The organism is Collinsella sp. AF19-1LB (assembly GCF_003459655.1).
Taxonomy (GTDB): Bacteria; Actinomycetota; Coriobacteriia; order Coriobacteriales; family Coriobacteriaceae; genus Collinsella.
Window position 1 is genome coordinate 1 of sequence record NZ_QRWO01000022.1, and the last position, 50,243, is coordinate 50,243.

A 50,243-nucleotide genomic window follows, 5' to 3' on the forward strand; every position below is an offset into this window, starting at 1 on the left:
CAAGGCCAACATGGACGAGTTTGCCTTTGGCAGCTCCACCGAGAGCTCGGCGTTCCACCGCACCAACAACCCTTGGGATACCGAGCGCGTGCCCGGCGGCTCCTCGGGCGGCTCCGCTGCAGCCGTCGCCGCGGGCGAGGTCGCGCTCTCGCTGGGCTCGGACACCGGCGGCTCCATTCGCCAGCCGGCGTCGCTGTGCGGCGTGGGGGGCTTTAAGCCCACGTATGGCGCCGTGAGCCGTTACGGCGTGGTTGCCTTTGGCTCGTCGCTGGACCAGGTTGGCCCCTTTGGCCGCACGGTCGAGGACGTCGCGCTGGCCATGAACGCGCTTACCGGCGCGGGCCACGATCCGTACGACTGCACCAGCCAGGATTGCGCCGTCGACTTTACCGAGCATCTCAACGACAGCATCGAGGGCAAGCGCGTGGGCATCATCCCTGCGTTTATGGAGGCCGAGGGCCTGACGCCCGAGGTCAAGGCCGCTGTTCAGCGCGCCGCCCAGGAGCTGCAGAACCAGGGTGCCGAGCTGGTCGAGGTCGACCTGCCGCACCTGGACGCCGCCATCGCCGCCTACTACGTCATCGGCCCGGCCGAGGCGTTCTCCAACCTGGCTCGCTTCGACGGCATTCGCTACGGCTATCAGGAGGAGGGCTGCGCCAACCTGTCCGACCAGAGCTCGCTGTCGCGCGCCCACGGCTTTGGCGCCGAGGCCAAGCGCCGTCAGATGCTCGGCGCCTACCTGCTGAGCTCGGGCGTGTACGACAAGTACTACTACGCTGCGCAAAAGGCCCGCACGCTCATCACGCAGGACTACGACGCCGCGTATGCCAAGGTGGACACCATCCTCATGCCCGCATCGCCGCGCACGGCCTTTAAGTTTGGCGAGATCAGCGACCCCACGCAGATGTATCTCTCTGATCTGTACACCATCTCGCTCAACATTTGCGGCAACGGCGGTATCTCGGTGCCGCTGGGCCTGGGCGAGGATACTCATCTGCCCGTTTCTGCCCAGCTGGTGGGGCCCGCCTTTAAGGACCGTCAGCTGCTCACGTTTGCCCGTGCCCTGGAGCGCGGCTTTGCCGATACCGCCACGGGCGCGCCCGCGCTTTCCGTCGCGCCCGATTTTGCCGGGAAGGGAGGCGAGCTGTAATGAAGGAGCTTTCCGAGGTCCTGCAGGATTGGGAGGCCGTGATTGGCCTGGAGATCCATACCGAGCTCACCGCACTCGATACCAAGATGTTCTGCAACTGCAAGCTCAGCCACGATGACGAGCCCAACGCCAACGTGTGCCCGGTATGCCTGGGCCTGCCCGGTGCGCTGCCGGTGCCCAACAAGCGCGCCATCGAGAGCATCGTCAAGGCCGGTCTCGCGACTAACTGCGAGATCCAGCGCCACTCGATGTTCTACCGCAAGCACTACTTCTATCCCGACATGGCCAAGAACTTCCAGACCACGCAGGGTCCGGTCGCCTTTGCCATGTACGGTCACCTGGACCTGGACGTGACCGGTCGCGGTGCCGCCGAGCGCCCCGATTGCGCGTTTGGTGAGGCCGAGGCCCAGAGTCTGGCGAGCGCCTCGGCCAACGCCGAGGGCCTGTCCACGTCCATGACGTCGACCATGCGCGAGGGCAACCAGCGTGCCGGCCATCTGGCCAGCTATGACGCGTCCAGCTTGCAGATGCCTGAGCGCCGCGAGGACGGTTCCTACACGGTGCCCATCCGCATCCTGCGCATCCACATGGAGGAGGATGCCGCCAAGATGGTCCACGTGGGCGGTGCCGAGGGCCGCATTACCGCCGCTGCCGAGTCGCTCGTCGACTACAACCGCTGCGGCACGCCTTTGATTGAGCTCGTCACCGAGCCCGATCTGCGCACGCCCGAGGAAGCGCGTCTGTTTATGGAGAAGCTCCGTCGCATCTTTGTGACGCTGGGCATTTCGGACTGCTCCATGGAGAAGGGCTCCATGCGCTGCGACGGCAACGTTTCGCTGCGTCGCCGCGGCGAGACCAAGCTGGGCACCAAGACCGAGCTCAAGAACCTCAACTCGTTTAAGAGCCTGCACGATGGCCTTGCCTACGAGATTTGCCGCCAGGCCGAGGTGCTCGAGGAGGGCGGCATTATCTACCAGGAGACCCGTCACTGGGAGCCCAGCCGCAAGCGCACCGTGGTCATGCGTGTGAAGGAGACGGCCGACGACTATCGTCTGTTCCCCGACCCCGATCTGGCGCCGTTCGATCTGGACGATGAGTTTATCGACCGCTGCCGTGGCGAGATCCCCGAGCTGCCCGATGCCAAGCGCGTCCGTTTTGAGGCCGACTTTGGCATTAAGACGGCCGACGCCGAGCAGATCGCCGGCGACCCCGAGTTTGCCGACTTCTTTGAGGCCGCCGCTGCCGGTATGGCTGGCAAAGAGGCCCAGACGGTCGCAAACCTGCTGGTCAACGAGATGATCGCCTACCTTAAGGGCGCGGGTGTGTCACTCGCCGAGTCCGGTATTGCGCCGACTCAGGTGGCAGCCCTTGCCAAGCTGTTGGCGACCGATGCCATTAGCTCCAACCAGGCGCACGAGGTCTTTGAGGCCATGGCCCAGACCGGTGACGACCCCAACAAGATCGTCGACGAGCGCGGTATGCGTCAGGTGAGCGACGCCGGCGCGCTGCAGCCGATTGTGGACGAGGTGTTGGCAAACTGTGCCGAGCAGGCACAGCAGTATCGTGACGGCAACCAGAAGGTCATCGGCTTTTTGGTGGGTCAGTGCATGAAGGCAAGCCGCGGCAAGGGCAACCCGAAGCTCTTCAACGAGTTGCTGAGAACGTCGCTCTCGTAAACGGGAACCCGGGAGCCCCGGCAGGGCGGGCGCTTCCTCAAAATTTCGAACAGTCCTGCGCAAGACGAAGGCCACATTAAGTGGCCTTCTTTGCGTGCGGAACTCATTTTGAGCAAGCACCCGCCCTGCCGGGGCTCCCGGGTTCTGCAACGACTCGGCCGTTCGGGTCAGGTGGGCTGAATGGAATTTGGACCCCATAGTTTCCAAAAAGTTAACCTTTGTTGAACTTAATAGTTAGATAAACTAAACTATTTTCCAAAAGTGTGCTCGAGCAAACTTGTTTACTCGGGTGCTGAAGCACCATGCCGCGTCCAATGCGGCAAAAGGGAGAAGCAACATGAAGAAGTCGACGTTCAATACCCTGCTTGTCGGTGGCGGTTTTCTGCTTGGCACGGCCGGCATCAAGCTGCTTACCAGCGCTCCGGTCAAGAATGCCTGCGTTCAGGGCATTGCGTGCGGCATGCGCATCAAGAACGGCTACCAGGACATGGTCGAGCAGGCCAAGGCTAATGTCGACGACATGGTTGCCGAGGCTGCTTACATCACCCAGAGCGAGGCCGCTGCTGACGAGGCAGCCGAGTAGCGCTCCTAGGCACAAACTATGAGATTCTCGATTATCAGCGAGATCCCCGGCAGGACCCGCCTCCAGTTGGCGGGTCCTGTGCCAGAGAGCGATCTCGATGCGCTTCTTAAACTCAGTGGTGACATCGACGGCGTGCGCAAGGTGCGCGTCTATGGCCGTATTGGCCAGTTAGCGCTCGAATATGATGAGCCGTGTCGCGATGCCGTGCTGGCCGCCGTCGGTGCGCTCGACGCTCAGGCCATTGCCGACGCAAAGACGGGTTACGTGATGCAGCTTGAGCCGCGCAAGCACAAACTCGTTATGGACCTGGCGACACTCGTCGGTGCCCATTACGCACGTCGCTGGTTTTTGCCCACGCCCCTGCGTGCGGTGTTTGTCGTGGCCGGTTACATGGCATTTTTGCGCGCTGCCCTCCGTGAGCTCGCGCAGCCGCGCCTGACCGTTCCCGTGCTCGACGCTTCGGCCATCGGCATTTCGTTCGTCAAACGTGATGTTGACACCGCGGGCCAGACGATGTTCCTGCTCAACGTGGGTGAGTTGCTCGAGGACTACACCCGCGCCATGAGCGAAAACGAGCTCATCAACTCGCTGCTCGATGTGCCCGACAAGGCGCAAAAGGTCGTCGGCGACACCGAGGTAAGCGTTGCCGCGACCGAGCTTGAGCCCGGCGATCTGGTCGCCGTGCGTACTGGCATGTCCATTTGCATCGACGGCGTGGTCGAGCAGGGGAGCGCCATGGTCAACCAGGCGACCCTGACCGGCGAGCCGCTGGCCGTCGAGCGCAGCGTGGGCGACGACGTGTTCGCCGGTACCGTCGTGGAAGACGGCAGCATCTTGGTGCGCGTGCGCGCCAACACGGCACAGACCAAGCTGCGCTCGATTGTCTCACTCGTGCAGACGGCCGACTCGCTCAAGTCCGAGGGCCAGTCGCACATGGAAGACCTCGCCAACAAGATCGTCCCGTGGAACTTCCTGCTCGCGGGCCTTGTCGCTCTCACTACGCGTAGCCTCATTAAGACCTCGGCGGCGCTGATGGTCGACTACTCGTGCGCGCTCAAGCTAACGGGTTCCGTCGCCGTCATGACTGCCATGAGCGATGCTGCCAAGATGGGCGTCATGGTCAAGGGCGCGAAGTACTTTGAGTCGTTTGCCAAGGCCGACACCATCGTGTTTGATAAGACCGGCACACTCACCGAGGCGCAGCCGCGTCTTGCCTGTGTGCTCACCACCGATGGCTGGAGCGAGGACGAGGTTCTGCGCCTTTCCGCCTGCTTGGAGGAGCATTTTCCGCATCCGGTGGCACGCGCTGTGGTCAACGCCGCCCGCGAGCGTGGCCTCGAGCATCGCGAGCGACATGCTGCCGTCGAGTACATCGTGGCGCACGGCATCGCTTCGTCCATCGAGGATCGTCGCGCAATCATCGGTTCGGCGCATTTTGTGTTTGAGGACGAGCATGCCCAGCTAGAGGCAGAGACGCAAGAGCAAATCGAGTCCCAGATGCAGGGCCTGTCGCCGCTGTATCTGGCGGTCGACGGCACGGTCGTCGGCGTGCTCGGCATTGAGGATCCGCTCAAGCCCGGGGTCCGTGAGGCTATTGCCGACCTGCATGCGCTGGGCATCAAGCATGTCGTTATGCTCACGGGCGATTCGGAGCGCACGGCCGAGCGCATCGCGCGCGAGGCGGGTGTCGACGAGTTTAAGGCCGAACTGCTGCCCGAGGACAAGTACGCCTATGTGGAGCGCATTAAGAGCGAGGGGCGCCATGTTGCCATGGTGGGCGACGGCGTCAACGATTCGCCGGCGCTCGGTTTGGCCGACGTGGGCTTGGCGATGGGTGGCGGAAGCGACATCGCCAAGGAGGTCGCCGATATCATCCTGGCCGACACGGATCTCGCCGCGATCGTGCGCCTGCGCCGCATGAGTCAGGGCCTCGTTGATCGTCTGACGAGCTCCTACTCTAAGGTGATGCTCACCAACTCAGCGCTGTTGGCACTGGGCATTACCGGAACGATAACCCCGCAGGCGTCGTCGCTGCTGCACAACGGCTCGACGATTGCCTACAGCCTGAGCAACGCGAAGGCGTACCTGCGTTAGCAGACGTGTTCGCCCACGTTATCTGGCCTGCGCCCAGACGGCATCGGTGTCGTCCAGGCGCAGGCTTTTTGCATTTGACCATGTGCTAGCTTCTCTATATAGTGTTGCTAGCGGTGCTAGCAATTGAAGGGAGCGGAATCGACGTGGGTGCTGTTAGCGGCATGGCGCAGGTGAACGTTCGCGTGGATCGCCAGGTCAAGAACCGTGCCGAGGAGGTGCTGCGGCTTTCGGGCGGGTCACTGCCCGAGCTCATCAAAAAGGTGGTGGCCAAGGTCGCGCAGGGTGGCGGGCAGTGCGAGGAAGTGCTTGCGGCCGTCGACGACCGGCAGCGGACCGTCGCGCCCGATACTCCGTTCGCCGCATCATGGGCGGCGGCGGATCAGCTTTACGCGGACCTTGGCATCGCTACGTCGCCCGTATCCGACGATCGCGATTGGGACACAATCTATTCCGAAGCCATGGATGAGCGCTATCGCCAAAAGGGGATGATCCTGTGAGCGGGGCTCCCCTCAAAATAATGGTGGATGCCAACGTATGGGTTGATTCGTTTTGCGTTGACCATGCCGAGTCGCTTGCCGCGCGTGCGTTTATTGGACAGGCGACGGAGACGGGGGCATCGCTGTTCTTTCCAGTGCATATCGCCAAGGACGTGCTGTACGTTGTCCAACACGAACTGAAGCGCAGCGTTCTTGCCAGTGGGGGAGCGCTCGACGAGGCTTCTGCCCGCGCGATTGGCGATGCGGCGCTGGCGTTTATTCGGAATATGACCGAAAACGCCACGGCCGTGGGTGCAGATGCGTCGGACCTTTGGCTGGCCGACAAATACTTAGCGCTCCATCGCGATTACGAGGACAACTTGGTGCTCGCCGCGTGCAAGCGCGCGCAGGTCGATTACTTGGTGACCAACGATCGCAAACTGCTCGAACATGCCGATCTTGCAGCAAAGACCCCGCGCCAGATGATACCGATTCTTGCTTTGGCCGAACGCGGCGGCGCGGCTATCGGTTGACGCGAACTGTTTGCGGGCCTCTTGGACGACGATGCGCCAAGGGGCCCGCGTCTGCTATTTACAAAAGCTCGGCCTTAATGGCGGGACTTTCTGCGAGCTGCTCGGCTGCCTTTTCGTCGGAGCTGTCGAGTGCTGCCAGGCTTCGGTAGACCCACTCGTTGACCTGGGTGTTCTTGACGCCTGCGGTCTGCATAAGGGCGCCTGCCTCGCGGATTGCTGCGAGCAGATCGGCTTTGGGACCTGCGAGCTCGACCTCGACGCCGTGGTAGGCGGTCACGCCGCGGTTTTCGCTCACGTGGTCGATAAAGCTCTCGACGGTCTCAAGCTGCTGGGCGAGAGCTGCATCATCGTCAGCGTCCAGCGCGACGAGTGCGTTCGATACCGTGAGGGCGGGATGTCCGCAGGGGACAAAGCCTTCGATGACATCCATAGCTTCGGTAATGGTTGAGCCCAGGCCTGCGAGGGCATTGACGAGTTGCTGCTTGGTATCCATAACGGTCCTTTCGACGGGTCAATTTTGCTTGGCGAAAATATACGTGACGCGTTCGGTGGCAAAAGTGTGAAGTGCGGCGCACATTGGGGTCTTCACAGCTCGTGCATAGAACAGCTGTCTGCCTTTAGAACGTGGTAAGATAGCACTCCACAAGCGGGGCTCGCCCCGCGTGTTCCTTGAAAAGTCGACGGTTATCGGGTGTTTGCAGGCCCGATGCCATCCAGACTTTCCCGACATTCGGGGGCGACTGGTTTCGACACGATAGCTCTGAGAGAGGAAGCAAGCCGAGGTCTCCTCGCCTCGTTAAACAGGGGTACCGTCAAATTGAATTGACAACAACTCTTCTTTTGAGCCTATGGCTCTCGCTGCTTAGTTTATAGCGGCGCGTCAACCCGGTGATTTCCCCGACACCGGCGCGACGTCATGTTAGGGGAATGCTCCTGCGCACGTAATCGGTATGGCGCAGGCTAAGACCGAACCGGTTAGGACACCGCGAGCGTGTCGCTGCGCGCAAAGCGTCCGAGACTAAACCAGCGACTGAGCTTGGAGATGCCAATCAGGGGGCTTTCGTGGACCGGAGTTCGATTCTCCGCGCCTCCACCATAAGTAACAGGCAGGTAGATACTCATATCTACCTGCCTTTTTATTTCTTGTCCGCACCGCGGAGAATCGAACTCTGTGCAGGGCGCGGGCGTAAAGAAAACGCGTAAGCGTTTTTAGCCCGCGGGCGAGGACGCCGGCAGGCGGCCGAAGCCGGTGCGGATTTGCGAAGCAAATACGCGGATTCTCCGCGCAAAGCCCCAGCCAAAACAGATGTGCTGCCGACGGCATTTCTGCTGGCTGTGCCCCGCGCCGACAGATCCCCTTCATCCGCGGAGAATCGAACTCTGTTTAGGGCGCGGACGTTAAGCAAACGCTACGGCAACGCAGGGTGGGACACGCTTTCCTAACGGCGGCCCAGGCGGAAAATCCATCCCGGAATTCCGGCTCAGACTGGGGTGCAGTTTCCGGATGACGCCTCAAGCGGAAACTGCATCCCGGAATCTTCATTCGGAATGGGATGCAATTTCCAAATGAATGGCTAGCGGAAAGTATATCCCGGAATCCGCGCTCAGAACGGGTCGCGCTTTCCCAACGGCGGTCCAAGCGGAAAGCGCATCCCGTAATCCCGCCTCAAACTGGGACGCACTTTCCGCTGCACCTGCCGCCTCGAAAAACCTGCGCGCCCTCCATCCCAAAACTGGGTAGAAGAAGGCCAAAACGCAATCGCAGGAGGTCAATATGACTGCAGAAGATAAGGCAAAGAACGCCGGCAAGGTCGCGCTCGTCTTGGAGGGCGGTAGTTTTCGCGGGCAGTTTACCGCGGGCGTGCTCGACGTTCTCATGGAGGCCGGCGTCGAGATTCCGGCGGTATATGGCGTATCGGCCGGCGCCCTCAACGGCGTGAACTACAAGTCGCACCAGATCGGCCGTGCCAACCGCATCAACCTGGCTTTCTGCAACGACAACCGCTTCATGGGCGCCGCATCGTTTGCGTCCACGGGCTCCATTGTGGGTTACGACTTTATCTTCAACGATGTCCAGGACCGCCTGGATCCCTTTGACAACGAGACCTTCGACGCGAGCCCCATCGAGATGTACGCTGTCGCGACGGACATGCTCTTTGGAACCGCCACGTACCTCCCGGTCAAAAGCGCCGTGCTCGATCTCGACGCCGTGCGCGCCTCGACCTCGCTGCCGCTGGTGACGCCGCCGGTCGAGATTGACGGGCACAAATACGTCGACGGCGGCGTGGCCGATTCGGTTCCTATCGAGCATGTGCTCGAGGAGGCGGGCTTCGACCGTGCGGTCGTCATCGTCACGCAGGACCGTTCGTATGAGAAAAAGCCCTACGAGTTTTTGCCGGCCGCGCGTGCGCGTTATGCCGACTACCCCTATCTGCTCGAGGCTATCGAGACGCGCCACGACCGTTACAACATCCAGCGCATGCACCTGTGGAAGTATGAGCGCGAGGGCCGTGCGTTGGTCGTCGCTCCGCAAAAGCCGGTCGAGGTCGGCCATGTCGAACACGACCCGGCAAAGCTATTGGACCTGTATATCCAGGGCCGTCAGGAGGCAAAGCGCCTGCTCGCGGAAATCCAAGAGTTCGTTGAACGCTAGCGACGGCAAACCCTCAAAAATGACAACAGCTAAAGAGCTGGAAAATCACGGCTCGTGGATGACATGTGCAGAAACTCTGGTCGGAGCCAAAATACCTGTTGACTCGTACGGCGAGCGGGGTAATATGGACGGGTTACTTGCAGAGCCCCGTGAATCTCTGTAACAACACGTACTGTACATGGAGGAGTCTAAGTGATTTCGAAATCGACTCACTACGCCAAGCAGGGCGAGGTCCAGCGCAACTGGGTTCTCGTCGACGCCGATGGTGCTGTCCTGGGCCGTCTTGCCACCCAGATCGCAATGATCCTGCGCGGTAAGAACAAGCCCCAGTTCACGCCCAACAGCGACTGCGGCGACTTCGTCGTCGTCATCAACGCCGATAAGGTCCAGCTTACCGGTAACAAGGCCGACACGAAGACCTATTATCGCCACAGCGGCTACAACGGCGGCCTCAAGGCTGAGAGCTTCCGCCAGGCTATGGAGAAGCACCCGGAGAAGGTCATCGAGCGCGCCGTTCGCGGTATGCTGCCCAAGACCACCCTCGGCCGTGCCCAGATGACCAAGCTTAAGGTCTACGCTGGTGCCGAGCATCCGCATGCTGCCCAGAACCCCACGAAGATTGAGCTGGAGGCTTAAAGATGGCTGAGAACACCGTTGTCTACCAGGGTACCGGCCGTCGTAAGAACGCCGTCGCCCGCGTCCGTCTCGTCCCCGGCACCGGCAAGGTGACCATCAACAAGCGTGACGCCGAGCAGTATTTCGGCCGTCATCAGCTCGTTGAGAACGCCCTTGCTCCCTTTAAGGTGACCGACACCGCCGGTCAGTTCGACGTTATCGCTCTGTGCGATGGCGGCGGCATCTCCGGTCAGTCCGGCGCTCTGCGCCTGGGCATCGCTCGCGCTCTTCTGAACGCTGGCGACTACCGTGCTGACCTTAAGAAGGCCGGTTTCCTTACGCGCGATGCTCGCGTGGTCGAGCGCAAGAAGTACGGCCTCAAGAAGGCCCGCCGCGCTCCCCAGTTCTCCAAGCGCTAAGGTTTTATCTCCTTACGAGATACAATGTACAAGCGGGGCCTGCCGATTGCTCGGCGGGTCCCGCTTTTCATTTTCGACTAGAGTGGGCGACTGTGTTTTGCCTACTTGGGAAGGAGCGATCCTATGCCCCAGAACATCTTCGGTACCGACGGCGTCCGTGGCGTCGCCAACGCCGACCTCTCGTGTGACCTCGCGTTTCGCCTTGGCCGTGCGGCGACCAAGTTCCTTGGTCCGGACATTTGCATCGGCCGCGACACGCGTCTTTCGGGCACCATGCTCGAGAGCGCTCTGACCGCCGGCATCATGGCCGAGGGCGGCCGCCCGCATTGCTGCGGCGTTATCCCTACGCCGGCCGTGGCGCTGCTCACTGTCCAAAATGAGCTCGACGGCGGCATCGTCATCTCTGCTTCGCACAATCCTCCGGAGTTCAACGGCATCAAGTTCTTTAGCCGCAAGGGCATGAAGCTTCCCGATGCTGTCGAGGAAGAGATCAGCGCTTGGGTCATGTCCGAGGAGGCCATGGCTGCCGATACGCTGCCGACCGGTGCCGGCGTGGGCCACATCATCAAGATGAAGGACGCTCGCAAGGCGTACGTCGACCACGCCATCGATACGCTTGATGGCCTGAGGCTCGACGGCCTGGTCGTTGCCGTCGACTGCGGCCATGGTGCTTCTTGCCAGACTACGCCCGCCGCGCTGCAGCGCCTGGGTGCCACGGTCCATGCCATCAACACCGATTACTGCGGCACTGACATTAACGTTGAGTGCGGCTCCACTCACCTTGAGCCCCTGCGCGAGCTCGTGCTGCGCACCCACGCCGATATCGGCCTGGCCCACGATGGCGACGCCGATCGCGTGCTGTTCGTGGACAGCGAGGGCAACGAGATCGATGGCGACTACATCCTGGCTATCTGCGGTTCTGACCTTGCCGCTCGCGGCAAGCTCGCCAACTCCGAGATCGTCTCGACCGTCATGTGCAATCTGGGCTTCTCCATCGCTATGAAGGAGCAGGGCTTCGAGATGGTTCAGACCGCTGTGGGCGACCGTTATGTTCTTGAGCGCATGCTCGCGGACGGCGCCGTCATCGGCGGCGAACAGTCCGGCCACATCATCTTCCTAGAGCACAACACCACCGGCGACGGCCTGGTGACGGCTCTGCAGCTGCTGGCCGTGCTCAAGCGCACCGGTCGTACCCTCACCGATCTTGCCGGCATCATGAAGAAGTACCCGCAGGTACTCGTCAACGTGCATTCCGACAACAAGGCCGGTCTGGACGATTGCCAGCCCATCTGGGATGCCGTCGCTGCTGCCGAGAAGGAGCTTGACGGCCGCGGCCGCATTCTGGTGCGCCCGAGCGGTACCGAGCCGCTGGTCCGCGTGATGGCCGAGGCCGAGACGCACGAGCTGACCCAGCGCGTTGTCGACGACATCGTCGAGGTTGTCAAGCGCGAACTTCCCTAATGGTCAAAAACCGGTGCCAAGTGGTAAACTGTCAAGGTTATTTTGATTGATTAGTATGTCCGAGGGGGAGCATGTTCACTAAAGTCCTAAGGTCTTTTGGTATGCGTGGTCGAGTCCTTACGCTGGATGCTCCTATCTCGGGCGACGTCATTCCGTTGTCCGAGGTCAATGACCAGACGTTTGCCACCGGCCTTTTGGGCCAGGGCGTGGCGATTCAGCCCACCGGAACGCGTGTGATTGCACCGGCTGACGCCAAGGTCGAGGCCATTTTTCCCACGGGACACGCCGTTGCGCTTAACACGGTCGATGGCCTGGACGTGCTCATCCACGTTGGTTTGGACACTGTTCAGCTCGAGGGCAAACACTTTACCGTACATGCGCAAGTGGGTGACATCGTCCATAAGGGCGATGTACTTATTGAGTTCGATCGCGAGGCAATTGCTGCCGAGGGCTACGATGTGACGGTTCCCATCTTGGTGTGCAACTCCGTTGAGTTCTCGAGCATTAAGGGCTCCGTTGGAGAGCATGTCGAGGAGATGGACCAGCTCATCGTCGCGCGTGAGCGCTAGTCGCTCCGCTTGGCCTTTAGCCTACAATTCAATCACGTTTACGGAGGGCACCCTTGAAAGAGGGCGCCCTCCGTGGCAAGATGGGAAACGTCCGAAGCTAAACAGCTTTGGGTCACCGTGGACGGGCAGGGGCCTCGACGCGGCTAGACACGAGACACATACATTACGCGACCTCGCCCTGGTGGCCGCACACGTTGGTTGCGGCCGACGCGGGCCGCGGGCAAGTGCTTGTAAAGGGAGCCTTGCCTCTCTTGTACGAGAAAGGACGCGTAATGAAGATCATTAAAGCTAAAGACTACGAGGATATGAGCCGCAAGGCCGCTAATATCATCTCGGCCCAGGTTATCCTCAAGCCCGATTGCGTGCTTGGTCTTGCCACCGGCTCCACCCCGATTGGCGCTTATAATCAGCTCGCTGCTTGGTACAAGAAGGGCGACATCGACTTCTCCGAGGTCAGCACCTATAACCTGGACGAGTATCGTGGCCTTTCGCACGACGATCCCCAGAGCTATCACTACTTTATGCGCGAGAACTTCTTCGATCACATCAATATCGATCTGAACAACACGCACGTGCCCGATGGCTCCAACCCCGACGCCGCCGCTGCCTGCTCCGAGTACGACAAGATCGTCGCTGCCGCCGGTTACCCGGACCTGCAGCTGCTCGGCATTGGCAACAACGGTCACATTGGCTTTAACGAGCCCGATGACCACTTCTCCAAGGGTACGCACTGCGTCGACCTCACCGAGAGCACCATTCAGGCCAACAGCCGCCTGTTCGACAGCATCGACGACGTGCCCCGTCAGGCCTACACCATGGGTACCCAGACCATCATGTATGCCCGCATGATCCTGGTCGTCGCCAACGGCGAGGCCAAGGCTCAGGCCGTGCACGACATGTGCTATGGTCCGGTTACGCCCGAGTGCCCGGCTTCGATCCTGCAGCTGCACACCAACTGCGTTGTCGTTGCCGACGAGGCCGCCCTTTCGCTCTGCGAGTAGCGCGAATCCTGCACCTCGACATAGCCTTGCCTAAGGCCTCCGCATTGCGGGGGCCTTTTTGTTATCCCTCTCCGCCCGCTTGACCAAAATCTTGCCGTAAGCTTGACGAATGCCGGATGCCAACAGCTTGATTCATTCCATACCAGATTCTATGCAAAAATGCCACTAAAAGGTCGTAGACGGTAGCGGGTGCTAGGCGAGTTGAATGACATGGCTGAACCTTGTTCATTTACGTTACACTGCCGCTTAGATGGGACAAGCTGACAAGCTCATTTACCTGCTTAAAGACCGATTAGTCGGGGGATTAATAACAATCGGCCCTTGCTGTACAAAAACTTGCCGCTTGCGTACCAAAAGACAACCTAAAACACAAGGTCGCTCTATTCATAGTGCGGCTTGTATGGTCTTGCGGTTACAGTGTCCATACGGTCGAGTTGAGGAGCGGGCATGGTAAACGATTTGAGCAGTATAGACGGCCTCGAGCTGATGCCGCTGGGCGGAGGCTATATGGTGCGCCGCGAACGCTTGATGAATGAGCTTATAGCCAAGGGCCGAAAGGCCGGCATCGTGGTTCTTTATGCGCCCGACGGGTTTGGGAAGACCTCGGTGCTGCTGCAGTACACCCATGAGGTTAAATGCGACCCGACGCGAGGCCCCGTGCGGATTATCGAGGCCGATCGCGCCATTGGGCGCGAGGTGTTTATGCAGCTCGAGGTGGTTACCGAAGAACTCAAAGACAAACCGCACTCCCTTATCGCGATTGATAATGTGCCAAACCTCGATCAGCACGATACCGAAGACCTCATCGACAGGATTCGCGGCCTGCGCGCTATGGGGGTAGGGGTCTTTATCTCCTGCCGTCCTTCAAATCGTCAGCTGATTCACGGGCTGGGCGATTCGGTTAAGATCAATGCGCAGATGCTCAAGGTACATGCCTATGAGTATTCGGCGTGGGCATCGGCGTTTTCGATCAGCACGTCGCTCGACTTTTATCAGCTCACACAGGGCGTGCCCGAGCTCGTTTCGGCATTGCAGACGGGTCTGTATGGCCAAGGCGACGTAGCCGGACTGCTCGAAAACGAGATTGTCAACGTATATGGCGCGGCACTTGCCGATCTGGCTTCGCTCGACAATAATGCGCTGTTTTGCGTGGCATGTCTCATGATTTTGATGGGCGAGGGCAATATCGCAGAACTCGAGGCTTGCGGGGTGAGGCTGTCGATGGTCGACCAGTCCTACTTTGTACGCGACTACCCGATCTTTGGCTTGGATCCCGCCGAGCGGAGTTTTACGTGTCTGGGCACGGAGGATAACGGACGCTTGCGTTTGCGTAAGTTGGTGGCCGAGATTCGCCCCGAACTTGTTCCGAGGGCGGCCCGGATTTTGCTTAAGGCGGGTAGATGCGATGCGGCGATGGGCCTGGCGGACGCCTTTTTGGACCGTGATGCGGTCCTTGAACTTGCTGGGCAGTATGGGGTCGATCTGGCTCTGACGGGGCACGGGGCCGATATCTGCCGAGCAGCGCTGGGCACGATCGATGCCGAGGATCCGGCTCCAGAGCCAACGCCTGCCGAGGCGCTTGGCGTATATCTGGCAGCGGTCAGCGTGTCCAATACAAAGCTCGCTCGCTATATGGCATCGGTTATCGAGCGCGGGGGCGAACGGGCGGCCTGCGAAATAGACCCTGTTTCATGGAGGGTGGCCCAGACACTGACGGCTGTTTGCTATGGGGACAACGGGCTTGGGCTCCCTACGAACCTGGCCGTGCCAGAAATCGAGACATCCCATACCGCACTCGATATGTTGTCTGCGCATATCGAGGTCAAGCGATGCCTGACCGAACGGGGAGATGACGGCGGCGTTCTACAGCAGCTCAAAACGAGCAAGGCCTACGATTGCGAGCTCGACATCGCGGGGATTGTTATACGGGCCGATAGCATGCTGGTGGAGCTCTTTGACGGGTCGTTTGCGGGAACCGACGAGCGCGACGACGAGATGACGGTGGTGCGGGAGGCGCTCGACGTACGCGGGCTTAAGGCGATGGCTATCTGGGTGCGCATGGTGTTGGCGGCACGGCGGCTCCTTTCCGGCTTGCCGGTAACCGACGACGCGGCGTTCAACGAGCTCGATCGTTTTGCCGTGCGCATGCGCGACAACCAGATTCAGCTGTTTGGCCTGTTGCTAGAAGGCTGGCAGTCGCTGGCAGAGGGACGGCCGGTTAATGCAAAGTTCCGTGCGGTCCAAGTGCTCAAACTTGCCGAGGAGTCGATTGCGTATATGCGCGATAACGCATTGCTGCTGGAGCGCGCGGCATATCTGCGTAACACCTCGATGGTTTCGGTGCGCGAGGAAGCGGAGCTACTCGATATAAGCCAGACGCAGGTTGGTGGCGCAGAAGCCTGGATGGTGGCGCTGCATTTGGCCTGTGCGGGCCGAGACAGCGACCTTGCGGCCTGGATGTCCATGAATCGTGCGGGGATTCTAGAGCCATCGTATCGGCTCTTTGCGCGCCTTGCCATGCATTGTCTGGGCGAGCCGGCGGCCAGGATACGCAAGAAGCTTCCCGTGCGCGAGCTGTCGCGGTACTCGCTGCGCGACGATCTGGAAGGGGAGGGCGAGCGCCTGTTCCAGGCCGGCGAGGTTGAAGCCGTTGATACCATCGACCATATCGAGATTCGCATGTTTGGTGCGTTTCGCGCCGAGCGCGATGGGTTTCCCATCACGGACAAAATGTGGCGGCGCAAGAAGGCGGCGACACTTGCCGAGCGGCTTGCGCTGGGCATGGATGCGCTCGTCGATCGTGAGACGCTGGCCATGGAGCTGTGGCCCCATGCCGAGTTCAATAGCGCCCGCAACAACCTGTACTCGACGATATCGCGCTTGCGGTCGGCTTTGGGACCGACGCCGGATGGCAAGTCGTGTGTGCTCATCCAAAATGAATGCATCGGACTCAACGGCGACTACGTCAAGACCGATGTACGGCTGTTTGACCAGATAAGCCGCGAGGTTTTGGGAAATCGCACGGGTGCGCGCGGGCCCCATTTAGTTGAACTGTGCCTTAAGATTGAGCAGCTTTATGCCGGACCGCTGTATGTTCCCAATGGCTGTAACCCCACCTACTTTTTGCGTATGCGACGCATTATGCAGTCAAAGTACATCGATTGCATGATTAAGGGAGCAAATGCCGCTCTAGAAGAAAACGATCTGCAGTCGGCGATTTGGCTGGCGGAGTCGGGGCTTCGGCAGGAAACAGCGCGTGAGGATATGGTGCGCTGCGCCATGCGCGTCTACAGTGCGGCGGGGCGGCGGCGCGATATCGTCGAGCTGTACAGCGGGCATATGCACCATCTAAGGGAGCAGGTCAATGGCGTGCCCGAGCCCGAGACGCGGCGTCTATACGAGCGCTTGGTGGAGGGGCGGCTCAATCGCGTGCTGGTCGAGCGATAAAAAACGGGCGCCCGAAGTACTTGGGCACCCGTAAGCTTGCTATGTGTTGACTCGCCGGATCATTGGCTCTTAGACGAGCTTGATCTTCTCGATGTCCTTGCGCGAGGACTCGCGATACAGCGAGAACTTGCGGCCGATGACCTGGACGACCTCGGCGTGGCAACGCTCGGAGAGCTCTTCGGCGGCCTCGCGGGCGGAAAGACTGGAGCCATCGAGCACGGAGCACTTAACGAGCTCATGCTTCTCCAGGTAGGCGACCGTCTGCTCGACGGTGCCCTCGTTGACATCGGACTTACCGATGATGATGGCGGGGTTGAGGTGATGGGCCATGCTGCGAAGCTGCTTGACCTGGGCTCCTGTCAGTGCCATGGGTTCTCGCTTTCTATGTATGGGGCGCCCCGCGACGGGGCCTTAATCTACGTGAGCTGTCCCACGATAGCGCAGGAACGGCACGGTGTGGAGCGCGTTTGCCCAGTTCGCAAAGAATGCGGATGCCGAGGTAATGGGCAGCTCGGGCTGTGAACGGGCTACGAGCGGGATTCAGAGACCGGTTCCCATGCAATAAACGCCCAGCGAACCTTACGGACATGATCGAGCATATAGCGCCCCTGCGGCACGCCCTTGGATCCCGGCTCACCGGCATGGGGGTTCTCAATCATGTGCTGGGCGATGTAGTCGCGCAGACGGTCGATCTTATCCTCGTTGCCATGCTCGAGCATACGGGAAAAATCCGCCACGCCCGCTTCAAGGCTATCGAAGGTATCGCGACGAGGCGATTCAAAGTATGTAACCTGCGGCAACACACCCATCTGAATGAGGATGTTGAAGGCGTACACAAAGCCATTGCTGCAGGTAACCGAGGCGCCGATAGCGTTCATCAAGTGCAGATCATAGCGCGGGCTGGAGTTAGCGACCATCGTGACAGCACAACGCCGACGAGCCGTTCGATCAAGCTTGGCAAGCGCATCTTTTAGATTGGTCGTCGTAACCGACCGACTGGCAAAGGCAACATCCACCGCTTTCGCGACCGGTCCAACCAAATCCCAATCATCATCCCAAGCAAGCTCAAGCGGTGTAATGCGATCCTCGAGTCCATAGTACTCAATGCCAGCATCAAGCGTGCCCAACATAGCAGGGGAAAAGTCAGCAGCAATCACAGGATGCCCAGCCTGAGCAAGCGGAATGGCAATCGACCCAGCCCCACACCCCATATCAAGCACCGATTCACCAGGCTTTAACGCCAACAGCTTCATAAAGTCCCGGGCATACGGAGCAGTCTCAAGCGGCCGAAAATGCCGAGCCCGCTTATCCCACTCAAAAGAATCATCAGCCCGCCGCCGACCAGCTTGCAAACGCATCCATTCGCCATTCCAATCAGCAGAAAGCAGCTCAGAGCGAGCATTCCCATCAACCACGGGCCAACCTCCTAGCAACAAAAAAGCGACTCCCCCCAAAAGAAGAGCCGCAACCAGCATATTTCAGAAAGAACCGATCCAACGCCAAACCGCCGTATCAACCATGTGGTGCAGGAGCGAAGCAACTGCAACCGGGATAGAACCCAACCGAGGTCCCGTTGTGCGGGAGCCCCGGGGAGGGCAAATATATAAGGTCGATCGCGAGTTCCGCACGAGCCGGAGAGCACTTAATGTGCTCTCCGTGCGAGTCAGGACTGTCCGAGCAGGCGACCTTATATATTTGCCCTCCCCGGGGCTCCTCGCCCGAACCCCTCAGCTAGTTCTTCAGCGAGTTCAGCGGTGCCGGGAAGCGTCCACCACGGTGGGCGAGCACGGTGCCGGCGTTGGGGTTCACCGGCATGATGGGTGCACGGCCGAACAGGCCGCCGTACTCGACGCAGTCACCCACGCCCTTGCCGATGGCGGGAATCACGCGGACGGCCGTGGTCTTGTTGTTGATGACGCCGATGGCCATCTCGTCGGCGATGATGCCGGCGATGGTCTCGACCGGGGTGTCGCCGGGGATGGCGATCATGTCCAGGCCGACGGAGCACACGCAGGTCATGGCCTCGAGCTTCTCGAGCGAAAGCGCACCGGCTTCGACGGCGGCGATCATGCCGGCGTCCTCGGACACGGGGATGAAAGCGCCGGAGAGACCGCCCACGCTGGAGCTGGCCATGACGCCGCCCTTCTTGACGGCATCGTTGAGCATGGCGAGCGCGCAGGTCGTGCCCGGGCCACCGCAGGTGCCCACGCCGATGATCTCGAGGATGCGCGCGACGGAGTCGCCGATGGCAGGCGTGGGAGCCAGCGACAGGTCGACGATGCCCTTCTCGACACCCAGGCGATGGGCGGCCTCGCGGCTCATGAGCTCGCCGGCACGGGTGATCTTAAAGGCGGTCTGCTTAATCTTTTCGGCGACTTCCATCATCGATGCGGAATCGGGCAGCGTCTCCAGGGCTGCGGCCATAACGCCGGGGCCCGAGACGCCTACGTTGATGACGGCGTCGGCCTCGCCACCGCCGTGGACGGCGCCCGCCATAAACGGGGAGTCCTCGACCATGTTAGCAAAGCAGACAAACTTGGAAGCGCCGACGGAATCCTGGTCGGCCGTGAGTTTAGCGGCATCGATGATGGTCTGGGCGGCCATAAGCACGGCGTCCATGTTGATGCCGGCGCGCAGGCTGGCGACGTTGACGCTGGAGCAGACGCGGCTGGTGGTAGCGAGCGCCTGGGGGATGGACTGGATGACGCGGCGGTCGGCATCGCCGATGCCCTTCTGAACGAGCGCGGAGAAGCCGCCCAAGTAGTCGATGCCGAGCGTCTCGGCCGCACGGTCGAGGGCATGCGCGATGGGGGTGAGGTCCTCATCCTTGCAGCATGCGGCGATCTGCGCCACCGGGGTGACGGAAACGCGCTTGTTGACGATGGGGATACCGTACTCGCGCTCGAGGTTCTCGGCGGTCTCGACCAGATGCTCAGCTGTGTGCGTCACGTGGTCGTAGATCTTCGTGCACATGCGGTCGAGGTTCTCGTCACCGCAACCCATGAGCGAAATGCCCATGGTGATGGTCCTGATGTCGAGGTTCTGCTCCTCAACCATGCCGCGGGTTTCCGCGATTTCTGCGGGCGTGATCGCCATCCTTGCGCTCCTATCTGCCAAAACGAGCATAGTCTTATTTATTCTAACGTGCCGCACGTGCCAAGTGGCGCATGCGGCACGTTTTGGTGCGGGGTTGTTTCCGTTGTGTTACCGGCCAAAGACCTCTTCGGCGATGCGGGCGCTTTCGGCGGCGTCCTTGGCGTAGTAGTCCGCGCCGATCTGCTTGGCGTATTCGGGGGTGAGCACGGCGCCGCCTACGATGATCTTGACGTCTGGAACCTCGGCATGGAGCAACTTGATGGTCTCTTCCATGGCGACGACGGTGGTAGTCATAAGCGCCGAGAGGCCGACGAGCTTGATGTCACGCTCTCGTACGGTCTTGAGCACCTCTTGTGGGTCGACGTCGCGGCCTAGGTCAAAGACGGTGTAGCCGTAGTTATCGAGCAGCATCTTGACGATGTTCTTGCCGATGTCGTGGATATCGCCTTTGACGGTGGCCACGCAGATTTTGCCCTTGTCGGCAATCTCGCCGGCGGGCATCAGGCGCTTGATGGTGTCAAAGCCCACGCGCGCGGCCTCGGCCGAGGCCATAAGCTGCGGCAAGAAGAACTTTCCCTGGTCAAAGAGGACGCCAACCTCGTCGAGAGCGGGGATAAAGTGATTGTTGATGAGGTCCATGGCGTCGTGGTCTGCCAGCAGACGCTCGGTCTCGGCAGCGATCTCGCCTTTGCGGCCCGAGACGACCATGCGACGAATCGGGTCGTCATTGCCGTCGGGGGTGGTGGCGCTGGCAGCGGGCGCGGCGTCGGTCGATGCGGTCTGAGCCGCCGCCGGGTTGGCGGCAATCTTGTACGGGTCGGTCCAGCCGGCGTAGCGTTCGATGTATCCGGTCGAGCCCTCGTCCTCAACGCTCAAGACGCGATAGCTGTAGACGGTGTCCATAAAGCGCTTGGAACCCGGGTTCATGATGGGGGCGTCCAGACCTGCACCAAAGGCGGCGGCTAAAAAGACCGAGCCCAGCAGCGGCCGCGCGGGCAGACCAAAGCTGATGTTCGACACGCCGAGCGCGCATTTGACGCCCAGGCGCTCCTTGCACAGGGACATGGCATGCAGGATCTGCTCGGCCTGGCGTTGATTGGTCGAGGCGGTCATGACCAGGCAGTCGATGAGGATGCGGTCCGGGCCGATGCCGTAGCGGGCGGCCTCGGCCACGATGCGCTCGGCGATGGCGAAGCGAGCCTCGGCGGTATCGGGGATGCCGCCCTCGTCGAGCGTGAGGCCGACGACATTGGTGCCGTAGTGGGCGACCAGCGGGAAGATCTCGTTCATGATCTGCTGTTTGCCATTGACTGAGTTGATGATGGGCTTGCCGGCGTAGCGACGTACGGCGGCCTCGACGGCGGCGGGGTCGGTGGAGTCGATCTGCAGCGGCAGCAGCGTGGAGCCTTGGAGCTGCTCGGTCGCTTGCTGGATGACCTTGACCTCGTCGATCTCGGGTAGGCCCACGTTGACGTCCAGGATGTCGGCGCCCTGCTCTTGCTGGCTGATGCCCTGGCTCACGACGTAGTCCAGGTCGCCGTCGCGCAGGGCCTGCTGCAGGCGCTTTTTGCCGGTGGGATTGATGCGCTCGCCGATGACGGCGATCTTGTGGCCGTCGCAGGGAAGGTCCACCACGGTCTGGGCGCTCGTGACCGACATGCTGGGCTTGCGGTGACGCGGGCTGGGCGTGTGGTTGTCGATGAGGGCGCGCAAGGCGGCCATGTGCGCCGGCGTGGTGCCGCAGCAGCCGCCCACGACGCTCACGCCGTCGGCAATCATGCCGGCGACGGCCACGGCGTACTCGGGTGCCTGGATGTCAAAGACGGTATTGCCGTCATCGTCCACGCGGGGCAGTCCCGCATTGGCCTGCACCATAACGGGCTTGTCGGTAACGGTGAGCATGCGCGCAGCGAGCCCTCGGAGCTCGGCCGGTCCCTGGCTGCAGTTGATGCCCAGAACGTCGGCGCCGATAGCGTCGAGCGTGATGGCGGCGACCTCGGGGCTCGTTCCCAGGAAGGTACGGCCGTCTTCCTCGAAGGTCATGGTGGCAAAGACGGGCAGGTCGGAGTTCTCGCGGCAGGCGAGGACGGCTGCCTTGATCTCGGCCAGGTCGGTCATAGTCTCGATAATAAAGAGGTCCACGCCCGCATCGACGCCGGCACGCACTTCCTCGGCAAAGAGGTCATAAGCCTCGTCGAAGCTGAGGGTACCCAAAGGGCGAAGCAACGCGCCGATGGGACCGATGTCACCGGCGACGTAGCGGGCGCCGGCAGCGCGGGCACAGGCGACGGCCGCGGCAAAGACATCTGCCACGGTGGCGGCACCGTCGAGCTTGTGGGCGTTGGCGCCAAAGGTGTTGGCGGTGATCACGTCGCAGCCGGCCTCGACGTATTGGCGCTGAATATCGGTAATGACCTGGGGCTCCTCAAAGTTGAGCAGCTCGGGCAGAGCGCCGGCCTTCATGCCGGCCGCCTGCAGCATGGTGCCCATGCCGCCGTCGAACAGCAGGTGCCCCGTGCCCTCGATGGCGGCGCGCAGGCGATCGTCCTTAATGCGAAGGTCGTCGATCGTGCGCGTCTTGTATGCAGCGCCATTACGACGGGCAGCATCAACGGGCGCCGCCAGTGCGGCGCCGTCCAGATCGTGAGTGATAAGCGGAGTAAACATCAATGAGCTCCTAATGGCTGGAATAGCAGGTGGTGTGGGCGGCGCGGAAGCGGCAGTGCTCGCGCATGCGGCAGATATTGCAGGTGGGGCGGCTCTGGGCGTCGTGGACCTCGCCGTCAAACAGACCGATCACCGCGGTCACGCTCTTGGTGGGCATGAGCAGGCTGGTGGGTGTGACGGTAAGCCCGATGAGCCGCGTGGCGTTGAGTGCAGCCACGATTGAGCGCTGGGCCGTAAGCGGACAGTCGCCGTAGCCGGGGCTAAAGCGCCAGTTGCCAGCGAGTCCGTGTGCCGCGGCCGCAGCCTTGACTTGCTGGTCCATCTGCTCGACAGCGGCTTCTACATAGGCAGAGCATGCGGCGTCGAGCACGGCTCCCTCCAGGGGCTGCTGGGCTCCCGTGGTGCGCAGGCGACGCTCGGCGTCCATGCCGAGGGTGCATGCCATGAGCGCGGCAAAGTGGGCGTCTTTGAGATGGCGATAGATATCGCGACCACGCAGTTCAACGTTGGTGCCAACCAGACGGATACTGGGCTCTCCCTGCTCGTCCACGCCCGTGGCATCGACGGCAAACACGCGGCGCACGCCACGGGGCTCAATGTCCAGTTCCAGGCGCTCAACGACAAGCTCAATACGCTGCGACAGCTCGGGTTCAATCTGCTGGCCGCCGTAGCCCAGGTAGCGCAACATCTCGGCACGATCGACGCGGGGATGGTGGGCGGTATCGATACGATAAAGCGCCGGCGACGCAAGGTCGGCCGGCACTTCGGCAAAAGCTGTATCGATGTGCGGTTTTTCCATTACCCTAGGCGCTCCATAATGGTTGCGGCGATCGCAGGACGATTCATAGTGTACAGGTGCAGACCGGCGGCGCCGTGCTCCTTGAGGTCGCAAAGCTGACGGGCGGCATAATCTACACCGGCTGCCTGCAGGCTCTCGGGATCGTTCTCGTACTTGGCGAGAATCTTGATGACGGGGGAGGGCAGCGATGCGCCGCACATAAAGACCATGCGGCTGATCTGTGACTTGCCCATAAACGGCATGATGCCCGCGGTAATGGGCACGGTGATACCGGCCTTGTCGGCAAGCTCGCGAAAACGGTAGAAGCACTCGTTATCAAAGAAGAGCTGCGTCACAAAGAAGCTCGCGCCGGCGTCCTGTTTTTGCTTGAGGTGTTCGACCGAGACGTTGAGGTCCTCACAGGCAATGTGGCCCTCGGGGTAGGCTGCGGCGCCCACACAAAAGCCGGCGTCGACGAGCTCGGGGATGAGGTCGCGGGCGTAGGCGTAGTCCGAGGCGGGCTTGTCGTCCTCGGTCGCGCCAGCGGGAAGATCACCACGCAGGGCCAGGATGTTTTCAACGCCGGCGGTGCGATACTCGTCGATCTTGGCGGCGATATCGGCGTGCGAGCGGCCCACGCAGGTAAGGTGCGCCACCGAGGGTGTATCGAATTCGCTCGTAATCATATGCGCGATGGGGGCGGTGGTGGCACCGTTGCCCGAGCCGCCGGCCGAGCAGGTGACCGAGACAAAGCTCGGCGAAAGCTTGCACAGATTGCCAGCCACCTCGCGAGCCGTGTCGAGGGTAAGCTCGCCCTTGGGCGGGAACATCTCAAACGAAATGGGCGCGGTGCCCTGGGATGCTGCCTGCTTAAAAACCTCGTCGACGCGCATATCGTGCTCCTCTAGATACGTAATAGTGTGATGTGTTGTAAGGATTCTACAGCACCACTGTGTCACGGTGGAGTTTCACTCGCTATTTGGGGATACCAATCAAAGATGCCCTACTATCGGCATTTCCTATAACAGGGCGGTCAATCTAGGATGGGGCTATAAAGACTGGTATCTGATGCGAAATACCAGTTAATAGAGCCCCATCCCAAATTGACTACCCTTAAACCATGGGGAGAGGTCTGCAATTTATACAGTTGATTGGCTGTTGAGGGCGGCAACGCCGCCGCGATGCGGTAACCTCATTGATTGGTTTCGTGACAGCAACATAACGGTAATGTTGCGGAAACACGACGAGCCTAATCTATGACTCGTTCGTTAGTAATCAACACCGCTTCTCACGCGGTGCCGATACGAAGGGAGTTCCGTATGGCCGAACTTACTGACCGCTTCGGGACCATGGTGTTCTCTGAGGAAGTCATGAAGGACTACCTCCCCAAGGACATTTGGAAGCGCCTTGCTGCAACCCTCGAGGACGGTGAGCCGCTCGACCTGGATGTGGCCAACGCCGTTGCCCACGCCATGAAGGTCTGGGCCATCTCCAAGGGCGCGACGCACTACGCGCACTGGTTCCAGCCGCTTTCGGGCATTACTTCCGAGAAGCACGACAGCTTCCTCGAGCCCAACCACGACGGCACCGCCATTACCAAGTTTACGGGCAAGAACCTCATCCAGGGCGAGCCTGATGCCTCGAGCTTCCCCAACGGCGGCCTGCGTGCCACCTTCGAGGCCCGTGGTTACACCGCTTGGGATCCCACCAGCCCTGCCTTCATTAAGGACGATGTCCTGTGCATCCCCACGGCTTTCTGCTCCTACACGGGCGAGGCCCTGGACAAGAAGACCCCGCTGCTGCGCTCCATGACCGCGCTCTCGCGTGAGTCCAAGCGCGTTCTGGCGCTGTTTGGCAAGACCCCCAAGAAGGTCGTTCCTTCCGTGGGCGATGAGCAGGAGTACTTCCTGATCAAGAAGGACGCTTACCGCAAGCGCAGGGACCTGGTCATCACCGGTCGCACCCTCTTTGGTGCTGCTCCCTGCAAGGGCCAGGAGCTCGAGGAGCACTACTTTGGCGCTATCCGCCCCACCGTCTCGGCCTATATGAAGGACCTGGACGATGAGCTGTGGGCGCTCGGCATTCCCGCCAAGACCAAACACAACGAGGTCGCTCCCTGCCAGCATGAGCTCGCCCCTGTCTACGGCGAGGTCAACGAGGCCATCGACCAGAACCTGGTCATGATGGAGAAGATGAAGCTCATCGCCTCCCGCCACGACTTGGTCTGCCTGCTGCACGAGAAGCCCTTCGAGGGCATCAACGGTTCGGGCAAGCACAACAACTGGTCGCTTGGCACCGAGTCCGAGAATTTGCTCGATCCGGGCGACACCCCGCTCGACAACCTGCAGTTCATCGTCTTCCTCACCGCGGTGATCGAGGCCGTCGATAACTATCAGGAGCTCCTGCGTGCCTCCGTTGCCTCGGCCGGCAACGATCATCGTCTGGGCGCCAACGAGGCTCCTCCGGCGATTATGTCCATCTTCCTGGGCGACCAGCTTACCGAGGTCGTCGAGAAGATCATCGATGGCAAGGCTTCCGTCCATGCCACGCGCGGCGTGCTCGACCTGGGCGCCGATACTCTGCCCAAGCTGATGCAGGACAACACCGACCGCAACCGCACCTCCCCGTTCGCCTTCACCGGCAACAAGTTTGAGTTCCGTGCCTGCGGCTCCGAGCAGAACGTCTCCGATTCCAACCTGGTGCTCGATGCCGCCGTGGCCAAGTCGCTCAAGTCCTTCGCCGACGCACTCGAGGGTACGCCCGAGGATAAGTTCCAGGACGCCGCGCTCGAGTACTGCAAGAAGGTGCTGACCGATCACCAGCGCATCCTGTTCTCCGGCGACGGTTACTCCGACGAGTGGCCCATCGAGGCCGAGAAGCGCGGCCTTGCCAACAACAAGACCACGGCCGACGCTCTTCCCGCCTTTGTTTCCGATAAGGCTATCGCGCTCTTTGAGGAGACGGGCGTCCTGACCAAGGCCGAGGCTCAGTGCCGCTATGACTGCAAGCTCGAGAAGTACAACAAGCTCATGAACATCGAGGCTACCACGATGGTTCGCGAGGCGCGTCGTACCTATCGTCCGGTCATTACCGCCTATGCCACCAAGGTCGCTAAGGGCCTTGAGACTATTCGTGCCGCCGGCGCCGAGGCCGCCATGCAGTGCGAGCAGAACACGCTCAACAAGCTCTGCAACGGTATCACCGCCATCAACGACTCCATCAAGGCGCTCGACGCCGTGCATCAGAAGGCCGAGGCCCTCGATGGCCAGGAGCAGGCCAACGTGTATGCACACGAGGTCGTTCCCGCTATGGATACGCTGCGTGCCGCCGTGGATGCCATGGAGGAGATCGTGGCCGCCGACTACTGGCCGGTCCCGACCTACGACGACATTCTGTTCTACGTGTAGAGCGTAACCGACATATCGTCATGGTATTGAGCCGGGGTCCGCATCGCGCGGGCCCCGGCTTTTTGTTCGCGAAGGACGATTTGGAGTCCGTTTTGCAACTGATTTGCCAACGCAATAAGGGGTCGTGGGCAAATAACGTCAAATATGAGTACTGTCACTAAACTACTGCCATCTCGAAATGGCAGTTTTTGCCGAGTTAGACCACATATGTCCAGGTATATAGCTGAGGTTTGGCTCAATCTGGGCACCAGGTTGTTGATTTGACATCTGATTCACCATCAAAAAGGCCGAATTCGCTGTTACTAAATCGGTAACAGTACTCATATTTGCCATTTTTTGCACACGGTCCATCGGCAGATGCCGGAATCCGCACCTGTCGGGTTCGAATCCCGACGTATGGGTAGCAAAAAGCCCGCCACCGCGGAGGGTAACGGGCTTCTCGATTTAAATGGTGCCCCCAGCGGGATTCGAACCCGCGATATCCACCTTGAAAGGGTGGCGTCCTTGGCCGCTAGACGATGGGGACAGCGGGAAAGAGTATAGCAGACTTTTTTGCCGGCGCGTATATCGTTGGCAAACTGGAAAACCACCACACAGGAGCGGGCTTCTATCCCGATTTTCAAATATCTCAATCTGTAACATCTAAGCGGATAAATCGGCTCTACCTGTTACAGATCGAGACAAACGACGGACGTCGGGACGAACATCTCAATCTGTAACAGTACGACGACTTTTAACGGTCTACCTGTTACAGATCGAGACAAACTACCGTGGCGGGTCGAAACCACCACAAAGGTGCCTGTCCCCTTTGTGGTGGTTAGGGGAGGAGCTTCATGGCGGCGTCGTGGGCGGCGTGCTCGTAGGTGTCGTCGAGGGGTTTGAGCGGCAGCAGGGCTGTGGCCTGCGCATCGCCGCGGCGCTCGAGGGCGTGGGTAATGAGCCAGTCGGCAAGCTCGGGGTTCTTGGGCAGTGCCGGTCCGTGTAGATACGTGCCGATGACGCCCTTGTAGATGAGGCCCTCAAAACCATCGTCGCCGTTGTTGCCGGTGCCCGCGACGACGGATGTTCCGAGCGGCGTGGCCTCTGTATCGAGCAGGGTGCGGCCGCCATGGTTCTCGAATCCCACAAAGGGCTCGGGTGCCAGGTCGGTCTTAACGGCGACGTTGCCGATCAGGCGGTCGGAGCCGCGTACGGTTTCGGCGGCAATGACGCCCAGACCCTCGATGCGGTCCTCGCCCATATAGTACGAACGGCCGAGCAGCTGATAGCCGCCACAGATGGCAAGCAGTGCGCCGCCATCCTCAACATAGGCCGCAACCTTGTCTTTTTGAGCGAGCAACTCGTGCGCCACAGCCAGCTGGTCGCGATCGGAGCCGCCGCCCATCATGACGATATCGGCATCATGCAGATCGAGCACCTCGCCCATACGGACCTCGTCCACGCGAACGGGGATGCCGCGCCAGGCGCAGCGGCGCTCGAGGGCAATGACGTTGCCGCCGTCGGCATAGAGGTTGAGGGCATCGGGGTACAGATAGACGATGCGCAGCGGGCGCGAAAGCTCGACCGGCGCAATATCGGTGGGGACAGCGCTGCCATCGGCGCGCGTTACGGCGTGGGAGGCTACCGAGTTCGTATCGGTGCCTTTGAGTCCGTCGAGTTCCTTGACCAGCGGCGGAAAGGCCGTGTAGTTGGCGACGGCATAGAAAGTGTCGCCGGCGGCCTCGTCTGCCACGGCACCAATCGCCTGCTCGACATTCGAGATAATCGTGGCATCGATGCCGGCGTACTTGAGGCGCACCTGCATGTCGTGCGCACGCGTGCCGCCGGCAAAGGCGACAAGACCCGGCGTGTCGGCGATGCGCTCGAAGTCGACGTCGTAGATCCACGATACATCGTGGCCGTCGGCGTCGTTGTCGTTGAGGAAGAAGGCACAGAGCCTGCCGCCTGCCGTTTTAATGGACTGAATCTGACGATCGAAGCCCACGGGATTCTTGGCCAGGTTTGCCTCGACGGTGCGGCTGGCAATGTTCCAGCGGCCCATGCGTCCGCCGGCGGGGACGTAGGCATCGAGCGTGGGCTGCAGATGCGCCGCGTCCACGCCCAGCTCGCGCGCCGCAAAGAAGGCGGCGGCAACGTTATAGACCATGTACAGGCCGTTGTAGCGTGTGGCGATGTGTGCAGCAGCAGCGTCGGGCGCAGGTCCAAAGACCAGGTCAAAGCCGTAGCCGTCGCAGCCGAGTTCCACGCCCGTCACGCGACGGACCAGCGCGGGACGCTCCCATCCGCACGAAGAGCAATGATAGGCTCCGAGCTGGCCGTACTGCACATAGTCGTACTCCAACGGTGCGTTGCACTGTGAGCAAAAACGCGAGTCACTAATGCGATCGGACTCGGTGTCCGTGGCGCCGTCGATGCCAAAGGCGATGCTTGCATTGGGAACGCGCGCGGCGATCGCGGCACACAGCGGGTCGTCTGCGTTGTAAATGAGCGTCGTTGCCGGCGAAAGCTCCAGCGCGTGGGCGATGACGCCCTGGGTGTGGTCGATCTCGCCGTAGCGGTCCAGCTGGTCACGGAACAGGTTGAGCAGCACAAAGTAGGTCGGCTTGAGCTTGGGCAGCACACGTACGGTGTAGAGCTCGTCGCACTCAAAGACGCCCACGCGCTTGCCGCTGTTGGTGTGCTTAAGGCCGCTGCGGGCCTCGAGTAGAGCGCCTACCACACCAGGCTCCATGTTGTTGCCGGCGCGGTTGCATACCACGGTAGCACCGCTGGCGGCAACGGCGTCGGCGATGAGGTTGGAGGTGGTGGTCTTGCCGTTGGTGCCGGTGATCACTACGCTGCGGTCGACCAGGCCCGCGAGGTCGCTCAGCAACTCGGGGTCGATCTTCATGGCGATGCGGCCGGGGAGTACGCCGCCCTGGCGTTTGAGGACAGAGCGCAGTCCCCAGCGGGCAATATCGCTCGAGGTGCAGGCAAGAGATGAGCGGAGGTTCATGAAGCCGTTCCTAACATAGATGACATGGTCGGGGCGATCGCGTCGCTAAAAGCCGTAGCGGCGCGCAAAATCCTGGGCAAGCTGCGATACATCTTCGCAGGCGTTGGCCCAGGGGGCAAAGTCGGGGGTGTCCGAGATAATGCCGTCGGCTTCCCAAACCGCCTGGTGCGAGAGGTCCCAGGGGTCGCGCGGCTCGGGTCGGCAGGGAAGATACGGCGTCTGGTACATGGGGTTCAGCAAGAAGAACGCGCCGCCCTCGCAACGGTTAGCGAACTCACGCAGCGCGCGCGTCGCCGGGCGCATCTTGTTTGTTTTAAACAGCAGAATCGTGCGGGCGAGCAGGTACCAAGGAGAGTTTTCGAGTGCGTCTGCCCCCATCTGTTCCTCGAGCTGATGAGCCAGGGCAAAAAAGCCGTCCTGGTCTTCCAGGCGAGCGAGGGCGAGCAACACGGTGCCGGCGGCCCGAGTGGGATAGCCTTCTGCTTTAAGGACGCGGCGAGCGTAGTTGGCAGCAGCACGGTAGCGGGCGCTCGCCATGCACAGCTGCGAGATGGCCTCGAGCGTGTGGAGCCACCCGATAAGCGCCGGCTCGCTTACGGTGAGGTCTGCCGCGGTGACACCGTCGGCCAAAACATTATTGGCCCAATAGTGCGGGGCCTCCATATCAAACCCGGGCACGCTCTGTTGCAGGTAGTCGGCCGTGCTCGCCTCGAGCTTCATCAGGTCGCCCAGGCAGGCGTCAACGGGCGTGTCGGCCAGGATGATGGCGAGCAGCTGCGCGTCGACGGCCAGTGAATCGACGCGGACGATCTTGAGCAGCTCATCGCGCATGTCGTCGAACAGACGATTGCGCGTCTGCTCGAACTCCTCGTCGCTGCCCATGTCCTCGATGCGATGGAGCTCGTCGAGCAGGTGACGATGAACACCGGCATAGGACAGCAGCGCCCGGGCATGCTCGGACTGCGCATACTTTTGGGGATTCGCGCTAATGTCGTTATGGACAAGCTCGCGTGCTGCATCGGTGAGCTCGGGGTGCGACGCCAGATAGGTGCGCTCCAGGTAGGCGGGGATGTAGACGCTCGGATCCATTAGAGGTCTCCTCCCTTAAACGGCAAGCCCTGCTCGGCCGCCCGCAGTATGCGCTCGTCGATCTGGGAGCGCACGATGTCGTTGGTGGCGACCCAGGCGGCAAAGCTGGCGTTGTCGGGTGCGCCCAGGCCCTCCTGCAGTACCGGCGTCGCCTCGGAGAGTGCAAGGACGAGCTCGTCGGTGGAGCCTGCACCCACGTTGACGCGGGCATAGACGCCATCGGGAAACTCGGTTTGGAAGTAGAGCGCCTCGGCTGCGTGCGGGCACGAGCGCGCAAGGATGCGCAGGTAGTGTTCGGCGCCCTCGTAATCCAGCTCGCGCCAGGCAGCGCTCATCAGCGCGATGAGCGTCCACGGGTCCAAGTCGCGTTCTGCATCCTTGGGACGACGGCGCAGCGGCGTGTTGGCGAGATAGGGGACGGAGTGGGCAGAGCGAAAGCGCTTGAGCTCCTCAGCGGGGTATTCGAGCTTTGCCATGGCGAGCATTGCGGTGTGGCGGACGCCGGCGGGGTCGTTGGGCGCAAAGTCCAGGCTGCGATTCGCGGCATCCAGCGACATGCGGTAGCGGCCGCTAATGAGCGCGCGCGATGCCAAGGCGGCAAGCCAGCGCAGGTAGGGACGGCGGGTCAGGTCGCCTGCGGCCTCGCGCTCGTAGGGGTCCTGCGCCGAGGCAATCTTGAGCGCCAGATCGTGCTCCACCTCGTCGCACTTGGACACCAGATATTGCACGTATTCCTCGTTAGATTCGGCGGTGAGCGCGCACAGCATCCGCTGGGCATCCCAGTTGGCCGGATCGAGCGCGGCTGCCTCGCGGAGCATGTTCTCGGCTGCGGCTTCTTCTTGCTCTGCCTGGGCGTCGTCGGGGATAAAGGGAATGCGGTAGTCGACAGCCTCGACCACCTTGGCAATGAGGTGCCCAGCTCGGTCGCGATCGTGCACGATGAGCGGCGCGGGGTTACGGGTGAATTGTTCCATCAGACGCTCTACGGCGGGGCCGTCGGTGAGCGGGATATTGTCGCGGCGCAAGGCCTCAAGAACGAGGCGATGGCAATCCTCTTGAATGGGGTCGAATGCCATGGGGCCTCCTTTGCTGCGGTTAGGGTTCAAATATCTCTATATAAGGTTCTAGTTTACCCGCATGTGGCACACCGGGGGTGCTGCACTTGGACATGCACCTTTGCACCACGAAGACGGATGTCGCACAAATGTCGGCACCCTGGACGACCGAGTGGTATCACGGTGCCGCAAACGGTCGATTTTTGGCGGCGAACGGGACGCATTTTGGAGGGGCACAGTCCTGCCCGGGATATGTGGTCAACCTTGATAAAACGTTTGCCCAGCTTGGGAGTATGAATGCCCCACAAGGGTCTTCAGGAATAGAAAAAACGTTTCATCATTGTTGGCTTTAGGTGAATAACTGACCAACCAGAACGGTAAAATAGTGTTTGTCTGAGCGTTGAGACGTTTAGACATCGCGCATTGTCGTCGCCGGCAACGCGCAAACGGTCCTAACGGAGCCAATCGGGTGCTCCGTTATATACGCAAGTCTAAGAGGGGCTTGTTTAGGAGGCACAGTATGGGACGTTTTACCAATCCTCGCGATCTGTACTTTGGTGAGGGCGCTCGCCACGAGGTGAAGAACCTCAAGGGCAAGAAGGCCATCATCGTTTCTGGCGGCAGCTCTATGCGCCGCGGCGGGTTCTTGCAGGACGTTGAGGCCGACCTTAAGGAAGGCGGTTTCGAGGTCAAGCTGTTCGAGGGCGTCGAGTCCGATCCGTCCATCGAGACGGTCATGAAGGGCGCCGAGGCCATGCGCGAGTTCGAGCCCGACTGGATTATCGCCATCGGCGGCGGCTCGCCCATCGATGCCGCTAAGGCCATGTGGGTCTTCTACGAGTATCCCGAGGAGTCCTTCGACAACATCATCCAGCCGTTCAGCTTCCCCGAGCTGCGTCAGAAGGCTCATTTCTGCGCCATTTCCTCCACCTCCGGTACCGCTACCGAGGTCACTGCCTTCTCCGTCATCACCGACTACGCCAAGGGCATCAAGTACCCGCTGGCCGACTTCAACATCACCCCTGATGTCGCCATCGTCGACCCCGAGCTCACCTACACCATGCCCGCCAAGCTGTGCGCTCACACCGGCATGGACGCTCTGACCCACTGCATGGAGGCCTACGTTTCCACCTTCGCCTCTATGTTCACCGACGCCAACGCCCTGCACGGCATCCGCGAGATCGTCGAGTGGCTGCCCAAGTCCTATGCTGGCGACCATGAGGCCCGTCAGCACATGCATGAGGCTCAGTGCATCGCCGGTATCGCCTTCTCCTCGGGCCTGCTGGGCATCGTTCACTCCATGGCTCACAAGACCGGTGCTGCCTTCGAGAACGGCCACATCATCCACGGTGCCGCTAACGCCATGTACCTGGGCAAGGTCATCCAGTGGAACTCCAAGGACCCGCGTGCTGCCGAGCGTTACGCTTACGTGGCCAAGGAGATCCTGCACCTTCCCGGCGAGACCAACGAGGAGCTCATCGCCGCGCTCGTCCAGAAGATTCGCGACCTCAACGACCAGCTCAACATTCCGCAGTCCATCAAGGATTACGCGAATGGTGGCGTGAAGGTCGACGCCGAGAACCCGCAGATGGTCTCCGAGGAGGAGTTCCTCGCCAAGCTGCCCGAGATCGCCGCGAACGCCGAGCAGGACGCCTGCACGCCCGAGAACCCGCGTGAGACCAAGGCTGCCGACTTCGAGAAGATTCTCAAGGCCTGCTACTACGACACCGACATCGATTTCTAATCGACTCTTGTTATCGTAACGAGGGGCTCCGCACGTATCTGTACGGAGCCCCTTTCTTTTTTCTTTTAGAGAATGGGATAGTTATGGCTGCAATTTTCAATAGCCCCAGCAAGTACATCCAGGGTCCGGACGAGCTCGCCAAGCTCGGCTCCTATGTCGAGCCGCTCGGCGCTAAGGCCCTCGTCATCGTGACGCCTTCGGGCAAGAAGCGCGTCGGTGCTAAGATCGAGGGCGGTTTTGCCGAGGCTAAGGCCGAGCTGCTGTTTGAGGACTTTAACGGCGAGTGCTCCAAGGGCGAGGTCGATCGCCTAGTTGCGCTCGCTCGCGACAACGGTTGCGACATCATCGTCGGCGTCGGTGGCGGCAAGATCCTCGACACCGCGAAGGCCGTCGCCTATTACCTGGAGTCCCCGGTTATCATTTGCCCCACCATTGCTTCGACCGATGCCCCGTGTTCGGCACTTTCGGTGCTCTACACCGACGATGGCCAGTTCGATAAATATCTCTTCCTTAAGGCAAACCCCAACATTGTCCTGATGGATACGACGGTTATCGCGGCGAGCCCGGTGCGCCTGACGGTTTCCGGTATGGGCGATGCGCTCGCAACCTACTTTGAGGCCCAGGCGACGCATGATGCCGACGGTGGCACTTGCGCCGGCGGTAAGGGCGGCATGGCCGGCCTGGCGCTCGCCAAGCTCTGCTACGAGACGCTTATGGCCGATGGCGTCAAGGCCAAGGTCGCGCTGGAGAAGGGTGCGCTCACGCCTGCCGTCGAGCATATCATCGAGGCCAACACGCTGCTTTCGGGCATTGGCTTTGAGAGCTCGGGCCTTGCTGCTGCTCATGCCATCCACAATGGCCTGACGATGCTGCCCGAGTGCCACGGCATGTATCACGGCGAGAAGGTCGCCTTTGGCACCATCGTTCAGCTGGTACTCGAGGATGCTCCGACTGAGAAACTCGAGGAAGTCTTGGGCTTCTGCATTGAGCTGGGCCTGCCGGTCACGATGAAGGAACTTGGCGTTGCCGAGCTTACGCGCGAGCAGGCCATGATTGTTGCCGAGGCCGCCTGCGCGCCCGATGACACCATGTGCAATATGCCGTTTGAGGTGACGCCCGAGATGGTCGCAAACGCCATCCTGGGTGCCGACGCGCTGGGACACTACTATCTCATAGATGAGTAAATCAAGCTAAGGAAGGGGCAAAGCCAGCAGACGGCTTTGCCCCTTTTTGCTATGGTGCAAACTAGCCTGACCCCATCGCACCAAGTTGGTGCAAAGGGGGCAGGTTACTTTGCACCAATCGTTGTTTGATGAAGGGCGGATTCTCGTATGGCGCTTCCTATGGTTTATGGCGGTCCCGGCCGGTATGTTCAGGGGCCGGGTGAACTTTCGCGTCAGGGCAGGTATTTGTCATGGTTGGGCTGCGCTGCCTATGTCTTGTTTGACCAGGGCACCGAGGATCGGCTGTGCAGGCAGATCGTCGATGGATTTCTGGACGAAGATCTAAGCGAGCCGTTCTTTAAGATTTATGACGGTCCGTGTACGGAAGAGGCCGTTGTCGAAATGGCTAAGGAAGCCCAGGCTGAGTATTGCGACATGGTGGTGGGTATTGGCGGCGGCAAGATGCTCGATATCGCCAAGGCCGTTGCGTTTTATGCCGAGTTGCCGTTGTGCGTATGCCCCACGGCGGCTTCGATGGACGGTCCGTGCAGCGCGATTTCGGTGTTGTATCACGAGGATGGATCGTTCGACCGCTATCTGATGCTCGAGAAGAATCCAGACCTAGTTGTGGTCGACACCAACGTGCTCGCGGCAGCCCCGCTGCGTATGACGGTCGCCGGCATGGGCGACGCGCTGGCAACGTACTTCGAGGCACGTTCGTGCGCCGCGGCGCATGGCGCCAACGAGCATGGTGGCGCGCCGGGACACTTGGCCTTGGTTGCGGCTCGTGCCTGCTATGACACGCTTATGGAGTGCGGCGTCGCTGCCAAGCGCGATCTCAAGAAGGGGCGTATATCGCCGGCGGTTGAGCGTCTGATCGAGTGCAATATTCTGCTCTCGGGCGTCGGCTTTGAGAGCGGTGGCTTGGCGTTGGCACATGCCATCGCCAACGGTCTGATGATTCTGCCCGAGTGCAAGGCCATGCACGGCGAGGCCGTGGCGTTTGGCCTGGTGGTCCAGCTGCGCCTGGAGCGTGCGCCCGAGCTTGATCAGGTGCTCGAGTTTTGCCAGCGCGTCGGTCTGCCGACGACGCTCGAGGAGCTGGGCCTTGGTGAGATTTCCGATGCCGATTTGCTGAGCGTTGCGGACGCAACTTTTAAGAACGAGCGTAACATGGCCAACGAGCAGGCCAAGGTGACCAAACAAAAGCTCATGCAGCTCATGTGCGAGGCATAGTTTGGCACTTGATTGACCTTGTGCAATCGAGGCGACGATAGGCCATAAGCTATTTGCCGCAAAGATGCGCCGCATGTAATTTGCCCGAGGCGTGGGCCGATGGCGTATCATTATCTCTTGCTTGTTTGCACTGCTCAGGGAGGGGCCGCGCATGGCGCAGGAACACGATTTGTTTGATGACATTATCGAGATCAGCAAGGGTTTCGACTTTCTTAAAAACCCGCTTGGCGGTGTGACCGATGCACTCGATCCGTCGGCGCCGCAGTGGAATCCTGCCGACTACAAGGAGCGTCCGCGCGGCAACACCATTCCGTGCCTGACCTGCAAAAACGAAAAGAGCGGCTGCACCGCGTGCATGGACGTGTGCCCGGTCAACGCTATCGAGGTCGAGGAAGACGCCATCGAGATCCTCGACTCCTGTCGCAAGTGCGGCCTGTGCGCCGCTGCCTGTCCGACCGAGGCAATCATCTCGCCGCGCCTGGCGCCCAAAAACGTCTACGACGACATTGTCTCGGCGGCTACGAGCCACGAGACCGCCTACGTCACCTGCACGCGCGCCCTCAAGCGCATGCCGCGCGAAAACGAGGTCGTCGTTGCCTGCGTGGGCGATATTACGGCCGAGACCTGGTTCTCGGTGCTGGCCGATTATCCCAACGTGAGCGTGTACCTGCCGCTGGGCGTGTGCGATAAGTGCCGTAACACCGGTGGCGAGGACATTCTGGGCGAGGCCATTGCTACTGCCGAGGAGTGGGCGGGCACGGGCATGGGTCTGGAGGTCGATCCCAAGAGCCTCAAGTGCCACAAGCGCCGCGAGTACGAGCGCAAGGAGTACATGGAAAAGATCGCCCGCACCACGGGCCTTACCGTGACAAAGCTCAATCCGGCAACGGCGGCACTGGCCTCGGTGACGCAGAAGCTCAAAGCCCATCGCCATCAGATCACGCAGCTCGAGCGCACGCTCAACACCATGTGCGGCACCACGACGACCAAGCGTCGCCGTTCGCTCACGCACGGGCGGCAGCTGGTGCTCTCGACGCTGCAAAACCACCCCGAGCTTGCCCAGAACATGCAGGTGAGCACGCCTGAGTGTGATTTTGACAAGTGCACGTCGTGTGGCGAGTGTGTCAATGTATGTCCCACGTTCGCCTGCGATTTGGTGGGAAGCGGCCGCTTTGCGTTGGAGTCCACGTATTGTTTGGGCTGCGGTGCCTGCGTCAAGGTGTGCCCCGAGCATGCGCTCAAGTTAGTTGAACATGACGCGTCCAATCTGGTCGTCGTCGATCCCGAAGCCGAGGAAAAGGCTGCCCAGAAGGCTAAGGCCCACGAAGAAGCCCAGAAGGTCAAGGCCGAGGCAAAGGCCAAGCTTGACAAGATGCTCGACCAGGTGGAAAAGCTCGCGGACTAGTCAGCGACCTCTATCTCTGCTTCATTCGTGCCGCCGTGGCGTCCGGGTTCGCCCAGATGCTGCGGCGGCGCTATACTTATGCAGTTTGAAATGCTTGTACCAAAAGGAGCTGTCGTGTCCCTTTCCATCGGTATCGTGGGCCTGCCCAACGTAGGCAAGTCGACGCTGTTCACCGCGCTTACCAAAAAGACCGGCCTTGCCGCCAACTACCCGTTCGCCACGATCGACCCCAACGTGGGTATCGTCGACGTGCCCGATAGCCGTCTGCAAAAGCTCGCCGACATCGTTAACCCGGGTCGCATTGTGCCGGCGACGGTCGAGTTCGTCGACATCGCAGGTCTGGTGAAGGGCGCCAACGAGGGCGAGGGCCTGGGCAACCAGTTCCTGGCCAACATTCGCGAGACCGACGCCATCTGCGAGGTCGTGCGCTACTTTAAGGACCCCAACGTCATGCGTGAGGTAGGTCGCACGGGCGAGTTCGTCGATCCCGCCGGCGATGCCGACACCATCATGACCGAGCTCATCCTGGCCGACATGGGTACGCTCGAGAAGCAGCTGCCCAAGCTCGAAAAGGAGGCCAAGCGCGACAAGGAGCTCATGCCCAAGTTCGAGGTGGCCAAGCGTCTGCTTGCCTGGCTCAACGAGGGCAAGCGCGCCGCATCCATGGAGATGACCGACGAGGAGCGTGCTGCCGCCAAGGGCCTGTTCCTGCTCACCATGAAGCCCATCCTGTACGTGGCAAACGTGGACGAGGATATGCTCAACGACGATCTGGCGCCCATCGATGGTGTTAAGCCGCTGCCCATCTGCGCCAAGATCGAGGCCGAGCTTTCCGAGCTCGATCCCGAGGACGCCGCCGACTACCTGGAGAGCCTGGGCTTGGAGCAGCCCGGCCTGGACGTGCTCGCGCAGGCGGCCTATAAGCTGCTCGGCCTGCAGTCGTTCTTTACGGCCGGCGAGATGGAGGTCAAGGCCTGGACGGTTCGTCAGGGCGCGACCGCCCCGCAGGCCGCCGGCGTTATCCACACCGACTTTGAGCGCGGCTTTATTAAGGCCGAGGTCATTGGCTATGACGACTACATCGAGCTCGGCGGTGAGCAGGGCGCCAAGGCCGCCGGCAAGCTGCGTATTGAGGGCAAGGACTATGTCATGGCCGATGGCGACGTCGTGCACTTCCGCTTTAACGTGTAAGGACGACGCACATGTTTAAATATGGCAAAAAAGCCGGCTACATGGGTATTGCGCTGCTCATACTTGCGGTGATTCCGCTGGTGGTCGCAGCGTGTGTTATCCCCAACATTGGTCCCGAGGTGGCAACAAAGTTTAATGCCGCCGGCGAGGCGACGCGCTGGGGCAAGAGCTACGAGTTGCTGGCGCTGCCGGTGCTCAACCTGCTGCTGAGCGTGGTGACGTACTTTACGGCAGGACGCCAGGCTAAAAACAATGATGACTCCGCCGCCATGGCGCGTATCGTGTGCGAACGCTACCTGCGCAACGGTTGCATCACGGGTGTGTTCCTCAACGTGGTTAACGTTTACTTTATGTACTCGGCGATTACCGGAACGGGCTTTGGCCTTGGTTTCTAGCTTGTCCTTTTAGGCAACGAGTCTGCACATATATTCAATGGCTGCTGCGAGGCCGCCGCTCGATCGTGGTTTAAAGACCATGTCGGCGGCGGTCTCGTTTTCGTATCCGGCGCCACGAAGGGCGAGTGCGATGCCGGCTTCTAGAAGGAGCGGCAGGCCGCGTTGGCTGGTTGCGATTACGGCAGCCTGATTGAGCGGGCAGCTGTGCGTTTGGCATTGGATGGCAAGTTCACCTTGCGCCGGGCAAGGGACCAGAACGGCGGCGACGCGACTTGATAGCAATGCAAATGCTGTGCGCTCATCGGGCGAAAGGCATTCGGCTTCAACGACGACGAGCTTGGGCGGTGCGCTGTTTGTGCGAAGCGTGGCTCGGTACATGCGGACCGAAGAACCCGACATAGAAAACTCCTGTGTATTCGGCAAAACGTAAACTATAGTTTACGTTTTTGTTCAGCTCCATTTCAAACTCGGCTGCATGGACGAACGTGCGAAACAGATTCTTGGCAGGCGGGTCGAAGAGACACGCAGGGACCTTGGTATCTCCAAGGTTGATTTTTGTGTGGCGACAGGAATCAGCCGACCCTACCTCGACCGAATCGAAGATGGGACGGCAAATTTCACGCTCAAGGTTCTATTTAAGATCGCGCCCGCACTCGGCATGACGGTGTCAGAGCTTCTCGAGGGGATCGAATAGGGGAAACCCGTCGATAACTGAATTACGCCATCGGGACGCGGTCGTGGTTGACTTGGCTGTAGAACAGGCGCTGAATCTCGGCCGCATCACGTGACTGGCCGAGTGCCCACATGGTTTTGGCCACGAGCGTCTCGGTGGTCATGTCATCGCCGCGCAGAATGCCCGGATGATCGGCGTAAGCGCGGCCGACCTCATAAACGCCCAGGTCGAGGCCCTCTTCGGGGACCTGCGTGGTCATAACGACGGTGCGACCCGAATCGACCCAGCGGAAAATCGCCTCTTGGAACGACTCGCCCGACTCGCCAAACTCGGGGATACCGCCAATGCCAAAGGTCTCAAGGATTACAGCGTCGTAGCTATCGGCAAGGGCGTCGAGGATGCCCGGGTTTACGCCGGGCGTGAGCTTGAGTACAAATACGCGCGGGTCGATGCTGTCGTAGAAACGCACCGGGTTTTCGCCCTGATGCGTGCCGTGAAGCCCGTTGCGCACGATGCGGTCGTTGCGGATATAGGCGATGGGCGGATAGTTGACGCTAATGAACGCGTTAAAGCTCATGGTGCGCTGTTTGCGGGCGCGCGTACCGGCAATGGCTACGCCGCCAAACACGATTGAGACGTCGTGCGAGTGCTCGTCGAGCGCATAGAGCAGGCTCTGGTACAGGTTGAGCTTGGCATCGGTAAAGGGATTGCCCATGGGCTTTTGCGAGCCGGTGAGTACGATAGGCTTGGGGCTGTCCTGAATCAGATAGGAAAGCGCCGCCGCGGTGTAGCTCATGGTGTCGGTGCCGTGCAGAATCACGAAGCCGTCGTGGTCGGCATAACCCTCGACGATGACGTCGCGGATACGCATCCAGTCACTGGGGCGCATATTGGTGCTGTCGATGTTCATGGGCTGCACGACGTCGAGCTCGCAGAGGCCCGAGATCTCGGGGACGCTCTGGGCGAGCTCCTCACCGGTCAGGGCGGGGGAGAGGCCGTTGCCGTCCTCGGTCGATGCGATGGTGCCGCCCGTGGCGATGAGAAGGATGCGCTTCATGCTGGTATTCCTATCGGTTTTGTCGCCGCAAGGGCGGAGTCGTTCGGCAGTATTGTGGCACAGGGCGTCCAATGTTCAAACGTAATACATCATCTGTAATGTTTAGTAATACTTCAATTGCCGTCAAATAAGGGCCCAGGTCGTGCGTTTGCCGTGCGCTGATGGCCGCGAGGGACGAGAAACCCCATATAACGTGTACACTATGGAAGTTATTTTCGTTCATTCACGCGGGTGGGCACCGGCTCCCCGCCAACAAGAGGGGGAAACCATGGATCAAAAGGCTTCCGCAAAGGTCCTCGTACTCGACTTTGGTGCGCAGTACGGTCAGCTCATTGCCCGTCGCGTCCGCGACCTCAACGTGTATTCCGAGATCGTTCCCTGCGACATCTCGGCCGATGAGATTCGCGAGATGAACGCCTCTGCGCTCATCCTTTCCGGCGGCCCGGCCTCCGTGTACGCCGAGGACGCTCCGTCCATCGATCCCGCCATCTTTGACCTTGGCCTTCCCGTCCTGGGCTTTTGCTACGGCCATCAGATCACGGCCGTGACGCTCGGCGGCAAGGTCGGCCACTCCGAGGTGGGCGAGTACGGCCGCGCCACCATCACGCGCACGGCTGGCGCCAAGCTCTTTAACTCCACGCCCATGGAGCAGACCGTGTGGATGAGCCATCGCGATGCCGTGTCCGAGGTGCCCGAAGGCTTTACCGTTACCGCCAGCACCGACGTGTGCCCGGTTGCCGCCATGGAGTGCGTCGAGCGCAAGATTTTCACCACGCAGTTCCACCCCGAGGTCAAGCACTCCGAGTACGGTCAGCAGCTGCTGAGCAACTTCCTGTTTGAGATTTGCGGCCTGGAGCCCAACTGGAGCATGGACAACCTGGTCGAGACCATGACGGCCGAGTTCCGCGAGAAGGTCGGCGACGACCGCGTGATTCTGGCCCTGTCCGGTGGCGTCGACTCCTCCGTCGTGGCTGCGCTGGGCGCCCGCGCCGTGGGCAAGCAGATGACCTGCGTGTTCATCAACCACGGTCTGCTGCGCAAGGGCGAGCCCGAGCAGGTGGAGGAGGTTTTCACCAAACAGTTTGACGTCGACTTTATCCACGTCCACGCCGAGGACCGTTATGCCGAGCTTCTGGCCGGTGTAACCGAGCCCGAGGAGAAGCGCCGCATCATCGGTACGCAGTTCTGGAAAGAGTTCTTCGCCGTGGCGCAGCAGCTCGAGACCGATGGCAAGCCGGTCAAGTACCTGGCTCAGGGCACCATCTATCCCGACATCATCGAGTCCGGCGCTCGCAAGACGGGCGGCAAGACGGCCACCATCAAGAGTCACCACAACCTGATCCCGTTCCCCGAGGGCGTGCACTTCGACCTCATCGAGCCGCTCGATCACTTCTTTAAGGACGAGGTCCGCGCGCTTGGTCTGGCGCTCGGCCTGCCGGGCCACATCGTGTTTCGTCAGCCCTTCCCGGGCCCGGGCCTGGCCATCCGCATCATCGGTGCAGTCGACAAGGAGAAGCTCGAGATCCTCAAGAACGCCGACGCTATCGTGCGCGAGGAACTCGACGCCTACAACCAGCGTCTGTTTGAGCAGACCGGCGAGCGCAACTCCGAGCACAGCTGCTGGCAGTATTTCGCGGTCCTGCCCGACATTAAGTCCGTCGGCGTCATGGGAGACGAGCGCACCTACCAGCGCCCGATTATCCTTCGCGCTGTCGAGTCCAGCGATGCCATGACCGCCGACTGGGCCAAGCTGCCCTACGACGTGCTGGCCCGCATCTCCGGTCGTATCGTGGCCGAGGTCCCCGGCGCCAACCGCGTGTGCTACGACATCACGTCCAAGCCGCCCGCGACGATTGAGTGGGAGTAGAACAGACGTTCGATAAAATAATATAGTATCAGATAGCGGGCACGGTTTCAATTGAATCCGTGCCCGCTGCTGTATGCGTGTCCTTGCACGCCCAATATGCGCCGTAAAAGCCGTCTTCTTCGACGTCAAAGTGAATGCGCTTCGTTTTTGCCTCTCAAAATCTTATTTTCACGATTTGCATTTTCATCCCGTTGTCACCGACCCTTGCGAGAAACCGGAAAAAGCCGCTGACAGAAGGGTCTCTCAAATCGTTGTAGCCCAGCATATAGCCGCGACTTGTGACCTGCAGACGGCTGTCCCACGTGCCGATTTCCTTGGCGGCATCCGAAACCGCAAAATATGCCCCCACATCTTTGATTTTTGCAGTCTTAAGCCATGTTTTTGCGATCATCTTTACTGCCGTCCGATTGGCAGCATCAAAGACCAGCACACTGCCGGGGAAAGCGTCCGCCATCCCCCGCACCAGTTCCCGGACCTGCTGGGTCAGAAAGTAATAGAACACCCCGGAGGCAAAGAACACCGCCCCGCGGGAGGCATCGATTTTGCTAAACCATGCGGTGTCTTTCAGGTCGCAGGGGATATTTTGTTCTCGATCCCCGGCGGGCAGTAGCTGCTGCCGCAAGGCAATCACATCCGGGAAGTCCAGATTGTAGATCTTGCATCTACCGTTGTCGCAGGTTCTGCCGGTGTTGTCCAGCCCGCAGCCCAGATTGACCACCGCCGCATTGGGGTGGCCTTTCAGGTAATCCCGCACCTCGAAAGCAAGATCACTTTGCCGTGTGGCCACCTCCAGCGCACCAAAGCGCTGCATCAGGCTGCGGGAGTTTTTCTCTGCCTCTGAAAAGTCGTAGTCGATCTGGTCGAGCAGGCGAACCGCTGTTTCATCCCTGTAAAGGTTCGGGTACAGCTCCGTACACAGCTTCCGGGAATACAGCGGGAGGATCAGCGTCTCCTGCACGGTGTTTTTCTCAATTTTATATTTCATAGGTGTCTTCCTCAGTGAATAAAAACTGTCATAATTGCCGCCAGCATAGCCGCTATGACCGTCATGCCTATCGCCATGTGCAGGATGGATGCAAAAACGCCCGTGCTTGATGCCCTTACTTCCGCGCCGTGACGCAGAGCCACTTTTTCTTTTTGCGTATCTGCACCTCGTGAAAACCCGCCTGCTCCAAACACGCCTTTAATTCAATGTCCTTGTAGATGGTCATGCCGCCGATGATCTGCGTCCACCTCTCGTCCCTGTCTGTATCGCCATTGCTCTCGTTGCAGATAAGAATTTTCCCGCCTGGCTTCAGCGTCCGCCAGACCTCACGGAAGCATCGGGGCAAATCAGGCCAAAAATAGACGGTCTCAAAGGCCGTGGCAGCATCGAAGTAGCTATCCTCAAACGCCATATCCGCCACACTGCCTTGCAGAACGGCGCAACGCCCCTCCTGAATTGCAGTTCGGTTGAGCTTTCTGGCCTTCTCCACACTGACGGGCGAATAGTCGATGCCCTTGACGACGCCATGCGGGCATTTTTTCAGCAGCCGTTTTATGTTCGCCCCGCCGCCGCAGCCGCAATCCAGCACCTTGGCGTTTGGCGCAAGTCGTAGAAACTGAAGTCCCCACCGCGCCACAGGGCTGTGGCCCAGATTCATCATGGCAACCATAAGTTTTCCGCCGAGGCCCACGGGCTTGCGGGTGTTTTCAAAGAACGACATCTGGCCCCTCCGATTTCGTGCATTCCGCATAGGTCAACGGGAACGAGGCCTTCAGCACCGAGCTTTTCTGCACCGCCCAGCCGTTTTGACGCAGGAAACGCAGGTATTCCTCGCTTGTCCACCTGCTGTGGAGGGGGAATCCCGCCATACTCATGAAAAAGGCTTTTGCCTTGCCGGAAACCGAGTTCCCCGCGTGGGTGAAGGTTGGAGCGATGAGCACGCCGTCGTCCTTCAGCACCCGCCTGATTTCTTGCAGGGCCTTTTCCGGATGCGGCACTATGTGAAGCGCGTTGGACACAATCACCACTTCGAAGGACTTCTGTGCATAGGGCAGGCGGAACATATCTTGTACGGAAAAGTGCAGCTTTGCGGATTGATTGTCCCGCTTTGCTTCAAGGATCATCTTTGCAGAGGCGTCCGTAGCCTCGATGTGCGCCGCCGCATTTACGATGCTCTTTGCGATAAGCCCCGTGCCGGTGGCAACCTCCAGCACGGTTTTTGCTTTCACTACCGGCCGGATCAGCCCATACATCTTCTCATACGCCGCCCGGTCGTTTCGCATGAAACGGTCGTACCGACTGGCATTCTTGTCCCAGAAACCCTTGCGTTCATGCATGGCTGTCGCCCCCAAACAGTTAGAGCTATCTAACTATAACACACGAATCATGCAGTAAGATGAGGCTAACCTTCTTTTCTTGGCTAAGACGCATCTCTTCGGTTTTCGCTTATAGCGGCGCGAGTCAGATGCTAGGCTGGAGCTGAAGAAGGAGCTTGGCGGACAGGTAGGTCGATACCGGTTCCCGGAACGGTGATCAAGCCAATTACACCAGGGCCCTAGTCATTGAGTGGGAATAGAAAATTCCTTAGTTATGGGGGTATAAATTTGATTTCCTTTAGGATACACCCCCATAACTATATGAATTGACCTGCTGACTCCAATGAAGATTGGAGGGCAACTGCCAGGGGTGACGGCCCAGCGAGTGTTATTTTGCGAGCTATGCGCGTTGAAAGCGACCTTTCGTGGCATAAACTGCTTGCCGGAAGCCGCGGCTTTCAGAGTACGGCTTACGTGTACGTTTAACCTCCGTGGGCGACGGGGTGCCGCAAGGCGTAGAATATCGCCCACCTGTAGGGGCCTGCAGCGATGCGGGCCCCGCTTCGTATGAGGGGGCGCAACCGGTGAAGACCGTATCCATCTCCCAGGACTTCTTCGACCTCGTCGAGGGCGACCGCGAGCTCATGCTTAAGCACAATCTCCCCTGCATCGTGGTGGTGAGGCTGCGTTTCCGCGGGAAGCGCAGGGACTTCGCCGTGCCGCTGCATTCCAACATCGCCCCCAACGTGCCCAAAGACCAGTACTTTGCGTTGCCACCCCGCCCCACGACGAGCCCCGGCTGTCGCCACGGCATCCACTACATCAAGATGTTCCCCATAACCAAGTCCTACCAGCGCCGCTTCAGGACCGAGGGCTCGGCCTACTACGAGACGCTCCAGCGCATCATCGACGGCAACACCAAGCGCATTGTCTCCGAGTGCCAGGCGTACCTCGACCGCTGCGAGCGCGAGGGAAGGCCCCGCTTCGCCGTCGACATCGACCGTATCGTGGGGCTGCTGGAGGGCGAGAAGTAGGGCACCTCGGCTCAGTCTCGAGCCATGTGGAGTCGCTCCGCATTTTTGAACGCCGCGTGTGCGTCCCAAATACTTGAGAAACAAGCTGTGAAGTGCAGTGGCTCGAAGCGCGCCTCCGCCTCATCCGCGCGACGCTGGCTTCTTGCTTGAGCCGACTCCCGCTTCATCGCTTCCCGCTGTGCTGCGAGCGCCTGTTGTGCCTTGGTGCTCACCGCGGGCCGCTTAAGGGCTTTCGCTGCCTCGCGAGCGCGTCGCTTGGGATTCTTCGCGGGCTTGCTTGTTTCCGTGGCCTCGTCACCGAAGAACGAGAGCTTCGCCCATTTGCTTGTAACGAATTGCAGGATTTCCTCATTGGACGGTTCTGCACCGAAGACGATGCGGACGACGCCGTATCTGCCGTCCTCGACATGCTCCGCCAGCCCGACCCAGAATTGGCCGTCATGATATACGGTCAGGGTGGATGACACGCTGATCTGCATGGTTGGTTCCTCCTTTATGTAGATGACCATGCAGAGAAGGGACAACCAAGGAGGCAGGTTACTGATGCGGACTCCCGCACGCCCACGACTACCCGACGGGGACTGTGTTTTCATCTCTGGTGCCCGCATTGTAGCACGCGCGGATTTACGATGTTGATCGCCGGCGCCTAGGCGGAGATGAAGGCGGTTCGATCTAGGTCAAGCCGGTCGCTCGTTCATGAAGCGGCCGATTCCCTGAAAATAAAAGGCGCCCAGGAGGACACCTACAGGCTATCTTCGAACTACTTGGTTTGGGGCAGACGGAGGAAAAAATAGGGCAGAATCGCTCTCACGATCCCGCCCCGCAAACCCGAGGGTTTCTAACTGGCTCCATTATTCCGGGCTTCTCAGTTCTGTCATTGACCCAGGTATCACCCGTCTCCTATAGCGAGTGAATATAAAAATAGGGCAGAGTCGCTTGCGCAAGTCCGCCCCTAAAACCGTGAAGGTTTTGCTATCTGCAGGCTATTCTACCAACCCGAGCGATTCTGTCAACCTGCGAAGGAACTCGAGCGCGGAGCGAGCTGCGGCGTCGGGCCCCTTGTCGGGCAGCGCCTCGGTTTCTCCGTCGGCCCTGGCGAACATCTCGGCGAGCTCGGATGCGGCGCGCGAGCGCGAGGAGCCCTCGGGTACCAAGCCGGAGTGCGCCACGAGCACGGTCGCGACCTCCTGCATGGCCGTATTCCCCATCCACTTCCTCCTGGTCGCCTTGGGGATTCCCACGGCGGCCACCCTTCGGGAGACGCCGCTGGACGCCGAGCCCCGGGCGGCGCCCCTCTCGGCGAAGCAGTTGATCAGGCACGAGCCGTGCGCGGCGCAGTTGCGGACGGACTTCACGCGCTTGAGGTCGTAGTGGGAGGCCTCGAGGCGCCTGTCGCCCCATCGCCTGGCGCAGAAGCGCACGAAGTCGATGAGGGTGCCGAACGAGGTGAGCTCAAGGAAGGCCCAGGCAGGCATGTCGCCGGAGTACTTCGCGTAGAGGCTCGAGCTGTAGGGGCTGCGGCCGCTCATCTTGAGCTCGCGCAGGCGGTACTCCCTGTTTGCAGTGGTAAGCGATGCCATGTAGTCGGCCACGATGGCGTAGCCGTCCTCTCCACGGTCCTCCATCTCGCGAAGCAGTGTCACCTTCTGGAAGTGCTCGATGTCGAGCGTCATGCCGAGCAGGGCGTGGCGCAGCTCCTGGTCGAGCGCCGCGAGCAGGCGCAGCTGGCCGAAGTCGAGGTCTACGTAGCGGCCGTCGCGCGGGCCTCCCTCGTATTTCGAGAAGAGTTTGCGGTAGGATGCGAGCTTGAAGAAGTTGCACTTGTCGCGCAGGTAGTCCGCGGCCTTTTCCTCGGAACACAGCTCGAAGGCTACGCCCTTCTGCTTGAGGTGCTCTATCTGCTGCTCGATCGTGAGGATCGGCTTCCTATCGTGGGGTTCGGCCATGCTCGGTCTCCTGTCATAAAAAGTATTGCCTATTTTACCAGCATGTCCTCGACATTCGGTGGAAGCCTCATCGTCGACTCATGGGCAAGCCGCCCGATACGACTCCCTTTCCCTGTCAGTAGTGCAGTCGCCTGACCTGCGGCTTTGGAATCTCGTTGGAAGCCGCTCGCGACCAATCATTTGCAGTTGTTGCGAGTGGCTTGTGCGTGATGCTGCGGTTGAGTTCCAGAAACGGGCGATTCCGCCCAATCGGGCATCCGAATCACGGCCGGAAGCTCCTTTGGGACAAAAACAAAAACTCAAAGCCCTGAGTTTGAAAAAAGTTTTTGAAGTTGTCCCAGCTTTTGTCCCCGAAGCTGACGAGACGCGACATCGCGTCATTCGGCGGCACGCGTTCCGTGTCGATGCCGAAAACTGGGTGCAACTGGAATGACGGGACGACAGAACCAAAGCCACCAGCGAAATAGTGGGAATAACAGCCCTCGAACCCTTTGGTTCGAGGGCTTTCTTTTTGCATCTTTACCTGGGAAAACGACCCAATTATTCCCGTGTGTCCCTACTGGGCGGTACAACGGAGTACTCGGCGGTACGGGAATAATTAGGCCCTGCGGGAATAATTCACAATTCGGGTCCCCCGAAGGCCGATTTCGAGCGGATGAAACTGACTTGAAACTGCGAGGCGGATTCAAGCCCTCTTCAATTGCATTCGCCCAGGTCAACAAATGGGAATAAAGAAATGCGAAAATCGGTTTCCGCAGTTTCAGTGACCCCGAATGCCGCCGAATAACGCCGTGTATTCTGAGCGTATTGCTTGCATTGTTGCATTATTTTCCACAATGCAAGCATGGAATAAATCGAAGTCATACGAGCCACCAACGACATCGCCTCTTCCCAAAGGGGGCTCTTCACATCTGTGCAGGCGAAGGTGCTCGGCGTCGAGCGGTACGCGCTCTCGAGGCTGGAAGGGCTCGGCAACATAGAGAGGCTCGCGAAGGGCGTCTACCGCATGGGCGGCTCACCGAGCACGCGGGAGGAGGACGTCCTCGCGGCCTGACTGTCGATCGACCCGGGGAGGCGCCCCGTCGCCATGGGGGCGACGGCTGCATGGCTCTACGGCATCGGCGAGGTCAGCCCCTCGCCCTACGAGTTCTGCACGCCCGAGAGAAAGCAGACTAAGCGCCCGAACCTGATTCATCAGGAAGCGCCGCCTCGACCCGAAGGACGTGGCGATCGTCTCGGACATCCCGGCGACGAGGCCCTGGCTCACGGTGGTGGACCTGATAGACTCCGGGGAGGAACTGAGCCTGGTCGCGAACGTGCTCGCGGACGCGCTCGAAAGGGGCCTCGTCGAAGACGAGGGCGCGCTGAGGGAGAAAATCGACGCCGGGGGGCAAAAGCCGGGATGCCGGCGGGGGCCAGCCTGTACGATTCGTTAGCTAGGAGGCGGGAAGAATGACGTACGAGAACGGCGGTCAGCTCGACAGGGCCCTGAAGAGGGCCGTTCGCGACAGGGGCGGTGACCCCGGGGACGGCTGTCGTCGGGCTTTGCGCGACCGGTTCCTGCGCAGGGTGTTCAGCAACCCCGACGGCCGGTTTATCCTCAAGGGCGGAAGCGGGCTGCTCGCGCGCATCCCCGACGGCCGCGTCACGCGCGACATCGACTTCGCGACGGCATCTGTGTTTGATAGCGTTCAATTTACGGGTTGGGGCTGCGGTGGAAATCCTGGACCAAAAGAGGACCAGGATTTCCACCGCAGCCCCAACCCGAGAATCAGGCTTGACTAAACACAGACGGTCTGCTGCGCGAGTACTTCCCGAAGGGGACCGGCTTCTCTGCGGTCTCGGACGAGGAGGTCGAGCGGGTGTACGATGCCATCAACCGCAGGCCCCACAAGCGCCTGGGGTTCAGGACGCCCTACGAGGTCCACTACTCAGGGGTGTTGCAGTTGCTCTGAGAATTCAAGCTCGAAAAGGCGCAAGCAAAGGTATCTTGACTACGCTCTAAAGCGCGGCGTGAAGTCCGGCATCGTTGACGCGCTGAGGCTTCAGGGAATTGCCGCGAGCGAGGTTGATGCAGTTTCTGTTGTGGTTGACGAGCATTCGACTTCGATCGACGGAAAGTACAACCTGGCAGAATCGGTTGATGAGGAGCTGCGCTGCGGCATGTTCAACCCAACGTGGCAGACCTCCTACCCTCCTGTATTTAGCGACTGGCTGCCCAAGATTCCAGTCTCCTATGTCGACTCCTCCAAGGTGGCTATGGTGAGGGCGGCTGACGTGACGGCGAACTGGGCATTTATGGCCGAGCGCGACAAAGAGACATATCCGCGAGCCTACGAGATGCTATCAAAGGCGACGGTCCTCGGGCTTCTGTAGCGTTGGACATGTAACTATCTGTCTTTTCAAAAGCCGTGAAGATCTTGGTGGATGATAAATTGCGATTTGTCGACCTGGGTGACGAAGTCGG

General features: G+C 60.4%; 45 protein-coding genes, 1 tRNA gene, 1 other RNA gene and 1 pseudogene. 30 read left to right on the top strand and 18 right to left on the bottom strand.

What is annotated here, in order from left to right:
* The 6 genes from DWX39_RS07455 to DWX39_RS07480 form a co-directional block, all read left to right on the top strand.
* The coding region (locus DWX39_RS07455; protein ID WP_117759127.1) for an amidase family protein at positions 1-1,150 on the top strand (1,150 nt) is incomplete at its 5' end.
* A complete protein-coding gene (gatB, locus tag DWX39_RS07460; protein ID WP_117759129.1) occupies positions 1,150-2,826 on the top strand; it encodes an Asp-tRNA(Asn)/Glu-tRNA(Gln) amidotransferase subunit GatB in 1,677 nt (558 codons plus the stop codon). The genes DWX39_RS07455 and gatB, both read left to right, overlap by 1 nt.
* Positions 2,827-3,163: 337 nt before the next feature.
* Positions 3,164-3,409, top strand: a complete 246-nt coding sequence (locus DWX39_RS07465) for a DUF6110 family protein (RefSeq protein WP_055250999.1) — start codon at positions 3,164-3,166, stop codon at positions 3,407-3,409.
* Positions 3,410-3,487: 78 nt separating this feature from the next.
* Complete coding sequence (locus DWX39_RS07470) at positions 3,488-5,503, top strand: heavy metal translocating P-type ATPase (RefSeq protein ID WP_233508831.1); 2,016 nt, start codon at positions 3,488-3,490, stop codon at positions 5,501-5,503.
* 143 nt (positions 5,504-5,646) lie between these two features.
* A complete protein-coding gene (locus DWX39_RS07475; protein WP_117759132.1) occupies positions 5,647-6,000 on the top strand; it encodes a hypothetical protein in 354 nt (117 codons plus the stop codon).
* On the top strand, positions 5,997-6,512 hold the full coding sequence (locus DWX39_RS07480) for a PIN domain-containing protein (RefSeq protein WP_147336388.1): 516 nt from the start codon (positions 5,997-5,999) through the stop codon (positions 6,510-6,512). Before DWX39_RS07475 ends, DWX39_RS07480 begins: the two co-directional genes overlap by 4 nt.
* Before the next feature lie 58 nt (positions 6,513-6,570).
* Here the strand turns inward: DWX39_RS07480 and DWX39_RS07485 are convergent, their stop codons facing one another.
* Complete coding sequence (locus tag DWX39_RS07485; protein ID WP_117759136.1) at positions 6,571-7,005, bottom strand: hypothetical protein; 435 nt, start codon at positions 7,003-7,005, stop codon at positions 6,571-6,573.
* Between the two features lie 239 nt (positions 7,006-7,244).
* On the opposite strand from DWX39_RS07485, the gene ssrA reads away from it, so the two are divergent.
* From ssrA to DWX39_RS07525, 8 genes are all read left to right on the top strand, one after another.
* Positions 7,245-7,608, top strand: a transfer-messenger RNA (tmRNA) gene (gene ssrA / locus DWX39_RS07490).
* Between the two features lie 678 nt (positions 7,609-8,286).
* Positions 8,287-9,165, top strand: coding sequence for a patatin family protein (locus DWX39_RS07495; protein ID WP_117759137.1), 879 nt, complete (start codon positions 8,287-8,289; stop codon positions 9,163-9,165).
* A gap of 192 nt (positions 9,166-9,357) precedes the next feature.
* Complete coding sequence (rplM, locus tag DWX39_RS07500) at positions 9,358-9,801, top strand: 50S ribosomal protein L13 (RefSeq protein WP_022094635.1); 444 nt, start codon at positions 9,358-9,360, stop codon at positions 9,799-9,801.
* Positions 9,802-9,803: 2 nt separating this feature from the next.
* Positions 9,804-10,199, top strand: a complete 396-nt coding sequence (gene rpsI, locus DWX39_RS07505) for a 30S ribosomal protein S9 (RefSeq protein WP_022094634.1) — start codon at positions 9,804-9,806, stop codon at positions 10,197-10,199.
* A 123-nt stretch (positions 10,200-10,322) separates the two neighbouring features.
* On the top strand, positions 10,323-11,660 hold the full coding sequence (glmM, locus tag DWX39_RS07510) for a phosphoglucosamine mutase (RefSeq protein ID WP_006234694.1): 1,338 nt from the start codon (positions 10,323-10,325) through the stop codon (positions 11,658-11,660).
* A gap of 71 nt (positions 11,661-11,731) precedes the next feature.
* Positions 11,732-12,229 carry a PTS glucose transporter subunit IIA gene (locus DWX39_RS07515; RefSeq protein WP_035136902.1) on the top strand — a complete coding sequence of 166 codons (498 nt, stop codon included), beginning with the start codon at positions 11,732-11,734 and terminating at the stop codon, positions 12,227-12,229.
* A gap of 272 nt (positions 12,230-12,501) precedes the next feature.
* Entirely contained in the window at positions 12,502-13,230 is a 729-nt protein-coding gene (nagB, locus tag DWX39_RS07520) for a glucosamine-6-phosphate deaminase (RefSeq protein ID WP_117759139.1), read from the top strand.
* Positions 13,231-13,677: 447 nt separating this feature from the next.
* The gene (locus tag DWX39_RS07525) at positions 13,678-16,677 is read left to right on the top strand and encodes a BTAD domain-containing putative transcriptional regulator (RefSeq protein ID WP_117759141.1); all 3,000 of its coding nucleotides are present in this window, start codon (positions 13,678-13,680) and stop codon (positions 16,675-16,677) included.
* Positions 16,678-16,746: 69 nt separating this feature from the next.
* On the opposite strand, the gene DWX39_RS07530 is transcribed toward DWX39_RS07525, so the two are convergent.
* The 6 genes from DWX39_RS07530 to DWX39_RS07555 form a co-directional block, all read right to left on the bottom strand.
* Positions 16,747-17,046 (bottom strand): YhbY family RNA-binding protein, encoded by a 300-nt coding sequence (locus DWX39_RS07530; RefSeq protein WP_117563618.1) that lies wholly within the window; start codon positions 17,044-17,046, stop codon positions 16,747-16,749.
* A 158-nt stretch (positions 17,047-17,204) separates the two neighbouring features.
* Entirely contained in the window at positions 17,205-18,092 is an 888-nt protein-coding gene (locus DWX39_RS07535) for a methyltransferase domain-containing protein (protein WP_233508833.1), read from the bottom strand.
* A 316-nt stretch (positions 18,093-18,408) separates the two neighbouring features.
* Positions 18,409-19,773, bottom strand: a complete 1,365-nt coding sequence (locus DWX39_RS07540) for a PFL family protein (RefSeq protein WP_117759145.1) — start codon at positions 19,771-19,773, stop codon at positions 18,409-18,411.
* A gap of 108 nt (positions 19,774-19,881) precedes the next feature.
* Positions 19,882-22,440: a homocysteine S-methyltransferase family protein gene (locus DWX39_RS07545; RefSeq protein WP_199411466.1), complete on the bottom strand. Its 2,559-nt coding sequence runs from the start codon at positions 22,438-22,440 to the stop codon at positions 19,882-19,884.
* Positions 22,441-22,450: 10 nt separating this feature from the next.
* Entirely contained in the window at positions 22,451-23,239 is a 789-nt protein-coding gene (locus DWX39_RS07550; protein WP_117759146.1) for a hypothetical protein, read from the bottom strand.
* Positions 23,239-24,111 carry a methylenetetrahydrofolate reductase gene (locus DWX39_RS07555; protein ID WP_117759148.1) on the bottom strand — a complete coding sequence of 291 codons (873 nt, stop codon included), beginning with the start codon at positions 24,109-24,111 and terminating at the stop codon, positions 23,239-23,241. Before DWX39_RS07555 ends, DWX39_RS07550 begins: the two co-directional genes overlap by 1 nt.
* Before the next feature lie 426 nt (positions 24,112-24,537).
* On the opposite strand from DWX39_RS07555, the gene DWX39_RS07560 reads away from it, so the two are divergent.
* A complete protein-coding gene (locus DWX39_RS07560; RefSeq protein ID WP_117645902.1) occupies positions 24,538-26,625 on the top strand; it encodes a glutamine synthetase III in 2,088 nt (695 codons plus the stop codon).
* Between the two features lie 449 nt (positions 26,626-27,074).
* Here DWX39_RS07560 and DWX39_RS07565 read toward each other — a convergent pair.
* The 4 genes from DWX39_RS07565 to DWX39_RS07580 all read right to left on the bottom strand — a co-directional run bounded on the left by DWX39_RS07565 (position 27,075) and on the right by DWX39_RS07580 (position 31,785).
* Positions 27,075-27,151, bottom strand: a tRNA-Glu gene (locus tag DWX39_RS07565).
* 291 nt (positions 27,152-27,442) lie between these two features.
* On the bottom strand, positions 27,443-29,620 hold the full coding sequence (locus tag DWX39_RS07570; protein ID WP_117759150.1) for a MurT ligase domain-containing protein: 2,178 nt from the start codon (positions 29,618-29,620) through the stop codon (positions 27,443-27,445).
* A 45-nt stretch (positions 29,621-29,665) separates the two neighbouring features.
* The gene (locus DWX39_RS07575; protein ID WP_117759152.1) at positions 29,666-30,709 is read right to left on the bottom strand and encodes a hypothetical protein; all 1,044 of its coding nucleotides are present in this window, start codon (positions 30,707-30,709) and stop codon (positions 29,666-29,668) included.
* Positions 30,709-31,785, bottom strand: coding sequence for a hypothetical protein (locus DWX39_RS07580; protein WP_117759154.1), 1,077 nt, complete (start codon positions 31,783-31,785; stop codon positions 30,709-30,711). The genes DWX39_RS07575 and DWX39_RS07580 overlap by 1 nt, the downstream gene beginning before the upstream one ends.
* A gap of 499 nt (positions 31,786-32,284) precedes the next feature.
* Between DWX39_RS07580 and DWX39_RS07585 the strand changes: the two genes are divergently transcribed.
* The 6 genes from DWX39_RS07585 to DWX39_RS07610 all read left to right on the top strand — a co-directional run bounded on the left by DWX39_RS07585 (position 32,285) and on the right by DWX39_RS07610 (position 38,898).
* The gene (locus DWX39_RS07585) at positions 32,285-33,508 is read left to right on the top strand and encodes an iron-containing alcohol dehydrogenase (RefSeq protein ID WP_055251037.1); all 1,224 of its coding nucleotides are present in this window, start codon (positions 32,285-32,287) and stop codon (positions 33,506-33,508) included.
* An 83-nt stretch (positions 33,509-33,591) separates the two neighbouring features.
* Complete coding sequence (locus tag DWX39_RS07590; protein WP_117759156.1) at positions 33,592-34,692, top strand: glycerol dehydrogenase; 1,101 nt, start codon at positions 33,592-33,594, stop codon at positions 34,690-34,692.
* 147 nt (positions 34,693-34,839) lie between these two features.
* The gene (locus DWX39_RS07595) at positions 34,840-35,907 is read left to right on the top strand and encodes a glycerol dehydrogenase (protein ID WP_117759158.1); all 1,068 of its coding nucleotides are present in this window, start codon (positions 34,840-34,842) and stop codon (positions 35,905-35,907) included.
* Between the two features lie 151 nt (positions 35,908-36,058).
* Positions 36,059-37,312, top strand: coding sequence for a 4Fe-4S binding protein (locus tag DWX39_RS07600; RefSeq protein WP_117759160.1), 1,254 nt, complete (start codon positions 36,059-36,061; stop codon positions 37,310-37,312).
* Between the two features lie 114 nt (positions 37,313-37,426).
* The gene (gene ychF / locus DWX39_RS07605) at positions 37,427-38,503 is read left to right on the top strand and encodes a redox-regulated ATPase YchF (RefSeq protein ID WP_035136922.1); all 1,077 of its coding nucleotides are present in this window, start codon (positions 37,427-37,429) and stop codon (positions 38,501-38,503) included.
* Between the two features lie 11 nt (positions 38,504-38,514).
* Positions 38,515-38,898, top strand: coding sequence for a DUF1648 domain-containing protein (locus tag DWX39_RS07610; protein ID WP_117759162.1), 384 nt, complete (start codon positions 38,515-38,517; stop codon positions 38,896-38,898).
* A gap of 9 nt (positions 38,899-38,907) precedes the next feature.
* On the opposite strand, the gene DWX39_RS07615 is transcribed toward DWX39_RS07610, so the two are convergent.
* Positions 38,908-39,297 (bottom strand): hypothetical protein, encoded by a 390-nt coding sequence (locus tag DWX39_RS07615; protein ID WP_117640122.1) that lies wholly within the window; start codon positions 39,295-39,297, stop codon positions 38,908-38,910.
* 76 nt (positions 39,298-39,373) lie between these two features.
* Between DWX39_RS07615 and DWX39_RS07620 the strand changes: the two genes are divergently transcribed.
* The gene (locus tag DWX39_RS07620) at positions 39,374-39,592 is read left to right on the top strand and encodes a helix-turn-helix domain-containing protein (RefSeq protein WP_035136926.1); all 219 of its coding nucleotides are present in this window, start codon (positions 39,374-39,376) and stop codon (positions 39,590-39,592) included.
* A 22-nt stretch (positions 39,593-39,614) separates the two neighbouring features.
* On the opposite strand, the gene DWX39_RS07625 is transcribed toward DWX39_RS07620, so the two are convergent.
* Entirely contained in the window at positions 39,615-40,628 is a 1,014-nt protein-coding gene (locus tag DWX39_RS07625; protein ID WP_117759164.1) for an asparaginase, read from the bottom strand.
* 268 nt (positions 40,629-40,896) lie between these two features.
* Here DWX39_RS07625 and guaA point away from each other — a divergent pair, with 268 nt between their 5' ends.
* Complete coding sequence (guaA, locus tag DWX39_RS07630) at positions 40,897-42,495, top strand: glutamine-hydrolyzing GMP synthase (protein WP_035136929.1); 1,599 nt, start codon at positions 40,897-40,899, stop codon at positions 42,493-42,495.
* A gap of 154 nt (positions 42,496-42,649) precedes the next feature.
* Here the strand turns inward: guaA and DWX39_RS07635 are convergent, their stop codons facing one another.
* The 3 genes from DWX39_RS07635 to DWX39_RS07645 all read right to left on the bottom strand — a co-directional run bounded on the left by DWX39_RS07635 (position 42,650) and on the right by DWX39_RS07645 (position 44,817).
* A complete protein-coding gene (locus DWX39_RS07635; RefSeq protein ID WP_117759166.1) occupies positions 42,650-43,480 on the bottom strand; it encodes a class I SAM-dependent methyltransferase in 831 nt (276 codons plus the stop codon).
* Between the two features lie 115 nt (positions 43,481-43,595).
* Entirely contained in the window at positions 43,596-44,201 is a 606-nt protein-coding gene (locus DWX39_RS07640; protein WP_117628878.1) for a class I SAM-dependent methyltransferase, read from the bottom strand.
* Entirely contained in the window at positions 44,188-44,817 is a 630-nt protein-coding gene (locus tag DWX39_RS07645) for a class I SAM-dependent methyltransferase (protein ID WP_117628877.1), read from the bottom strand. The genes DWX39_RS07640 and DWX39_RS07645 overlap by 14 nt, the downstream gene beginning before the upstream one ends.
* A 563-nt stretch (positions 44,818-45,380) precedes the next feature.
* On the opposite strand from DWX39_RS07645, the gene DWX39_RS07650 reads away from it, so the two are divergent.
* On the top strand, positions 45,381-45,830 hold the full coding sequence (locus DWX39_RS07650) for a hypothetical protein (protein ID WP_117759168.1): 450 nt from the start codon (positions 45,381-45,383) through the stop codon (positions 45,828-45,830).
* A gap of 11 nt (positions 45,831-45,841) precedes the next feature.
* Here DWX39_RS07650 and DWX39_RS07655 read toward each other — a convergent pair whose 3' ends face one another.
* A complete protein-coding gene (locus DWX39_RS07655; protein WP_233508835.1) occupies positions 45,842-46,309 on the bottom strand; it encodes a YjdF family protein in 468 nt (155 codons plus the stop codon).
* Positions 46,310-46,813: 504 nt separating this feature from the next.
* Entirely contained in the window at positions 46,814-47,776 is a 963-nt protein-coding gene (locus DWX39_RS07660; RefSeq protein WP_117759170.1) for an Abi family protein, read from the bottom strand.
* Between the two features lie 202 nt (positions 47,777-47,978).
* Here DWX39_RS07660 and DWX39_RS10935 point away from each other — a divergent pair, with 202 nt between their 5' ends.
* From DWX39_RS10935 to DWX39_RS07685, 6 genes and pseudogenes are all read left to right on the top strand, one after another.
* Positions 47,979-48,209 carry a hypothetical protein gene (locus DWX39_RS10935; RefSeq protein WP_128619958.1) on the top strand — a complete coding sequence of 77 codons (231 nt, stop codon included), beginning with the start codon at positions 47,979-47,981 and terminating at the stop codon, positions 48,207-48,209.
* 447 nt (positions 48,210-48,656) lie between these two features.
* The gene (locus tag DWX39_RS07670) at positions 48,657-48,830 is read left to right on the top strand and encodes a type IV toxin-antitoxin system AbiEi family antitoxin domain-containing protein (protein ID WP_255413178.1); all 174 of its coding nucleotides are present in this window, start codon (positions 48,657-48,659) and stop codon (positions 48,828-48,830) included.
* Positions 48,831-48,999: 169 nt separating this feature from the next.
* Complete coding sequence (locus DWX39_RS07675; RefSeq protein ID WP_117583309.1) at positions 49,000-49,212, top strand: hypothetical protein; 213 nt, start codon at positions 49,000-49,002, stop codon at positions 49,210-49,212.
* Between the two features lie 16 nt (positions 49,213-49,228).
* A complete protein-coding gene (locus tag DWX39_RS07680) occupies positions 49,229-49,561 on the top strand; it encodes a nucleotidyl transferase AbiEii/AbiGii toxin family protein (protein ID WP_117759174.1) in 333 nt (110 codons plus the stop codon).
* Positions 49,561-49,731, top strand: a pseudogene (locus DWX39_RS11255) (IS30 family transposase); the annotation flags it as partial. The gene DWX39_RS07680 and the pseudogene DWX39_RS11255, both read left to right, overlap by 1 nt.
* A gap of 58 nt (positions 49,732-49,789) precedes the next feature.
* On the top strand, positions 49,790-50,152 hold the full coding sequence (locus DWX39_RS07685) for a hypothetical protein (protein ID WP_117583307.1): 363 nt from the start codon (positions 49,790-49,792) through the stop codon (positions 50,150-50,152).
* Positions 50,153-50,243: the final 91 nt, after the last annotated feature.

Coding starts and splice junctions, on each gene's coding strand:
- gatB (WP_117759129.1), top strand. CDS start 1,150: ATGAAGGAGCTTTCCGAGGTCCTGCAGGATTGGGAGGCCGTGATTGGC.
- DWX39_RS07465 (WP_055250999.1), top strand. CDS start 3,164: ATGAAGAAGTCGACGTTCAATACCCTGCTTGTCGGTGGCGGTTTTCTG.
- DWX39_RS07485 (WP_117759136.1), bottom strand. CDS start 7,005: ATGGATACCAAGCAGCAACTCGTCAATGCCCTCGCAGGCCTGGGCTCA.
- DWX39_RS07495 (WP_117759137.1), top strand. CDS start 8,287: ATGACTGCAGAAGATAAGGCAAAGAACGCCGGCAAGGTCGCGCTCGTC.
- rpsI (WP_022094634.1), top strand. CDS start 9,804: ATGGCTGAGAACACCGTTGTCTACCAGGGTACCGGCCGTCGTAAGAAC.
- glmM (WP_006234694.1), top strand. CDS start 10,323: ATGCCCCAGAACATCTTCGGTACCGACGGCGTCCGTGGCGTCGCCAAC.
- DWX39_RS07515 (WP_035136902.1), top strand. CDS start 11,732: ATGTTCACTAAAGTCCTAAGGTCTTTTGGTATGCGTGGTCGAGTCCTT.
- nagB (WP_117759139.1), top strand. CDS start 12,502: ATGAAGATCATTAAAGCTAAAGACTACGAGGATATGAGCCGCAAGGCC.
- DWX39_RS07525 (WP_117759141.1), top strand. CDS start 13,678: ATGGTAAACGATTTGAGCAGTATAGACGGCCTCGAGCTGATGCCGCTG.
- DWX39_RS07530 (WP_117563618.1), bottom strand. CDS start 17,046: ATGGCACTGACAGGAGCCCAGGTCAAGCAGCTTCGCAGCATGGCCCAT.
- DWX39_RS07540 (WP_117759145.1), bottom strand. CDS start 19,773: ATGGCGATCACGCCCGCAGAAATCGCGGAAACCCGCGGCATGGTTGAG.
- DWX39_RS07545 (WP_199411466.1), bottom strand. CDS start 22,440: ATGTTTACTCCGCTTATCACTCACGATCTGGACGGCGCCGCACTGGCG.
- DWX39_RS07550 (WP_117759146.1), bottom strand. CDS start 23,239: ATGGAAAAACCGCACATCGATACAGCTTTTGCCGAAGTGCCGGCCGAC.
- DWX39_RS07555 (WP_117759148.1), bottom strand. CDS start 24,111: ATGCGCGTCGACGAGGTTTTTAAGCAGGCAGCATCCCAGGGCACCGCG.
- DWX39_RS07560 (WP_117645902.1), top strand. CDS start 24,538: ATGGCCGAACTTACTGACCGCTTCGGGACCATGGTGTTCTCTGAGGAA.
- DWX39_RS07570 (WP_117759150.1), bottom strand. CDS start 29,620: ATGAACCTCCGCTCATCTCTTGCCTGCACCTCGAGCGATATTGCCCGC.
- DWX39_RS07575 (WP_117759152.1), bottom strand. CDS start 30,709: ATGGATCCGAGCGTCTACATCCCCGCCTACCTGGAGCGCACCTATCTG.
- DWX39_RS07580 (WP_117759154.1), bottom strand. CDS start 31,785: ATGGCATTCGACCCCATTCAAGAGGATTGCCATCGCCTCGTTCTTGAG.
- DWX39_RS07585 (WP_055251037.1), top strand. CDS start 32,285: ATGGGACGTTTTACCAATCCTCGCGATCTGTACTTTGGTGAGGGCGCT.
- DWX39_RS07590 (WP_117759156.1), top strand. CDS start 33,592: ATGGCTGCAATTTTCAATAGCCCCAGCAAGTACATCCAGGGTCCGGAC.
- DWX39_RS07595 (WP_117759158.1), top strand. CDS start 34,840: ATGGCGCTTCCTATGGTTTATGGCGGTCCCGGCCGGTATGTTCAGGGG.
- DWX39_RS07600 (WP_117759160.1), top strand. CDS start 36,059: ATGGCGCAGGAACACGATTTGTTTGATGACATTATCGAGATCAGCAAG.
- DWX39_RS07610 (WP_117759162.1), top strand. CDS start 38,515: ATGTTTAAATATGGCAAAAAAGCCGGCTACATGGGTATTGCGCTGCTC.
- DWX39_RS07615 (WP_117640122.1), bottom strand. CDS start 39,297: ATGTCGGGTTCTTCGGTCCGCATGTACCGAGCCACGCTTCGCACAAAC.
- DWX39_RS07620 (WP_035136926.1), top strand. CDS start 39,374: ATGGACGAACGTGCGAAACAGATTCTTGGCAGGCGGGTCGAAGAGACA.
- DWX39_RS07625 (WP_117759164.1), bottom strand. CDS start 40,628: ATGAAGCGCATCCTTCTCATCGCCACGGGCGGCACCATCGCATCGACC.
- guaA (WP_035136929.1), top strand. CDS start 40,897: ATGGATCAAAAGGCTTCCGCAAAGGTCCTCGTACTCGACTTTGGTGCG.
- DWX39_RS07635 (WP_117759166.1), bottom strand. CDS start 43,480: ATGAAATATAAAATTGAGAAAAACACCGTGCAGGAGACGCTGATCCTC.
- DWX39_RS07640 (WP_117628878.1), bottom strand. CDS start 44,201: ATGTCGTTCTTTGAAAACACCCGCAAGCCCGTGGGCCTCGGCGGAAAA.
- DWX39_RS07645 (WP_117628877.1), bottom strand. CDS start 44,817: ATGCATGAACGCAAGGGTTTCTGGGACAAGAATGCCAGTCGGTACGAC.
- DWX39_RS07655 (WP_233508835.1), bottom strand. CDS start 46,309: ATGCAGATCAGCGTGTCATCCACCCTGACCGTATATCATGACGGCCAA.
- DWX39_RS07660 (WP_117759170.1), bottom strand. CDS start 47,776: ATGGCCGAACCCCACGATAGGAAGCCGATCCTCACGATCGAGCAGCAG.
- DWX39_RS07680 (WP_117759174.1), top strand. CDS start 49,229: ATGACGTACGAGAACGGCGGTCAGCTCGACAGGGCCCTGAAGAGGGCC.